Source organism: Flagellimonas aequoris (assembly GCF_003584165.1).
Taxonomy (GTDB): Bacteria; Bacteroidota; Bacteroidia; order Flavobacteriales; family Flavobacteriaceae; genus Flagellimonas; species Flagellimonas aequoris.
On sequence record NZ_QXFJ01000007.1, the window covers coordinates 57,672 to 115,342 of the forward strand.

Consider the following 57,671-nt stretch of genomic DNA (forward strand, 5'->3'; position numbering starts at 1 on the left):
CAAGAAACCAGCTCCAATATTGAAGACCTTTTTGCTGCCTAGGTACGTTCCCACCTTGTAAGGTAGGAAATTAGATTCTTCATCCAAGAAATGGTAGTCAAAATATCCTTGTACTACCTTGCCGGCATTACCTGCTCCCAAAAGCTCCCTACCACGATATACCGCCCTACCATTGGGGGTCGGGTCATTCCCGGAGTCCAAAGTAGTGGTAATGGCCTCATTATAGGAAACCCGATACTGTAACCTACCTACTTTACCTTTTAGGTAAACACCCAAATGACGGGCAAACTGGTCGCTAAGGCCCAAAGCGGCCCATGACTCCCTATTATTGTCCAAAGTCATGAAGTTCAGGGTGCTACTGTTGTTCAGTCGTGAAATTCCGTTCCAGTAATGTAATCCAGAACCTGCGGCAATGTTCTTTCCAATTTGCCACTCTCCCCAGAAATCATGAAAGAACAATTGGGAAGATTCTCCTTTCCCTGTCGGGCTAAGGTTACTTCCATTCAAACTGTTCAATCCGAAATGGGTAAGGATCAAAAACTTTTTGTTCAATTGGGTAAATGTCAATACCCTGGCCCGTCTTACACTTAGGTTCAGGTTACTGGCATCGTCGGGAACATCATCGCTGTATTGGGCCCAAAATTGACCCCATGCAATGATTCGAAGATATTTTGAACCATCTTCGTTAAAATTGATTTTGTAACCCCCCGTATATTCAGTGTTACCCTGCGAGAATGATTTAGGAATGAACAGAAGTGTTAGTACCATTCCAAGAAGGATTCTTTTCATTTCAGTTTGGATGTTAGTGAGTTATGTGCATCACGAACATCCTAAAAAAAAGTACTGAAAGCAAAATCAATATATATTTTTGCTAAATACCTATACTCAATCTTTGAAACGGTCCCAATTTATAAGCATGAACTTATCCCCAAGTTCGGTCACCAATTGACCGGCCCCTTTTAGATTTTCTGGATTGTTAAAATATTTCTGGAGCTCACCCAGATTCAAGATCTTATAGGTGGGATGGTATTTTGAATTGTATGGCCGCTTGATGTTGTACTTCCGGACCCAATTCATCACCGAAACATGGGAGACACCCAAGATTCTTTCAATTTCACGATACGTAAGCCCCTCTAAATAAAGCTGTAAGGCCTTGTTTACGTAGTAGTCATCAATCTGCTTTCCCAATTTGGGAACCGTAAAATAGTAACCGCAGGATTTACATTTATAGCGCTGCCTCTCATTAATGACGCCTGCTTTGGTGAATTCGGAGGAAGAACAATTTGGGCAGCTTTGCATTGAATATATTTAATTAGCATAAATATACCAATTTAGCTTTAAATATTTAAACAAAAAGTGCTTTTAGAATAATGAATTCGTCAAATTAAGCCCAGTTTTATTGAAAGGAAGGCAATTTTAGGTCTGTTTGGACAAATAATCGCTTATATTCTTGAATATGCGGTCTTCGATACTGGAAATATCGCTTTTTACGAATTTTTCACCCGTAATATTTTCGTATAATTCGATATAACGGTTAGACACCGACTCGATATAATCATCGGACATTTCGGGAACCGTTTGCCCTTCCAATCCTTGGAATCCGTTGGAAATGAGCCATTGTCTAACAAATTCTTTTGACAATTGCTTTTGTGCCTCATCCTTGGCCTGGCGCTCTTCGTATCCTTCGGCATAAAAATATCGGGAAGAATCGGGTGTGTGGATTTCATCGATCAATACGATTTTACCATCCTTGGTTTTGCCAAACTCATATTTGGTATCTACCAAAATCAATCCTCTTTTTGCAGCTATCTCAGTTCCTCTTTGAAAAAGAGCCTTGGTATACTTTTCCAGCACCTCGTAGTCCTCTTTGGAAACGATACCCCTCTTTAAAATGTCCTCTCTGGAAATATCCTCGTCATGGTCGCCTTTTTCCGCCTTGGTTGCTGGGGTAATGATGGGGTTCGGGAACTTGTCATTTTCCTTCATTCCTTCGGGCATGGGTACCCCGCACAACATTCTCTTGCCAGCCCTGTACTCCCTTGCTGCATGTCCAGAAAGATATCCACGGATCACCATTTCCACCTTGAACGGTTCACAGGCTTCCCCTACAGCCACATTGGGATCAGGAGTGGCCATTAACCAATTAGGAACAATGTCCTCCGTATCCTTCATCATTTTGGTGGCAATCTGGTTCAAAATCTGCCCTTTGTAGGGTATGCCTTTGGGCATGACCACATCAAATGCGGACAAACGGTCCGTGGCCACCATCACCAAAACATCATTTTGTAAGGTATAGACCTCCCTTACCTTTCCTTTATAAACGGATTTTTGTCCCGGAAAATCAAAGTCCGTGGACATCAACGTATTCAGTCCCATATTAGAATTGATTTTGGTGCTCTATGTTTTTATAGGCATCGATGACCTTCTTGACCAATCTGTGGCGGATCACATCCTTATCATCCAAATAAATAATGCTGATACCATCCACATTCTTTAAAATAAGCAAAGCTTCCTTAAGACCAGAAATGACCCTTCTAGGCAAATCGATCTGTCCTGGATCACCTGTCAACAAAAACTTGGCATTCTTACCCATCCTGGTCAAGAACATTTTCATTTGGGCGTGGGTGGTATTCTGGGCCTCATCCAAAATCACAAAGGCATTGTCCAACGTACGGCCCCGCATAAAGGCCATGGGCGCAATTTGGATGGTGCCATCCTCCAAGTATTTGGCCAGTTTTTCCGCCGGGATCATATCCCTAAGGGCATCGTACAACGGCTGCATGTAGGGATCCAATTTCTCTTTGAGATCACCGGGTAAAAATCCAAGGTTCTCCCCAGCTTCCACCGCCGGGCGCGTCAATATGATACGTCGTACCTGCTTTTCCTTGAGCGCCTTCACGGCCAAGGCCACCCCCGTATAGGTTTTTCCCGTACCTGCCGGACCAATGGCAAAGACCATATCGTCTTTTTTGCAGGCATCCACCACTTTACGTTGGTTGGCTGTCTGTGCCTTGATCAAGCGACCATTGACGCCATGGACCAAAACATCCCCACTGCTCTTGGAAGAAGTATAATCCTCCTCGCTGGTACTGGTAAGGATACGCTCGATCATGTTCTCGTCCAACTTGTTGTACTTGGCAAATTGGCCCGTAATCTCATCAAAGCGCTTGTCAAACTCCTCAAGGAGTTCTTCATCACCATAAACTTTGATCTTGTTACCCCTGGCTACAATCTTTAACTTTGGAAAGTATTTTTTGAGCAGTTCGATGTTTTCGTTTTGCTGCCCGAAAAATTCTTGGGGGCTGATGTCCGTAAGTTCTATTATAAGTTCGTTCAAAAAAAGTGAGGTGTTACAGTTGTTTTTGAAGAATTATATTCTTTCTTTTTTAACTAATTTTACAACGCAAACTTAACCAAAAATCAATTTGAGCGGGCAAAAACATATCAACAGTATTGCATGGCAATCATAACCTTAACAACAGATTTTGGCTACAAAGATCACTTTGTGGGTGCTGTTAAAGGGGCGATTCTGGGTAACCTCCCCGATGCTACCATTGTTGATATTTCACATGCCATCAATCCCTTCAATATTCAAGAGTGCGCCTATATCCTTAAAAACGCCTATCGGTCGTTTCCGATGGGAACGGTTCATGTGGTGGGTGTCGATTCGGAATGGTCTCCTGAAAATCAGCATATTGTGGTGCAGGTGGATGGTCATTATTTTGTAAGTGCGAACAGTGGTGTGATTTCGTTGATCACTTCCGAAGTGAAGCCCGAAAAAGTGGTAGAGATCAACTTGCCCAATGCAGAACCCGGCTCTTTCCCTGTATTGAACATTTTCGTGCAGGTGGCCTGCCACATTGCCCGTGGTGGAAAACTTGAAGTCATCGGAAGAAGTTTTGATGAACTGAAAGAACTCCGTGAATTTGAACCACGAATTATCAACAATGGCAAGTCCATTTCTGGTAACGTGATCTACATCGATAACTATGGCAACGTGGTCACCAACATTCAAAAAGGTCTTTTTGAAGCTTATCGCAATGGTAGGGATTACGAAATCATCGCCCGTACCACCAAGATTAAGAAGATACACCATAGTTACAACGGAATCATCAATTACAACCTAGATCGTTCGCAGCGGATGGGGCCAGGGGATGCCTTGGCACTTTTCAACTCCGCAGGTTATATAGAACTTGCCATTTATAAGAGTGACCTGAATTCCGTAGGTGGGGCCTCTTCCCTACTCGGATTGAATTACAGAGACACCGTAACCATAAATTTCCTATAAATGTTGACCCGTATCGTAAAACTGACCTTTAAACCCGAAAATATTCCTAGTTTTGAGCAAATCTTTGCGGAAACTAAAAACGGAATCTTGGCATTTGAAGGTTGTAACATGGTGGATTTGTATCAGGATATCAATAATCCCCATATCTTCTTCACCTATAGTTTTTGGGATACGCCCGCGGATCTGGAGAAATACAGGAACTCCGATTTTTTCAAAACGGTTTGGGGCAAGACCAAATTGCTGTTCTCCGATAAACCGCAAGCCTGGAGCGTAAATAAAGTCCAATCTACAAATCCATCTTAATGTTCGCAATTTTTAAGAGAGAGGTACGGTCCTTTTTTACATCGCCCATTGGTTATTTGATCGTGGGATCCTTTTTATTGCTCAATGGACTTTTCCTATGGGTCTTTAAAGGAGAGTACAACATTTTTGATTATGGATTTGCCGACTTGGGCAATTTCTTTTTGCTTGCTCCATGGATTTTTATTTTTTTGGTTCCGGCCATCACCATGAAGAGTTTTTCGGAAGAACTCAAAATGGGGACTTTGGAACTCTTGTTGATCAAACCTATTTCGGTATGGAAACTGGTTTTGGGCAAGTTCTGGGGAGCCGTTCTTTTATGTGTGATTGCTGTAGTGCCCACAATCGTCTATGTTTTTGCCATTTCCAAATTGGGCATGACCGAAGGTAATTATGATTTGGGAATTGTATTGGGATCCTATTTTGGACTACTCTTTTTAATCAGTTCCTATACGGCCATCAGCGTTTTTGCCTCTACCCTTTCGGACAATCAGATCATTGCGTTTTTGGTGGGCATCCTGATTTGTTTTTTGATTTTCAACGGGTTTGATGCCATTGCCTCACTTTTCTCCAACGGGGAAACCCAAGAGGTTTTAAAAGGATTCGGTGCCAAGGCCCATTTCGACAGTATTGCCCGTGGGGTTATCGATACGAGGGACCTTGTTTATTTTGTATCGCTGACCTTATTGTTCCTGTATCTCACGTTTCAACGTTTAAAACAATTGCCACGCTAATGGGAAAGTTTTGGATAGCCATATTGAAAGCCGTGGTTGCGCTGATCGTATTGAATATCTTGGCGGGTTTCGTGTACACACGTTTTGACCTGACCGAAGACCAACGTTATACCCTTTCACAACCTGCTGTGGAAGTAGCCCAAAAATTTGATTCCCCAGTCATCATCGATATTTTGTTGGATGGCAATATTCCTGCGGAATTTTCAAAATTGAAGGCAGAGACCGTTCAATTGATGGAATCCTTTGCATCAAAAAATAGCAACATTACCTATGACTTAGTTAATCCCCTAGAAGATGAGGAACAGGCAGAACAGACCATTGCCGAGCTCCAAAGTTTGGGATTAAAACCTGCAAATGTCACCATTGAAGAAAACGGAAAAGTTTCCAACGAACTGGTTTTTCCTTGGGCCATGGTCAATTATAAAGATAAGACGGTTAAGGTTCCGCTGCTCAAGAACAAGCAGGGATCCACGGCCGAAGAGCGCATCAACAACTCCGTACAACAACTGGAATATGCCTTTGCAGATGCTTTTACCAAATTAAGCACTACCGATAAAAAAAGTATTGCCGTTATTAAGGGCAATGGAGAATTGGGCGACATCTACATTGCCGATTATTTATCCACAGTTCGGGAATATTACAACATAGGTGCCATTACTTTGGATTCAGTAGCCAGCAATCCCCAAAAGGTTTTGGACCAGCTCAAGAACTTTGATATGGCGCTCATCGCCAAACCCACCGAAGCGTTCACGGATGAGGAAAAATACGTGGTGGACCAATACATGGTTCAAGGCGGAAAATCCATTTGGATGATCGATCAGGTGGCCATGGAAATGGACAGCATTTATGCTGGCGGCGGAAGTGCCTTTGCCTTGCCCCGAGAACTCAACCTGAAAGACCTGTTCTTTAAATATGGGGTAAGAATCAATCCCGTTTTGGTAAACGACCTGTATTTTACCCAAATCGTCTTGGCCACGGGCGAAGGAAACGATTCCCAATACAATCCCCTGCCATGGTATTATTATCCGATGGTGTTTTCTCGCAACAACCACCCCATCAATACCAATATTGAAGCGGTGCGACTCCAATTCACAAGCCCCATGGATGTTTTGGAAAACGATTACCAAAAGACCATTCTGCTACAGAGCTCCCCATTGTCCAAAACAGACGGGGTTCCAAGGCAGATCAGTTTGGATATGATCATGACCCAGCCTGATCAAGCGACCTATAACAATGGGAACCTTCCTCTAGCTGTTTTGATCGAGGGGAACTTCACTTCCATGTACAAGAATAGAGTAAAACCCCTAAAATTGGCCAATGCCATGGAAGAAGGTCCGGCCAACAAAATGATTGTGATATCCGATGGGGACATTATAAAAAATCAACTCAGGAACAACCGTCCGTTGGAACTTGGTTATGACAAATGGACCAGCAACTTTTACGGCAATAAGGAATTCTTGGTGAACAGCACCAATTACCTCTTGGACAATACTGGGCTTATCAACATAAGGAACAAAAAAGTGGCCATTCCGCTACTCGATGTAAAGAAGATTGCTGAACAAAAAACAAAGTGGCAAATCATAAACATTGGGCTTCCAGTACTTTTGACCTTGGTCTTCGGTCTTTTTTTCGGTTTTTACCGCAAACGGAAATTTAGCGCCTAAGTGTTGATAATTTTGTTTCTTTGCTAATACCATTTAAGATATATTTGCTTTTATCGATTTTAACAGCCCCGTTTACGGTTGAATATACCTTGAACAGGCCAAAATGCTAAAGAATTTCTTTGATGAAGTTTATCGTATCCAGTACATATTTATTGAAACAACTACAGGTTTTGGGAGGAGTTATCAACAACAGCAACACCTTGCCAATCTTGGACAATTTTTTGTTCGATCTTAAAAAGAATCAACTAACGGTATCCGCATCCGATCTCGAGACCACCATGAGCTCTGTTTTGGAAGTGGATTCCGATTCCGAGGGTGCCATTGCCGTACCGGCCCGTTTGTTGTTGGATACCTTAAAAACCTTCCCGGAACAACCATTGACCTTTGTGGTTGAGGACAACAATACAGTAGAGATCAGTTCCAACCACGGTAAATATGCCTTGGCCTATGCCGATGGTGCCGAGTTTCCCAAGGCAGTGGAAGTTTCCAACCCAAGCTCCACTACTCTTTTGGGCGATATTTTGGCCACGGCCATCAACAAGACCATTTTTGCTGCCGGTAATGACGACCTTCGCCCAGTGATGAGCGGTGTGTTCTTCCAGTTCTCTCCGGAAAATTTGACCTTCGTTGCTACGGACGCCCATAAATTGGTGAAATATCAAAGACAGGATGTAAGCGCCTCCCAGGTTGCGGAATTCATCATGCCGAAAAAACCTTTGAACTTATTGAAGGGTATTTTGGCCGGTTCCGAATCCGAGGTGACCATAGAATACAACGATAGCAACGCCAAGTTCATTTTTGACCATACCGAACTTATCTGTCGCTTGATCGACGGTAAGTATCCCAACTATGAAGCGGTCATTCCAAAAGAAAACCCGAACAAACTGACCATTTCAAGGAACCAGTTCTTGAGTTCAGTGCGTAGGGTTTCCATTTTCTCGAATAAGACTACACATCAGATCCGTCTTAAAATTGCTGGGGCCGAGTTGAATATCTCCGCAGAGGATGTGGATTACAGCAACAAGGCAGAGGAAAGGCTTTCCTGCTCCTACCAAGGGGATGATATGCAGATTGGCTTCAACTCCAGGTTTTTGGTGGAAATGCTCAATAATCTCTCCTCCGATGATGTTTCGTTGGAAATGAGCTTACCCAACAGAGCCGGTATCCTTACACCCATTGATGGATTGGATGAAGGGGAGCACGTAACCATGCTTGTCATGCCTGTAATGTTAAACAATTAGAACAATACCAACCATATATGTAAAAGCTGGAACAAAATTCCAGCTTTTCTTTTTTAGAGAAATTTAATCGTAAGAAAATACGAGGGAGATTCTCCATTAGACGCCTTGACTGCATTCACTATCGGTAAGACAAACCCTAAAATGCCAGCAGCTATCAATCCTAAAATTCCCAAGCCTAATAATAATATGGCAGGAATACTGATGATGATATAAAGTATCAAACTCAATTGAAGATTGATTATCGACTTTCCGTGTTCGTTCATTCCTTCTACCCTATCTTTAGAAGATAACCAAATAATCAAAGGAACAATAAGGCTCCCAAAGCCTATAGCGTAACCCAATAATTGGGTCAAGTGCGTAATGGCCAGTAACGTATTATCCGTTCTAACCACTTTTTCATTAATAACTTCCATTTTTGATTGATTTTGATGATTTAACTTATTAGTACGCCTTTTTGCAAAAATGTTACATCGGGCCAGCTAATTCGTATTTTTGCTAACATGTCGCACACAGATAACATTGTTGCCCTAGCCACCCCTTCAGGAACAGGGGCCATTGCCATCATAAGGGTATCAGGCCCTGATGCCATCACCTTGGTGGATAACATATTTCAGTCGGTAAAAAGCAAGAAATTGACCGGGCAAAAAAGTCATACCGTCCATTTGGGACATATTGTGGATGACGCAAAGGTTTTGGACGAGGTTTTGGTGTCGCTCTTCAAAGGGCCACATTCCTATACCGGAGAAAATGTGATGGAAATCTCATGCCATGGCTCTCCGTATATTCAGCAACAGATCATTCAACTTTTGTTGAGAAAGGGCTGCCGTGCTGCTTCGGCCGGAGAATTCACCCTTCGGGCTTTTCTCAATGGCAAAATGGATTTGAGTCAAGCAGAAGCCGTGGCCGACCTGATTGCAAGCGATAGTGAAGCGGCACACGACATTGCCATGCAACAGATGCGGGGAGGGTTTAGCAATGAAATCCAAAAATTGCGCGAAGAACTGCTCAATTTTGCCTCGCTCATAGAGCTCGAGCTTGATTTTTCGCAAGAGGATGTGGAATTTGCCGACAGAACCCAATTCAATCAATTATTGGAAAGAATCAGTGAGGTTTTAAAAAAACTCATTGATTCCTTTGCTTTAGGAAATGTCATCAAACATGGCATTCCAGTGGCCATTGTGGGTCAACCCAATGTGGGTAAATCTACCCTTCTCAATGTGCTGCTAAATGAAGAAAGGGCAATTGTCAGTGATATTGCGGGGACCACCCGTGATACCGTGGAGGATCATATCAGCATTAAAGGCATCAATTTTAGGTTCATCGATACGGCGGGCATCCGTGAAACAAAAGATGTAGTGGAGAAGATCGGAATTGAACGAACCTTTGGCAAGATAGAACAGGCCAGGCTGATCATTTATCTGTTTGAAGGAGAACATTTTGAATCTTCGGTATTGGAAGAACTACAAAGAAAATACCCCAATAAGCAAATTCTGCCCATCTGCAATAAAATGGACCTTTTGAGCGGCGCTCAAATGGAAAGCATCAAACTGGCCATACCCAACGTGTTGTTCCTTTCTGCCAAGCACAAAATCGGTATCAAAGAACTGGAAAGTCAATTGCTATCATTGGTAGATTCGGGAGCGTTAAGTGGCGATACCACCATCATCTCCAATAGCAGACACTATGATGCCCTGTTGAAAGCCTTGGAGGAAATCCAAAAAGTGAAGGAAGGACTGGATATGGACCTATCCAGTGATCTGATGGCCATCGATATCCGACAGGCATTGTACCACTTGGGAGAAATAACGGGCAGCGTCACCACCGATGATCTCTTGGGCAACATTTTCTCCAATTTCTGCATCGGGAAGTAAGCCTATTATTTTTTATTTATATTTAATTGATTATCAATATTTTGTTGATAACTCATTCGTGGTATTTTCCATATCATTTTATTACTTTTTATCTTACAACATCGTATGTAGGCAAGATATCTGGAGAAATTCTCCAAAAAATGAAAGCTGGAGTCTTTATGTTCAAGATTAAAAAATATCATATTGAAATAAACGGTATCAACAATTGGTAAATCAAAACAATCCTATTTTTTCAAAATTTAAAATCCCCTTTTATCCGGCTCTGTATGTTTAAAAAGCTATTTGGCGTTTTGTTTCCCTGCTTACTTTCTATCCTCTACTTCGGATGTGTGGATCCTGTAGCTCCTGAATATATTTTTATAGGGGATCAAATAATCATAGAAGGATTGGCTTCTTCCATACCAGGCACTTCGTATGTAACTATAAATCAGACAAGTTCTGATTTTGGTATTTATCGCAATCTCTTTCAGGAAGGGGCCACGGTATCCTTTACCAATGTTGATACGGGCCAAACGTTACTCTTGGAAGAAAGAGAGGATGTGTATGTGCCTTCAGACGATTTTGCCGTAAAGCCTGGAGAATCTTGGGAACTGGATGTGGTCCTGGCCGATGGGAGAAATTACAAATCCCGACCAGAAACTGTTGTTGAGCCGGTGGAGGTTTCTGAAATTCGGGCCGAGTATGACAAAGAACTTATTTTTAGGGAAGACTCAGGGAAATTTGTTCCGGGCCATTCCATTTTGGTAGATTTTGACGATCCCCAGAGCAAGAAAAATTACTATTTCTGGCGTTTCCGTTCGTTCGAAAGGCAAACATATTGTGAGGTTTGCTACGGGGGTAATTTCAGGGATGGCGAATGTAAGCCGGATAACACAGGATTATCGGGGTATTATTTTGTCTACTATTGCGAGCAGAACTGTTGGCGGATACGGTTCAACGAAAACATTGAAATTTTTGATGACAAATTTAGTGATGGCACCTCTATCCGTAAGCTGCCCGTAGGCAACGTACTATTGTACAACAAGGAAAATATTTTGGTCCAATTGGAACAGGTTTCTGTTTCTTACGATGCCTATGAGTACTACAAAAGACTTAAGGATATTGTTGACAACAACGGAAATTTTGACGCTCCGCCACCCTCTGCGGTAGTTGGAAACATCTTCAATCCGGGCAATGCCGACGAAATCATACTGGGCAGGTTCACTGCCGCCGCCGCCTCACAGGCTTCCATTTTTATAGAGCGGGGCCAAATATTGGAAGATATGATTGAAAGTACCCTGGACCCGATATCGGAAACAGACCCACCATATAGGCCAAATATTACGACAGCACCCTGTAATGAATCGCGGACCAGGACTGCAGTTCGTCCAGAAGGCTGGATCGGTAATTAGTTTGCGCCTTTTGGTGATGGAAAATAGAGTTAACAAATGAGACCATATTATCTCCTAACCGCCTTGATCGTCTTTTCTTTCGTAAAGGAAGTGCATGCTCAGGAATACCAGATGTCATTCAAAATCTTGAGTGCGAAAACGGGTATCGGTGTGGAGAATGCAGAAATAGCCATTGAACCGTGCAGATGCGGAGGTGTCTCAGATGAACAGGGAAGGTTCTCCATCACCCTTCCCGAAGCCAGCTACCAAGTTACCATTTCCTATATTGGTTTCGGCTCCGAGGTTCGGCAAGTGGAACTGAACCAGAATATTTCCTTGGACATCATGCTTATTGAAAAACATGAAGAACTTTCCGAGGTCATTGTAAGGGCAAAGAAAATGGATGAAATCCTCAATTTGCCGCAAATGGGAGTGGTAAGTTTAACACCAAAGGACCTGAAGATGATTCCCTCTGCCGTGGGAGAATCAGATGTACTGCGCTCAATGGTCCTTTTGCCGGGCGTTAACAATGCAGGGGAAATCAGTAATGGGCTTTCTGTTAGGGGAGGCTCCTTAGACCAGAACCTGATCCTTTACGACTATGCTCCCATCTTTAATCCTACCCATCTATTTGGCCTTTTTTCGGTCTTTACCCCAGATGCCATATCCTCTACGGAGCTATATCGTGCCAACATTCCGTCCCGCTATGGCGGAAGGGCCACCTCCGTGCTCGATTTAAAAGTGAAAAATCCCTATGTGGACAAATTGAAACTGACGGGGGGAATCGGTCTGGTTTCCAGTAGGTTGAATGTAGAGACTCCTTTGGTAAAGGACAAACTGATGTTGTTCGCAGGGGCACGTGCAGGATTTACCGATTTTTTATTGCCACTCCTTTCGGAACGTCTTAAGGATACAAAGGCCAGATTTTATGATAGCACTTTAAAGCTTTTGTATTTAGCATCGGAAAAAGACCAAATTTCACTTACCGGATTTGTGTCGAAGGATTTTTACCAACTTGATCTTGTTACCCAGATCCAAAACGTCAATGCAGAAAACAATCAATATGATTTCAGTACGCTCAACGGTACCCTGAACTGGTCCCACAGTTTTTCCAACAATGCCAATCTCCGGACGGTGTTACTCGCCAGTGATTATACCCCGAAAATAATTTTCCCGGAAAGGGACATCGACAATGAGATTGTTTACAAGTCGAAAATCAATTATCTCAGTTTTATATCCGAATATTCTAAAAATGTCCGTGTTGACTTAAATTATTATATCGGGGTACAGGCCAATCGGTATACGATCAGTCCGGGAGCTTTGGACCCCGGTACTTCGGACGTATTGTCCGTCTCCTTGGAAAAAGAGACGAGCTATGAATTCGACGGCTATGCCAATATCGATTGGTCTCCCCTGGAACAGCTTTCCCTCTCGGGAGGTCTCCGTTTCAGTCATTTTGTGCTGGTCGGTCCCTACACCCAGAATTTTTTTGATGAGGTTACGGGGGAACCATTGGGTTTTACAGAATTCGAAAAGGGCGCTGGGGTCAAGACCTACAATGGCGTGGAGCCGAGACTGGGCCTAAACTTGAAATTGGGGGAAACCACTTCCTTGAAGACGAGCTATGCAAGGCTGAACCAATACCTACAAAACATATACAATAGCACCACCCCGGTACCTACCTCTCGCTGGAAGACAGCAGATCCCTATGTGCAACCGCAGAGAAGTGACAGTTACGGTCTGGGGCTTTACAAAAATCTAATGAACAATGAACTGGAAATTTCCTTGGAGGGTTATTATCGGAAGGCACAAAATGTATTGACCTATAGACCGGGGGCCGACTTCTTTCTAAGTGATAACATCAATCAAGATGTTGTTCAAGGTGAAGGCAAGGCCTATGGAGCGGAACTCAGTTTCAAAAAATCAACAGGGAAGGTCAATGGTTGGATGAATTACACGTGGTCCAGAAGTCTTTTACGATCCCAAGTAGATAAGATCGGGGACAGGATCAATAACAATAAATGGTACCCTTCCGATTTCGATAGAACACACGTTTTTAACGGGACCGTAAATTTTGAGTCTGACAAGTTCAATACATGGAGCTTCAATTTCACCGCGCAGACCGGAAGACCCTATACAGCGGCCAATGGTATTGTAACCATAGAAGGAATAGAAACGCCTTTGTTCTTGGAAAGAAACAATGCCCGTTTGCCCATATACCATAGGTTGGATTTCTCATGGAACATCAGAGGGGTAAAAAGCAGGGACAAGCGATGGTCGGGCGACTGGACCTTTACCGTCTATAACCTGTACGCAAGAAAAAACCCGTACAGCATTTATTACACACAACGTAACGGCACCGAAAATTCCGAGGTGTTCCTAAATAGTCCTTTGGGTGCCTACGAACTTTCCATTATCAACAGCCCATTGATTTCACTAACCTATAATTTTGTTTTTCAATAATTTTTGGATACTTAAGTAGTATTCGAAGCTAAAACTTGTAGACCATACCCAAGGCATAGGAACCATCTCCACTTTGAAAACTAAGCTCAAAATGCTCTTGCATATAGGGAGTTGTGAACAGATATGTGCTTCCTATACCGACCAAGGCTCCCCCAAGAACATCCCAACCATCATGCCGGTCGTTCAATCCTTCCACCCTGCTGTAAGCTACAAAACCTGCAGTGACATAGGCTGGGATTCCATATTTCCACCCATATCTTTTTTGAAGAAAGGATGCTCCTTGAAATGCAAAGGAAGTATGTCCGGATGGGAAGGCATGCCCATCAGTTCTCCCTTCTGGTCTGGGTTTATTGATGGCATACTTTAATATCCAGGTTGCGGTCAAATTTGCAGACATCGATTTTCCCAACTGCCAAAATCCTTCCTTATCTCCCTTGACCAAAACTGTAATAAGGGAAAAAGTCGTTGGGGCAAATTGGGCATAGTCCCCTACCCGTTCAATGGTCGTTTCCCTGGCAATTTCTTCAGCGGAATCTGTTTGCTGGCCAAAAGCTTTACCTGTTAGAACAAAGAATAGGGCTGTACAAATTATAAATCTTGCTGCCATCGGGTTTCTTCAACTAATCACGTGGTTCATCCAATGTCTTGATCAATTGACCATCGGTTCCGATCAAAACCTCAATTTCCTCTTTTCCTTTTTCCAATCCGATCTCATATTGGGAACCGTTGGGGTCTTCTATAAATTCAACCTCATCAATACTGTACTCGGAAAATTGTTTTTTTAAGGTTGTGACCACATTTTCAGGGATATCATTTTTCTTGATTTCATGTTCTGTTTCTTTCCACGTACCATCTTCCAAAAAATTGGCGGAATATTCAATACCATCCATTTTGAATTCCGCCTCCCACTCCTTTTCCGATTCTTTGTCCCAAGTAACTTTTTTTACATTCGGGAACTTCTTTACAAAGGATGCTTGTACTCGAAGGGGAGCCGAAGTCCGCTGTGCAAATGCATAAATCCCCAATCCCAAAATCAATGCTATGGGCAATCCGATTACATACTTTTTATTCTTCATGATCTACTGATTTAAAATTCTTTAGTAAATCTAGAACCCAATTCTAAAGATGGTTTTAAGCAATTCTAAAGTCGCTTTAAAGTTGTTTCTGCTCTTCAGTATTATCAGTAACCATGTGACGATGAGAAACGTAGATCATCAACCCGATCAATATTATGGATACGATGGTTGCGGGCAAGGTGCCCAGGTTCAATCCACCTTTGGCCATAGGTTTGGTCAAAAAATCCCCGAAGGTTGCCCCAAATGGCCTTGTGAATATAAATGCGACCCAAAAGAGTACAATCTGGTTCATCTTGGTAAAATAATGCAAGAGTATCACCAAAACAATAATCCCAGCGGTAACAAAGGCACCATATAAATAACTCAACCCAACAACATCGCTCAGGTAATCCCCAAAGGCGGTCCCCAAGCTGTTGGAAAACAGGATGGCCATCCAATAATGGATTTCCTTGTTTCGGTCAAATATGGGGTATACCTCCAGGTTCCCAAATCTTTTATGCCAGGTAAAAAGAGTCAAGAGTAATCCAGAAAACAGCAATAGACTTCCCCAGGTGTAACCCAAGTGGAGGCTTCTATCTATAAAATCGGATATTTCGGTCCCCAAGGTGGTAGTACCGATGATAACGAGCCAGTACCATACCGGAATGTATGCTTTTCTGGTCAATTGAATACCCAGTACCAGCCCGAAAAAAATTAGGGTGATCAGAATTCCCGTAGCATATCCCAAACCTAAGGTTTGGGGAATAAAATCCCCCAAAGTTTCTCCCAAGGTGGTCGCCACAATTTTCATCAACCAAAACAACAGGGTAATCTCCGCAACTTTGTTCAGTGTCTTCATTTTCGAAAAATTAGATTTTGTATTTAAACCCGACCCTGAAAATCTGGGTCTCAAAATAATTCTGGTAAATGGCCGTAACCCCTTGATCATATATCCGCTGACGAATCCCGAACCTGTTCAGGATATCACTGGCGGAAAAGGTCAGTTCCGCTTTTTTGTTCCAAAGTCGCTTCTTCAACCCAAGATCAATGGAGGAACGGGAAAGTTCCTTGCCCTGCGGAATATTCTTATCGGAATAATATATGCCAGTTACCTGAATTGAGAAATCCTTGGGCAGAACCATTTCTGTACTCATCTTGGCATTCCATGCGTCGGCAGTTGATTTCTCGGTAGAAAAACTTCTCTCATAGGGAAACAAAAGGGTTCCTTGGTAGGCATCAATGATGTTGGAGAACCAGTTAAACGTAGCAGAAACCTTCCAATTGTTGGTGATGTCCTGTCCCAGCAACAGTTCTATACCAGTATTGGTGGCTTTACCGGTATTTTGATAGATCCGGTTCACAATGTCATATTCTGGATTGGAATTGTCTATGCTATAAATCCGCATGTATTGATCTTGGATCATCCGATGGTATATGGCAGAATACAATGAGCCACTCCCCCATGTATATTTATGCGCCAGTTCCAAGGCATTCGTAAATTGCGGACGCAAATAGGGATTCCCTACTTTTAATAGTTCAGGATCGTCATATTTTGGAAAAATCCTAAGTTCCGGCTCTCCGGGACGATCAATTCTTCGATTGTAAAATGCCGAGATTTTGTTGTGGTCATTTAACTTGTAGGTGAAACGCACGTTGGGAAAAAGTTCAAAATAATCATACTTGTCATTGTTGGGATAATAAGCATTGGCCGGGTCCAAATCATAAAAAACGTTTGTTTGTTCTGCGCGAAGTCCGGTTTCCACATCATACTTCTCTTTCTCCAAAACATAGTTCACATACCCGGCATACAAGTTTTCACCCCAATCGGAAAACGTTCCCAAATCAGGATAAATAATGGATTGATTCCCTGGTGTGATCGTATAATCCACTGGCAATCTTCTGATCCGCAGTTTGGCCCCAAGTTCCAATCTCCCTGAGCTCAAGGGGCGAACATAATCCGAAGCAAGGGAAGTGGTGTTCTCAATGGCCCGGATGTTGGTCATATCCGTCCCTATCCTCACTGAAGAACTATCATTAAGGGAATAGGTTTCATCTTCCAATCCTTGGGTATATTGGGCACTGGCACTCAGTGTGTGACCAGGTTGTTCAAATTTATGTCTGTAGTTTACTGCAGCATTAATGAAACGGGTGATTTCTTCTTCTTGCCAACTATAGAAACGATTTCTATCATTGGTATTTAGGTTGATGAAGGCAACTTGGGCAGAATCGATATGCCGCTCACGATCATAAAGCCCCGAAAAGGTGAAACTATTTTTGTCGTCCATCTCATAATCAACCCCACCATTGACTATAGATCGAAACTGCTTTCTGTTCTCGGGGACCTGTGAAACAATGTTCCTGCCGTCATCATAGTCACGTGTGGTAAACTCATTATTGGGCAAAGCCTTTTGTAAAATGAACTCGGACTGGAGAAAGTAATTGACCTTATCCTTCCTGTAATTTAGGTTGAGGCTGGGTATCACTTTTGGGTTGGCCGAAAAGCTTCCCAAATCGGTGGGCGTATCTGCCCGTCTTTTTCCAAGGGCCCCTAGGCCAAATGAAAGTCCAACATCTCCATTGAGTCCCGTTTGCTTTTCTTTTTTATAGATGATATTGACAATACCTGCAAATCCGTTGGCATCGTACTTGGCAGAAGGATTATTGATGATTTCGATTTTTTCAATATTGGAGGCAGGAATATTGGCCAGACCCTTTTGATTGCCAAAACCCGTTAGACTGCTCTGCTTTCCATCGATAAGCACCACAACTTTATCGCTTCCCCTTAAAATCACCTTTCCATCTTGATCAAACGTTACTCCAGGGAGTGTTTTCATAGCATCCATGACCGAACCCCCAGATTGGGCTATGTTATCTTCCAAGTTGAAGGACTTTTTATCAAGTGCGGCATTGGTAGTGGCTTTTTTTCCGACAATCTCAACTTCTTGAAGATTTTGGGTACTTGGCTCAAGAGAGATCTTTCCCATATCAAAAATGGAATTCAATCCTCCTGATACCATCGTCCGCTCTGTGGTCGTATATCCGATAAAAGTAAAATAGAGCCTGTACTTTCCTATGGGAAGATCAATGATTTTAAACCGTCCATTCTCGTCCGTGATGGCTCCCGTGACCAACCTGTCATCCTCCAAACCATGAACGGCCACATTGGCAAAGGAAAGAGGTTGTTGGGTTTTAAAATCAAGCAATTGGCCGCTTATGGTTATGTTTTCTTGGGAAAATAAGGTTTGGCACGAAATGATAATCAGGAGGATGGATAGCACTTTGCTCATGGGATAACGTATTTGTTTGCCACCAAAACTAAACCCCAATCCTAAAGGGAATTTAAAGTTATCGATAATCTTGGTTTGAACTCTGGCTACTCTATAAAAGAAACGGTGAAATGATGCATCCCCGCCTCAAAATGATACGAGATGGTAAAGCCATACAGATCACAGATACGTTTAACAATGGCAAGGCCCAAACCGGTTGATTTAGCCCCATCCGATTCCCTATAAAACCGAGAGTAGAGCATTTCAGGGTGCCGTATTGCCTTTTCACCAGCATTAGCAATCGTTACTTTTCCATTTTGAGCGTTGACCAAAATATTTTTATGGCCTGTTGAATATTTTATAGCATTGGAAATCAAATTACTACAAAGTACCTGAGCTAAAAAGGGATCCATATTCACCCAAATGGATTCGTGAACTTCAAAGTCAATAGAAACGGCTGAGATTTCACTGAAATCCTGAATGGTTTCCTTCAGTTGCCTTGAAATATCCAATCTTTCCTTTTTCAAGAATTGGTTGTTTTCAATCTTGGTCAACAAGGTTAAGCGTTTGGTCATTTGGGTAAGCCGTTGGATATCCTTTTGTATGGAGGTCAATTGTTCATATTGGGTGTCTTCCAACATTTCGCCATTGATCACATTCTCTATTTTGGCTTGAATAATAGCTAAAGGCGTTTGCATTTCGTGGGAGACATCTTCCGTGTATTGCTTTAAATTTTTATAATCTGCACGTACTTTGTTGGTCAAGGTGGTCATCTCATCATTCAATTCGGAAAACTCCAAAACATCACTGTCCATCAACTCAATGGGGTTCTCGGAAGTCAGGGAGAAATTCTTCATCTGTTCCAGATTCCTGAAAAAAGGATACCATATTTTTTGATTCCTTGATTTATTGAGATAAAACAAGAAAATGAAGACCACCAGTATAATGACCAGATAGGAAAGTACCACAGCCAATAAAATGTTTTCCGATTCAACCACCAATGCCCGAACGGTAATCTTATAGTTTTGATCATTGATGGAAGAAAAAGAGGACAGTTCGCGGAATTCTTCCAATTCATTCTGGGACGGATCATAGATAAGGGTATCCTTGAATGTTTCCATGTCCAGTTTGTCAACTTTTACCACTTCCGCAACAGGAGGTAATTGGTAGACCATGCCTCCCTCCTCGATGGATTTTTCAATCCTGGACTCCGTTGAACGCAATTCTTCCTCAACCTCGGCCTGCAATACAACTCGAAGATAGTAGTACAGGATTACAGTACTGCCCAACATCAAAACAAGGCCTATCCAAAGAAAGGTTTTGGATGTTTTCTGAATCAGGGGAATTTTCTTGATTTTCTTCGCCATAGATCAGTCCTCCATGAATTTATAACCACTCCCATATGCCGTTTTGATATACTTACCTCCTGTCTCGGTCAACTTTTTACGCAGATTATTGATATGCACATAGATGAAATCAAAATTATCGGCCAAATCACTGTGGTCCCCCCATAAATGTTCCGCAATAATTTCCTTGGAAAGTACCCTCCCTTTATTGGTTATAAAGAATAACAACAGGTCGTACTCCTTTCGGGTCAATACGATTGGGCTGTTGTCCACATATGCCGTTCTTGAATTGGTATCAATGGAAATTTCATTGAATTCAATCCGCTCTGTACCACCAAACTTACCTCTCCTTAAAACCGCTTTAATACGCGAGTTGAGTTCTGCCAAATGAAACGGTTTGGTCAGGTAATCGTCCGCACCCAAATCCAGCCCTTCAAGCTTATCGTCCAATGAATTGTTCGCGGAGATGATGATGACAGGGGTTTGGGATTTATTCTTTTTCAATACCTTCAGGATATCAAGACCGCTACCGGTAATCAGGTTAATATCCAAGACCAAAAGATCATATTCGTACAAATCGATCTTGTACAAAGCCTCATAGTAATCGGAGGCCGATTCACAAACATTTCCATCCCTTTCCAAATAGGTTACTATGGAATTTTGAAGTTCAATCTCATCTTCGGCTATAAGGATTTTCATCATTTAAATTTAAGGAATAAATGTAGGATCCAATTCTTTAGAAAATCTAAAAATCCTTCCGATAGAGCCTAAGACCATCCCCTTTTACCTTGAATTTCAATGTGACAAATGTCACAGTATGCCTCACAAGGCCAACGTACCTTTAAATGGATTCCTATTGAATTTAAAGACATATTGCGATGAAACATACAGTGAAAATCTTGGGTACCGGTTGCCCCAAGTGTCAAAACCTGACCAAAGTTGTAACAGAGGTAATCGCCGAAAACCAGTTGGATGCCTCTGTTGAAAAAGTGGAAGATATCATGGCCATTATGCAATATAATGTGATGCTTACTCCAGCATTGGTGGTAGATGAAAAAGTGGTCATGAAGGGTCGGATACCCTCCAAAGAAGAAGTTTTGGACTTTTTAAATTAAATTTCCTTATTACAGGCATCATGTTCGATTGGTTGGAACATATGGCCCAATGGTTGGTCTATGGCATTTTTGGGATGAATCCCGATGATCATTTGGCCAAAGCCCTTGATTTCTTCATTTACGACAGTATTAAAATACTATTGCTGCTTTTTGCCGTAGTCTTTTTAATGGGAATCGTCAACAGTTATTTTCCTATTGACAAGGTCAAAAACTACTTATCGAGGAAAAAACTTTATGGTTCCGAATATCTAATGGCCAGCCTTTTTGGGGTGGTCACCCCTTTTTGCTCCTGTTCCTCGGTTCCTTTGTTCATCGGATTTGTTCGAGGGGGCATTCCCTTGGGGGTCACCTTTGCCTTTTTGGTCACCTCACCTTTGGTGAACGAAGTGGCCATTGGACTTTTTGTGGGATTGTTCGGGGTTAAAACCACGGTGTTGTATGTGTTGAGCGGCGTGTTGTTGGGAACGATTTCAGGGTTTATCCTTCAAAAATTAAAGCTGGAAAGATATCTGACTCCTTGGGTCAAAGAGGTTCTTACCAATGCCCAAAAGGAGCAGGAAGTGTTTGAAGAGGAAGAACACTCGTTCAAACAGCGGTTGCCCATTATTTGGCAGGAAGCCATAAAAATATTGAAAGGAGTACTCCCTTATGTCATCATTGGTATTGCCATCGGCGGGTTGATGCACGGTTACATCCCATCCGGCTTTTTTGAAAAATACATGGCCAAGGACAATCTATTTGCCGTTCCTATAGCAACTCTATTATCGGTGCCCATGTATTCCAATGCATCCGGTATTCTGCCCGTAGTACAAGTCTTGGTAGACAAAGGCATTCCTTTGGGAACGGCCATCGCCTTTATGATGGGGGTCGTTGGACTCTCTTTGCCAGAGGCCATGCTACTGAAAAAGGTCATGACATTAAAATTAATTGGAATATTCTTTGGTGTGGTCATGCTCTGTATCATGGTTTCGGGCTATCTTTTCAACATTATATTATAACTCAAAACAGCATTCATGAAGATCAAAAATCTGCTGCTTACCATTTTTATTTCAATATTGGCCTTCCAATTGAACGCCCAAATGCCCAAGGTGCATTCCATAGGTGCCATGAAAGATATGGGAAGCACCTACGACCTGCATATTTTATTGGATACCATCTCCCCTAAATCACATTTGTATGGTATGGGTCCGTATGATAGAATGAAGGGAGAAATCACCGTTGTTGATGGCAAACCTTATTTTGCCTCTGCTTTTGTGGATGGAGAATATAAGGTCGGTACCGATTGGAACATCCGATCACCTTTTTTTGTGTATTCCGATGTGAAGGAGTGGTCGGTTTTTAAAATAACCAGTTCTTTCAATTGTGTGGAAGGTATTCAAGATATTGTGGCATCCATTGCCAAGGCCAACGGATATAATCTAAAACAGCCTTTCCCATTTGTCATCAAAGGTCCATTTGATGGTCTAACGGGCCATATTGTAACGCCCAGAAATCCAGAGGTTGAAGGGTACCGAGAAGGTATCAAATCGCAGAAGTTTTCGTTCAAGGATACCAAAGGAGAACTTATTGGATTTTATTCTGAAAACCATCAGGGGGTTTTTACCCATGCCGATAGTTTTGTTCACATCCATTTTTTGAAGCGAGACAAATCGTTTATGGGACATTTGGATGAAATCACCACAAAGCCGTCTTCCTATAAATTGTACCTACCTAAGCGAAAATAAATCCCATCAATTCTTTTTGGTCTTGAACCAATAGCTGATGCCTACGGACCAGTAAAAAACACTTTCCAAATCTTCTTCATATACACCATCATCCGTGGTGAGTGTTGCGCTTGTCTGTGGGAAAGCCCAAGTGGGAGTAAACGAGAAAATCAAATGCTTGTATTGGTAATGAAGTGGAAGGCTTAATTCCAAATTAAGTACATTGAACTCCGAGGCTTCCGCTATTTCCACATTGGTGACGACATCTGCAGTTGAGGTACCACCTTGACCATTGCCCTGTCCTTTTCGATTCCCCAAACGACTTGTGGTGTAGTATTCCTGATAAAAATATTGTGATCCGGCAAAGACCGAAAACCTTGGGTCGATCAGGAGATTCCTCTTCAATGCATATATGGGTTTGTCCACTATGAATCCCAAAAACAGGTCTGGTGAGCCATTCTTGTTGAAATATGAGCTGGCATAAACGGAAAGCTCCATCAGTTTAAAATCATAACTGAGCAAACCAGTAATATCGGCCACTACTTCCGATTGCACATTATAACTGTCCTGGTTGTAAAAATACGCGGTTCCCGAAAGGCCACCGCTCCATTTCTTGGCTTCGAACAAATACCCCCCGGTGACATAAAAAAGGTCCACACGCTGATTACCTGAGCTTGTCAGGTAGGAAGCCGTTATATCGGCAAACAGCCCCGACTTGTCATAATATCCAATGGAAGGCAGTAAATAGGGCGCAGCAATGGAATCCCTTCGCCCCATAAAGATAGCATCGTTCATGTAACTCAAATCCGCAAGCACATAGGATGCTTCCTCATTGGACTTTTCTTTGGTAGTTTTTTGGGCAAATGCCCCAACAGTACCCAACACTAACATCACTACGATAATAACACAACGTTTCATAGCCTTGGTCTTTAAGATAAAAGAACCATGCCGCAATTGGCGGCATGGTTCCAAACCAAAATACAACTACATGATCTGTCCAGCTTTCTTCTTTTGAAGATTAGCCTTTTTGGACTTCATGTTCATCATGTTTTTTTGGAGCATCATTTTACGATGTTGGTACATGTTGTTAAATTTCACTCCATCAATGTTCAAACATTCGCCGTTTTGTAACCTCAACTGCTGACGATCTTGGTTCATATAAGAACCATCTGGGTTTACGGTCGTGCCATTCGCCAATTCCAATTGTTGTTGCAACCTGTTTTGGGATTGGGTCCTGATTTGGTAGAGTTCCCCATCAATGAGCATCACTTGGTACCTGTTTTGGTTCCTTGCTTGGATTTGGGCATTGGTAAGTCCTTGGTCCTCTTGCATAATTTTGTAGCGATATTGATACTCGTTACGGTACTTAATGCCGTCATTGTCCAAGCATTCCCCATCCCGTAATCTAAGCCGATCTCGGTCTTGGGTCATATAGGTTCCGTTGAGGTTAACAACCGTTCCATCACTCAAAGTGATAGGGTCTTGCAAACGTATTTGGTCGCGGTCACGTATTTGGAGCACGTCCCCATCGACCAACATTAAACGGTCTCGATTTTGATCGGGATCTTGGATCCTGTCCCTATCCCGGTCCTGTGCCTGTAGTGTCACTGTTCCCAGAACAGCCAACACCATTAAAACTACTTTTTTCATGGTACTCGTCTTTAAAAACTTATTGGTACAAAGGTATTTTCAAAGAAAACGAGCAACAATGATTTTAGTCACTAAACCACTTATTGTCAGTTATTTAGAATGATTAAATAGTAACAAATGTTACATAAGGACTATCGCTTTATTGCTTCACATAACGATACAGATCATCCGTGGCCTGCAAAAGCTTGCCCTTTAATGAAGGGTTTAAATCGGGATGGTCCGCCAAGTACTTTTCCATAAGTTCATAAGCCTCTGAGGCTTGGTATTGGCCAATAGTGGCACTGAGCCATCGCTTTGGAAAAAAGATGTCCCCTGTCTTTTGTATTTCTTCTAGAAGATCCAATGCCAAAGGCAGTTGTTTAATGGAGGAAGATTGATGTAACGGATGATGGATATAGCCACAGGCCGCCAAGACCCATGATTCCTTTTCCCGGTTTTTGGCTTCCCTGAACGATTCAAAAAAAGCACTTCTAACCGATTCATCCGAAGATAGGGCCGGTAGTAAAAACTCAAAACGTTTTAGTTTATCCGGATTATCCAATGCTTTTTTAGCGGTTTCCAGAATTTCTTCCGCCTCCGGATGCTCATATAGTGCCAAGGTCATGGCCATACTGGTATAATCGTCCTTATTGAGCTTTAGGTCTTGGATTTGTTGTTCCTTGTTCCAAATCTGGTACAATTTGTTCTTGGCTTCATCCGAATAGGCCATACCCTTCCAGAGACCAAAAATGTTTTTTTTGATGTTGGCAGCATGCTTTCCTTTGGTCAGTTCCTTCCAAAGCATCGCTTCGAGCAAAGGTTGTTGTGCAGCTCTCGCTTCTGGGGAAAGATAACTCCAATAAACACTACTGATCTGTCCACATATTAAACCATGTACCAGTTCATTTTGCTCCATTTGAACCCCTTTCAGGAACAAATCGAGTCCTTCCTCGGGAGCCAAATTGCCAGCTAGTATGTTTTCATAAGTATTCAAGTAGGCATAACCACGGGCAACCTCATCCTTTAAATGGGGTATAACTTGTAAATCATCCACCTCAACCGGAAATACACCATAACCAAAGGCATTGGAGTTGAATATGATGGCTTCCGGCCTGTGAAGCCCAATGGCTTCTTCCACTTTTACCGTACGTTCATCAATAGCCACAGGAATCACCAAAGTACTGTCCGGGTACACCAAGGTAACATCAAAAGCTTGGGGCCAAATCTTTTGGCTCCCATCCTCTGCCTTTTGGCTAAGGGAGAAACTTTTGATCTTATCGTTTTCATAACTGATGTCTTCCTTGAATATAGGCCTCCCAGATTGGTTCACCCAAACCTCGCTCCATTTCTGGAGGTCTTTGGGCGACCTGGCATCCAAAATATTCACCAAATCGTTCCAAGTGGCATTCCCATAGGCGTATTTGGAAATATACTCACGAATGCCTTCCCTAAACTCTTTCTCTCCAATAGCGGCTTCCAGTTGACGCATCATGATAGGGGCTTTGTTGTAAATGATACCGCCGTACAGGCTTCCCGCATTTTTCAGATTGTCCAAATCCTGACGGATTGGGTTGGTTCCCTTGGTCCTATCCTCTCCGTAAGCTCCTTGATAATGGGAAGTCATAAATTGCAACCTATGGTTGATATCCGGAAATGTAGGGTTGACAATCTTATCCGCCATAAAATTGGCAAAGACTTCCTTCATCCAAACATCGTTGAACCAATCCATGGTGACCAAGTCGCCGAACCACATATGTGAGGTTTCATGGGCAATGAGCTTGGCCCTACCCAACTTTTGTCTCTCCGTGGCACTTTCATCCAAGAACAATGACGGCTCCCGATACTGAATGGCCCCAACATGCTCCATGCCTCCATATTGAAATCCGGGAATACCCACAAAATCCAACTTTTGAAATGGAAATTGATATTGGGTATAGCCTTGGAGGAAATCAATGGATTTTTGGTGTATGTCGAAAACGGGCCAAGTACTCAATTTGATCTTGGTGGTGTCCGTTTCCCTGTACAGGAAGGTCATATCAAAAATTCCGGGGTTTTCAGTCACCGATTCAAACTTTCCTACCACAAATGAAAAGAGATAGGTGCTCATGGGATCGCTTTCGTTAAATTGATAGTGGGTCTTGCCATCCTCTTCCGAGCTTTTCTCCAAAGGTGCACCACATAGCACTTTCCAACCGTTGGGTGCTTTGATGTCCAAAATATATTTTGCCTTGATATTGGGTTGATCAAAGCATGGGAACAAAGTGCTGGCTCTGTCCGGAACCAAAAGTGTATAAAGGAAATCATCATTTCGGTTAAGGGACAGCTCTCCCGCATCAAACGTGATTTGAATAGCGTTTTGACCTTTTTGCAGATGGTCCGTAATGATCACATGTTCCTTTTGATGATTGATGTCTTGCTTTTCTCCATTAACCACCAACTCTTTCAACAAAGATCCATCGGCATTGAAGTCAAGATATAAAGGTTGCGACAGATCCTGCAGGTCAAGTTTAAGGTCTAGCCTTGATGGTATGGGCGATGCCTTCTCCTCTGGAATATCAAAGGACAACGTATAAATGACATTTGAAACTTGAGAATGCCGGTATTCTGCCATTTTTAAGGGAATACCCACATCCAATAAATCTATTTTAGGGGTGGTCTGGCATGCGGCAAAAAGCAATAGAGCACAAAGGGGGAATGTTTGGTTCCTTTTCATTTTGGAGCGTTTGGTTTAGGACCCAAAAGGTACCAATTTTTGTTGATGTCACATCAACGGAACCGAATACAAAAAGAAGGCCAACGCATGGGGTTTATTCCGTAACCACGCAATTGATGATATCCACCCCCGTATTTCCGGTAGCGGGATTATAGGCATATACCAAGACCTGATAACTCCCCGCACCATCTATCTTGACATTTCCTTCAAACAGGTTTCGCGAAGGGTTTGCCAAGGTCAACTCGCCAAAAGCTTGTCCATCCTTTTTCACAACGGCTTTCACTTCCATGGCCTCGGAATCCCAGATACCGCCTTTTTCTATCGGACAGCCGCACATCATCACAATATTGGCCTTGACATCCAACCCAGTAGATTTAATGGATTCCAAAGGAATGTATTGATGTGTATTTGGGGTAAGGATATCAATTACAAATCCTGGGATTTCCAGCACTACCCCGTCGCCCAAAATATCCTTTCCTGGAATGAGCCAAAGCTCCGTGCTGGTATGCACTTGGGCATTTTTTCTACTGATGGGCGATATTACCTCCACACGGACAAAGGTGGGTTCGGAAATATCCACCACGGCCAAAAAACCAGCGGTTTTATCATCTGCCAACTGGGTAAACCTGTCTTTTGGGGTTTTCATGATCAAGCCGGTATTGCCCGTGCTTCCCGTGGTAATGCCCTCGGCCAGGATTTGTCCATTGATGGTGTTCCTAACAATTATGTGGGCCCCTCCAATGGAACTTCCCACAAACTTGGCATCCTTTGCCTTAGCCCTGACCATAAGTTTGGTTTCGGTAGCAAAGACATGTAGACATAGTGAAAAAAGTACGGCGAAGAGAACTGATCTTTTCATGATGGGTATATTGGTTTCTGTCCCTAAACTTAGTGTTTTTTCACAAGTTGTCTTCTTAAAGACTGGCTAGTTTTTCAACATCGGTACCTAAAATAGTGTCCAGGTTACTTTCAATTTTTTCCACGGGCCAATTCCACCATTGAATTTTCAAAAGGGATGCAATGATTTTTTCATCATATCGCTTCTTTAATGCTTTTGCGGGATTTCCACCGACAATGGTATACGGTTCCACATCCTTGACCACTACGGAACGTGCCCCGATTATGGCACCATCCCCTACCGTAACCCCCGGCATGATTACCGCTTCCATCCCGATCCAAACGTCGTTACCAATAATCGTGTCCCCTTTTTTCTCAGAGACCTGAAACATCGCCTGTATCTCCGCCACAGTGGTTTCTGGCGTCATCATGAAGTTGTTGAATGGAAATGTGGAGAAACCACTCATATTGTGGTTGGCCGAACTGGTGATGAACCGGACACCGTGGGCAATCTGGCAAAACTTGCCCATAACCAATTTTTCCGGGCTCAACGGGAAAAGATATGGTGCCAAAAAGGCTGCGTAGTTGTCCAAAACCTCAAAATGTCCAAAGTAACTGAAATCCCCTATTTCAATCCTTGGATGGTCCACTACTTGATTTAAGTGTACAACCGTTTGGATTTCGTTCCCGTTTGGCATGACCATGGGGTACTTCTTTTTTGGATTCAATAGTGTATTTGTCATTATCTAGTTTGTTGTATCATTTAAAATCTACCCGTTCCATGACCATTTTGCGTCCGGGCATCTCGATTTCCTGTTTTAAAAGTATCCTTGATTTTTTGTCGATGTAGTAATAGCTTGGCATTTGATTATTGCTGATATCATCCGTGACCAGTACTTTCCATACTTCTTTGGGTTGACCATCGATTTCCATGACTTCGGAATCCACTGCCTTAATAGTGGCAGTAATCACTCCGGTTTGCGTATTCGGGTTGAAATCAAATATGGAAATGACCTGTTGGTATCCATCTTCTAAGGGCAACCATCTGATCAATTGAGGGTAGCTGTTGCTATCAAAAAAAGAGACTGCCGATTCTTGGTCCAGTTCCGTTTTCTTACCTGTCTTTTTATCGTTGTAATATCCAGTCAAACGATCTTCAAAATGAATGACCATATCCCTGTTTTGGTTATAAGAAGAGTGGTATAGCGGAGCAAGATCCTTCAATTTTACTATGGTACTGTCTACCCAAGGTTCAGTAAGTTGTGGCATGGCCACATGGGTAATCAAAGTCAGTTTTTCGCCATCATGTTGAATACTTGTGGTGACCTCGCCCAATTCATGGGATATGGTATCCTGAAGCACAAGCCATTTCATGGTATAATTTTCATCCTTGATCCATGTGGAGTCAAAGGGATTGTTACCAGGAGCGATGGCTTGCTGACCATAAGTAAAAGCCAAACAAAGTGAAAAGGTTAGGGTAGCAATATTTTTAATCATCAAAAGTTTTTTTGGTTCCATAAGTTTTTGTTGTTGGGGTTTGGATGCAAACTGAAATTTGCAATGGCCAACGGAATAATTTTTCTTTGCTGCCCCATTAGACTCAAAAAATATGATTTGTTACATCCTTCTTACATCATGTCCCAAAAATATTGGCATAAGAGAATATTCCTATTGACCTATATCAATAAAGCATATTCTACAGACCATTATTTGATGTTGGAAAAACTGGCAACAGACGAAAGACTCGTCAAAAGGATAACTACCTGATAGAACGTAACTGTTGTAGTTCAGCTTCAGCAGCCAATACCAGATTTTTAAAATGACCAAGGTCCTTTTTGGGGCAAGAATGGGATAGTTGGAACTGTGAACTTTCAAGAAGTCGTTCGCAATAGGCTATCTTTTCGTTGATGGGCAATTTGGAAATGGTGTGCTTGTACAATTGATCCAATTGGCACAATGGGGGGCAATCCGGTTTATTTCTTAGAAAATTGAACATTTGAAAAAACAGTTGGTTGGTTTCCTAAATTGCCACAAAAACCACGCCAACCATAGATTTTTAATTATTCTTCCACACGGAGCATAAACCCACGCCGGTTAACATTTACAATACTGACCCTGGGATCTTTACTGAGATGTTTTCGTAAGTGAGACACAAAAACGTTGAGGCTCTTTTTGTTGAAGTAATCATTCTTGTCCCATATGGTCGTCAAGATTTCCTTATGCGTACACAATTGGTTTTGGTTCATGGCCAAAAGCGTCAAGAGGTCAAATTCCTTGCCCGTGAGCTTTATCAACTCTCCCTTGTATCGGAGTTCAAAATTTTCAGTATTCAATAAATAGTCCCCAATTTTATACTCGGCAGCCTGCTGCTGCTCTTCAGAATCCATAACCAATCTCATCAACAAGGCATTGATGCGAACCACCAGTTCTTCCTCATCAATAGGTTTTTTGAGATAGTCCACCGCACCCAATGAGAAGCCTTTTAAAACATCTATCTTCAGCGATCGGGCCGTTAAAAATATAAAAGGTAGATCCGGGTTGATGCTCTTGATCTTTTGTGAAAGTTCAAAACCGTCCATGTCAGGTAACATGACATCCAGAATTGCCAGGTCGAATATATTGGTCTCGGTCTTCACCAGGGCTTCTTGCGCATTCTTTGCCCATGTGACTACAAACCCCTTCATTCCTAAGTATTCCGAGAGCAAATATCCTAAAGAGGTATCATCTTCAACCAGAATCAATTTGTACTTTCTATCCATTTTTGGTCAATTTAAAGGAAAGGGTAAATCTTGTCCCTTTTCCCAATTCGCTTTCCACCGAGATCTTTCCCCGATGCATCCTTACAATTTTTTGTACATAGGACAATCCAAGACCATAACCTTTCACCCTGTGCACATCGCCATTCTTAATCCTAAAATATTTTTGGAAAATTCTTTTTTGGTCTTGCTTGGAGATTCCCTGTCCGTTATCCTCTATGGAAATGAAAAGTTTTCCTTTTTGGGTAAATGCTTTCAGACGAATGACCGGGTCATCGGAGTATTTTTTGGCATTCTCCAACAGGTTGGCAATAACATTTTCCAAATGGAACTTTTCCGCCTTGATTATATAGTAATCTCCAAAAAGTTCATAGTCGAAGTCAAGGTTTTCACTGGCTGCCAAAATTTTAAAATCCATACAGATACGTTCCAATTCCGGCTTAAAGTCTATTTCTTTGAACTGCATCAGTTTTTTTCCCGACTCCAAGCTGGCCAATTCCAAGACTTTATCGATATGACTTCGCAACCTATCCGTTTCACGTCTTATAAGCTCCACAACTGGTCTTTTCTCCTCCGATATCCCCTCCTCCAAAATCTTGCTGGCAAGACCTATGGAGAACACTGGGGTTTTGAGTTCATGGGTCAGATTATTGATGAAATCGTTCGTTGTGGTAATCAAACTGCTCTGCCAGTAAAAAGACCTCAATACCCATATCACCACCACGATTATAGCCAACAGAAATATAAAACTAGGAATAATAAGCCCTTTTATTTGACCCATAAAATATTTGTTCAAATCTTCAAAACCCAACTCAAGAATCACTTCTTTGTTCAGCAACTCTGGAAGGTAACCATTGAGTTTAATAGGATAGGTCAAGGCATCCTCACTTTGTATGTGGGGTCTTACTGAAGTCAAATACTGTATGGAATCCCTCGAATATAGAGCATAGGTAAAAGGGGCATCAATACCGGAAACACCCAATTGGTAGGCAATATAATCGTTTAGATAAAACTGGGAAGCCTTCTCCAAACTATCCAAACCTATATTAACTTCCGAAGTATCCTTTTCAATGGCATTGCCAAGCGTGTATGTCAAAGAGTTGACTTCGGAAAGTTCTTTGCCGATGTTTGTCCTTGCCCTGTCCATCTTTTCTGAAAACTGTACCCTTGCCAGTCCCAAGCCCACACGCAAGTATTGATATTGCACCACCAAAAGGCCAATAACCGATACCACAAAAACAAGTACGTATACATTTCTTTTGGTCAGCATGGTGCTAAATAAACAAAAAAACACCAGCTATTTACCTCTTGGTTAACCCTATTAATCTTTCATTAATCTTTTTGATCGATTGTTAATCCCTAGGCACACCATTAAGATTTATCTTAGCCATGAGTTTAGTTAAGAAATATATTGTAGTGTAAACAAAGGGCCGATCCATGTGGATCGGCCCTTTGTTTTGTAGAACTGGGGTGTAAAAACATTTCATTGTCATTTGCCCTAGCATATCATTATCTTTGCAGTCCAAATTTTAGACATGTTCAGTTTTTTTCAAAAGAAGGTTTACTTGGCCGACTATCTGCATGGACTTGTGGATATCCACAACCACATTCTTCCGGGTATTGATGATGGGGCAAAATCGGTGGAAGATTCCATTGGGCTGATCAATGGCTTTGCCGAACTAGGGGTGAAAAGTTTTATATGCACCCCGCACATTATGCACAACCATTACGATAATACGCCCGCAACAATCAAGAAATCCTATCAACATCTTGAGGCAGAACTTGAAAAAAGGGGGATTACGGATGTCTCTCTGGATATTGCTGCAGAACACATGATCGATGATAATTTTGAGAATATTCTTAAGGACCAACAAGTGATGCCTCTCCATAAGGAATATTTATTGGTAGAAATGTCGTTTTTGCAACCTTCCTTCAATTTTGAAATGGCCATAGATGAAGTTGCACGGCAACAGTATTTCCCTATTTTGGCCCATCCGGAACGCTATATGTATTTTCATCAAAAATATGGCAAATATCCTTCCATGAAATCGAATGGTATCATGTTCCAGCTAAATCTATTGTCCCTTGCTTCGGAATCCTATGGAACCAGTATAACAAAAATGGCTGAAAAACTTCTCGGGGATGGTTTGATTGACTTTGTGGGCACTGATATACACAATACCAGACAACTGAGCTTGTTGAAAGAAATCAAATTATCGAACAAGGTTCTGAACCAGTTACTGCCTGTGATAGAAAATACCATCCAGACCTTTTATTGATTAGGAAAAGCTCCACCATTTCTTCACGGTTTTTCCGTAGCCATAACCATATTTTCCCCCATATCCTAGGTTGGTCTGCTTAACATTGTTCACAACAAATGACAAGCCTTTCAATTTGCCTTCTTCCTTCAATTTCAATGGGAATTCCAATGCTTTGGTCTCGGTAACCCCGGCCTTTACCACATATAGAATTTGGCTTGCATATTCGCTTATGAGCAAAGTATCAGTCACAACCATTAATGGGGCGGTATCCACAATTACATAATCATACTTCTTAGATACTTCCTTGAACAACTCTCCCGCTCTGTCACTCATCAACAGTTCAGTAGGATTAGGTGGTATTTTACCTGAAAAGATTATATCAATTGTACTTTCATTGATTTTAGTAGGCACCACTATATCTTCCACTCCGAGACTTGGGTTTACAAGATACTCTGTTAAACCGTTCTTACTAAGTGTTCTTTGCTTTGAACTACTGGTATTACCCATGATATCCGTAGAGAAGAAGTCATACAATTTAGGATTTCTGATATCTGCCCCTACCAACAAGACTTTTTTCCCCGTGTTAGCATAAATAGCTGCCAAATTTGATGAGATGAATGTTTTTCCTTCTCCCGGAATACTAGAAGTTAGAAATATCAAATTATTGTTTGAAGATGTTTTTTGTGATTTTTGAATATAGTTCAGATTGGTGCGTAAAATTCTTAGTGATTCAGCCAAAACAGACCTATCATCTTTCTTAACCAACCTTTCTTCTTTTCGACCAAGTTTAGGGATTTCAACAATAACGGGAACATCATGTCCTGCAATCTTTTCCAAATCCAATTTGTTATGCACTTTATTATCCAATAACTCTTTAGCATAAATGATTGAAAATGGGACAAACAATCCCAAAAAAATAGCAGCTAAAAATATTTTTGTTTTATCTGGGGATATTGGTCTATTAAAAGGCTCATATGCCCTGTCCACCACTTTTGACTTAGGCGATGCCGACGCAAAAGCAATCTGAGATTCTTCCCTTTTTTGCAAAAGGTACAGATAGAGAGACTCGGTAGTTTGTTGTTTTCTGGTTATGTCCCTCAAAGCTCTTTCATTACTTGGAGCTGCATATATACGTGAATTGATGCGATTACGTTGCTGGCTTAAACTGTTGACCTGCATCGTTAAATTACTTGTCATGCTAGAAAGACTAGACCTTAAACTATTTTTTAACCCTTGTAATTCTTGGTCCAAATTTACAATTATTGGATTACTCTCATTGGAACTCTTAAGTAGCCTTTTTCGTTCCAAAACAAGTTCATTATACTTGGATGTCGTGTTAGCAATAGTTACATCGGAAAGCCCAATATTTGATGGCAATACCTCGTAATCATCCTCATTATCAACATAATCCATCATAGATGATGCAATATCAAGCTGCGTCGAGGTATTTTGTAATTCTTGACTTGTTGCTGCACTGATGTTCAAATTGACATTTGATTCAGAAGCAATATCAGTCAAACCCCTGGAAGACTTGAACTCCTCTGCCGATTGATCAACATTTGAAAGATTCGATGCTATATCAACAATTCTATTATTGATAAACTCCGAGGTTTTATCCGCAATCATTTTCTTGTCATTAATTGCGTTGCCATTATACACATCAACCAGTGAATTAATGAAGTCTTTGGCTTTTTGCTGAATGTGGTCATTTAAGGATAAAATGATAACATTAGACCCTTTTTCTGTAGGATAAATGTTGATGCGTTGAAGATAGCTTTCCGCAACAGAGGATACAGGACTGATCACTATTTTGATATCTCTATCCAAATAATGTTCCAACCTTTGATTATCTGGGGTAATTATCAAATCCCCTATTGGAGTTTCAATATTTTGCCCAAATATATATTCACGAGGAAATTCTTCCTCATTGAAACCCATTCTAAAGGCTGTTGTACTGATTGGCCGAATGTACAAGGTTAGTCTGGAGTTGTCTATAATCGAGTCGTTCTCAATAAAATTAAGCTTTAACGGATAACCTTCATACAGTTCGGAGTCGAGTATGTTTCCAATTAGATAGAATCGAGTATTTAAGTTAAGCTTGTCAACAACCTCTATGAAATTTGACCTAGATTTGATTACTTCTATCTCATCTTCAACAAGGTTTGTATAAGAACCGCCACCAAAAACTTCTAAATCTTGAAACAGGCTCAATTCCGGTGAACTTCCCCCTTCATCTTGCAATATAATTTTAGATTCTATTAAATATTCAGGAACTGAATAACGGATATATACATATGCCAAAAAAAGTGAAAATAAAACTGCGCCAAAAAACCAAGGCCATCGTTTTGTGTAATTACTTATCAGTTGTTTTAAATCCAATCTATTAAAACTTAATAATTATGTATAAACTTTGTTTTGTTTGGTAAAAAATCTCCCAAGAAACTAGTTCCTTGTAATCAAAATTACTGTTGTGGTGATGATCAAGGACAAAACTGATATGGCAATTGTAGTTCTACTGTCAAGAGAGGCCGATGCAACAGCAGAATTATTTGGCTCTACATAAATAACATCATTCTGTGTAAGGTAAAACACGGGGGATTTCACTGCATTCTTGGACGTGATATCAATTCTATTATAAACCTTTGTACCCCCAAAATCTCTAATAACCAGTATATTTTTTCTTTCTCCTTTGATCGTCAAATCCCCAGCTAATCCAAGTGCTTCAAGTATCGTTATTTGTTCTCCATTTACAGGATAAGTTCCAGGACGGCTAACCTCACCTAAGACAGTAACGGTGAAATTCCGTAAACGTATATTTATGATGGGGTCTTTTAGATAGTCATTGAGTTTTTCTGTCAGCAATAATCTAAGTTCTTCAGGGGAAAGACCGGCAACCCTTATCTTTCCAACAACAGGAAAATCTATATTCCCCTCTTTATCAACAAGATAATCGACTTGTTGTACCGTAGTTCCACTATCACCAGCTACCCCAACAGTAAGGTTGAAAGGAGAACTGGCCTCAGGGTTTAAAGTCGAAACATATATACTTATCACATCGTCAACTTTAAATCTGGATGAATATGCATTACCATCATCAACCAAAGTTTCAAAATCAGTCGCATCTTGAAAATAAATAATCTTTTGGGGAGAGGTACATGAAACCACTAGGCATGCAATCGCTGACACGCTGATCAACCATTTAATTTTTTGGAACATTGGATACATATTTAGTTGTTGAGTTGGGAGAACCGTATTTGGGTTTCTTTTTTCAAATTCTTTTGTTTTTGGTTCTGCTGGTCCAATATACAAAAATCGGAATTGTTGGAAATGTATTCTGGCACGATGCTTTTCATCAAATGTACCACATTGTCCTTAAAGAAAAGATTTGATATACAGAGTTCATCGATCATGGTTCGTGTCTGGGTATAATCGATTTCCCTTACCTTGCTGATCATAATCTTATCATGATATGTCGGCAATGTATTTTCCCCATTGGCCAGTAGTTCCTCATACAACTTTTCTCCAGGACGTAACCCAGTAATCTTTATATCAATATCATCAGGATAATGCAATCCGGATAACCGAATCATGTTCTTGGCCAAATCCATGATCTTGACGGACTCTCCCATATCAAAGATGAAAATCTCACCTCCCTTGCCCATGGCACCTGCTTCCAAAACCAATTGGGATGCTTCGGGAATGGTCATGAAATAACGTGTGATGTCTTTATGTGTAACTGTAAGTGGCCCTCCTTTTTCAATTTGTTTTTTGAACAATGGAATAACCGATCCATTGGATCCCAAGACATTTCCAAATCGAGTAGTAATAAACTTGGTCCTATCCTCTTGCTGTCTACAGCTAATGTACATTTCCGCAATGCGCTTGGTGGCTCCCATGATATTTGTTGGGTTAACGGCCTTGTCCGTTGAAACAAAAACAAATTTTTCCACTTCATATTCCAAAGCAAGGTCAGCAATGGTCTTGGTCCCAGCAACATTGATCTTGACTGCTTCGTATGGGTTATGCTCCATTAAAGGAACATGCTTATAGGCCGCCGCATGAAAAATACGATTGGGCCTATATTCCTCAAACAAAGTTCTCATCTTGTTTTTGTCGCGAATGTCACCAACAATTGGAACAAAGTTGAAAAAACCTGCTTGCTTTAATTCCTGTTGAAGATCATATAGTGCAGACTCAGCTTGATCTATCACTATGAGAGCCCTATAGTTATACTTGCATATCTGCCTTACCAGTTCACTACCGATAGAACCCGCTCCTCCTGTCACCATGATTACCTTATCCTCGAAATCCATGGATACTTTACTGTTCTTGATTTCGATAGGAGGCCTGTCCAATAGGTCTTCGATTTGAACCCTCTTGATTTGCGATACTTTCAACTCCCCATTTATCCAATCTTCAACTGGAGGTACAATCTTTACCTTAACTGGCAAATCCACTATCTCATTTACCAGCGTACGCAATTGTTTGGGTCTTATGCTCTGGATGGAGAAAATAACCTCTGAAATGTTATTGAACTTTACAAAGTCCTCGGTAAGTATCGATTTGTTGTAAACCTTTACCCCGTTTATCTGTTTTCCAACCTTGTGTTGGCTATTATCAACAAACCCAACAACCTTCACCTTCATTTTGGAGTGGTTGGTCAAAGTGTTATAGGTAATGATACCCGATTCCCCTGCACCATAGATCAACAAGTTCTTAGTTGGGGCATTGTTCGTGTTCATAAAGCTTTCATAAGCAATCTTGAACACAAATCTAGAAGCTGCCAATGACAAAAATGTGAGCAGACTGTTAATGATGATTATGGAAAGTGGAATAGTGAACCTATCCACAAAATCAAAATACCTGTTCGCCATTACAACGGCAATTGCCCCTATACTGGCCAAGCAAACCGCATTGAAAATAGCATATACATCCTTTATCCCTGTATGCCTGACCACACCCTTATAGCTGCCTACAATCAGAAAACCAATTAAGAACAACAGTACCACTATGGGCAGTTGCGTCCATAACATTTGCACCTCAAAATTGAAGCTAAGGTTGAACCTGATAAAATAAGCCAAGATGAATGAAACCGAAACAATAGAAAGATCTATGAACAGTACCGTCCACTTAGAGGCATAGCGCTTACCCGTCCTTAAAAAGTAGTCCTTTATCATTTAAGCTCGCTTTTAATGATTTCACAAACTCTTTCAAGATCGCTTACCTCCATACTGGAGCCGCTTGGGAGGCAAAGCCCCTTTTCAAAAAGATCTTCACTAACGCCGTTGATGTAAGAAATGGATTTTTCAAAAATTGGCTGTAAATGCATGGGCTTCCACAAAGGCCTGGATTCGATATTCTCCTTTTCAAGAGCCATTCGTATTTTTTCCCTCACATCGAATGATGGGGTCAATATACAGGTAAGCCATCTGTTCGATAAACTTCCTTGGGGTTCTTTAGCAAAAGATATTTCAGAAATGTTGGACAAATTCTTTTCATAATATTCAAAATTAGCCCTTCTTGCCGCTACCCTTTCTTCCAAGACTTCCATCTGGCCTCTTCCAATTCCTGCAAGCACATTGCTCATCCGGTAATTATAGCCAATATGTGAATGTTGGTAGTGCGGCGCATTGTCCCTTGCCTGTGTGGCCAGAAAAACTGCTTTTTCTTTTATTAGCTTATCTTTACAAAGAAGAGCCCCTCCTCCCGAAGTAGTGATAATCTTGTTTCCATTAAAGGACAGAATAGCAATGTCCCCAAAACTTCCACATTGAAATCCTTTATATACACTGCCCAGCGCTTCTGCACTGTCTTCAAGAACGGGTATCTCATATTTTCGGGCTACGGCATGTACTTCTTCAATTTTATAGGGCATACCATACAAATGGACAGCCACTATGGCCTTAGGCTTTTTGCCTGTTGCAATCCTATCCTTTATTGCTTCTTCCAAGAGACTTGGCGAAATGTTCCAAGTATCCCTTTCACTATCGATGAATATTGGAGAAGCACCGAGATAAGTAATTGGGTTTGCAGAAGCAGCAAAAGTAAAGCTCTGGCAAAGGACCTCATCGCCTACTCCCACACCCAATAGTTGCAACCCAAGATGGATTGCCCCTGTTCCGGAAGTCAAACAAGCCGCGTGTACACCATTTGCCACATATTCTTCAATGGCATTCTCAAACTCGTGCACATTGGGTCCAAGTGGCGCAATCCAATTTGTTTCAAAAGCATCATTTACATATGCCCTTTCATTCCCGCCCATGTGCGGTGGCGATAGCCATATTTTTTTCAATACCGTGGTTTCCATTTCAGTTTTGGGTTGATATAAGTAGGTGAGCTTTTATTTCTCAACAGTAAAAGTAATGGTAAAAAATTCCCCTATCACCATTTCTACCCAGTATTCGCCCAAGACAAAAAAAAATCGATTAAGTGTTCAAAACAAAAAATCCTTTCTGAAACCAGTCAATATATCACAATAAGGCACTGGACACAAGGAGATGATTTTCTATGGCTTATCTATCTCATTTTCTTACATAATCTTAAGATACTTCGCCCGAAACTATCCACTAGAGTTTCACGCGGGCAACAGATACCAAAAATTTGCATTTTACTCTAACTTGTGGATTTTGTATCTAACAAATTGGTTGTATTTTTTAATCTTTGCACATAAACAAAATCTAGGACATGAAAATTCTGGTAACTGGTGCTGCTGGATTTATAGGTTATCACGTAACACTAAAATTACTAAACAATGGTCACACCGTAGTAGGATTGGACAATATCAATGATTATTACGACATCAATCTAAAGTTTGCTCGTCTGGGACAATTGGGAATAAATTCAAAAGATGCACAAGATTTCAATAAAGTGGCCTCTAGTTCAAAATATAGTGGTTTTCATTTTGTACGTATGGGCCTAGAAGATCGCGAACAGCTCCCCAAGTTGTTCAAAAAGGAAAATTTCACCGTTGTGTGCAATCTCGCCGCTCAAGCTGGCGTACGCTACAGTATTGAAAATCCGGAGGCCTATATTGATAGTAACATTGTTGGCTTTTTGAACATTTTGGAATGTTGTAAAAAGCATGGCGTTGAACATTTGGTTTATGCCAGTAGCTCAAGTGTTTATGGTCTCAATAAGAAAATCCCATTTATGACCACAGATAGTGTAGATCATCCTATCAGCTTGTATGCCGCCTCCAAAAAAAGCAATGAACTGATGGCCCATACCTACAGCCATTTATATGGTATTAGAACCACAGGGCTTCGTTTTTTTACAGTGTATGGCCCATGGGGCAGGCCCGATATGGCACTTTTCTTGTTCACAAGGGCAATCCTAGATGGAGATGCCATTAAAGTTTTCAACAATGGAAAAATGGAACGGGACTTTACTTACATTGATGATATTGTGGAGGGTGTTACCAAAATTATCGAGGATCAGTATATTGGAGCTGATAATGAAAAATTTAAGTATAGGATCTATAATATAGGCAACAACAAATCCGTAAAACTAATGGATTTTATAAAAGCCCTTGAAAAAAGTCTAAACATTGATGCAAAAAAGGAATTTTTACCAATGCAACCTGGTGATGTGGAAAAAACTTGGGCCAACGTTGATAATCTAGCAAACGATTATGGCTATAAACCCAATACCCCTGTCGAATACGGTATATCAAAATTTGTTGCCTGGTACAAAGACTACAATAAAATGGCTCCTTGAATAACCCAGTAAGATTTTCATAACATCTGCACCGAGTGACCAGTGTTCTCCTTCTTTAAAATTTAAGCAATCCTTTGTGTTAAGCACTAAAATTGCAGTTTATCCGTTTTATGAAAAGTTCATCTAAAACCAGCAAGGTTTTGATATGTTTTCTTGATATTTGCCTGAAACTCCCTTAATCATTTATGGATATATCTCATCTTAACCTCAATCAAAACAATCATATATTGGTCACTGGTGGAGCCGGTTTTATAGGATCCAATCTTTGTGAAGCTTTATTGGGAAATGGTAACAAGGTTACATGTCTTGATAATTTTGCAACAGGAAAAAGGGACAACATCGCCCATTTACTGGAGAATGAAAACTTTATGCTCATCGAAGGTGACATACGAAGTTTGAAGGACTGCGAAAAAGCCTGTGAGAATGTTGATTTCGTATTGCATCAAGCAGCCCTTGGTTCGGTACCAAGATCCATCAATGATCCCATTACCAGCAACGACGTCAACGTTTCAGGTTTCCTGAACATGCTTGTAGCTGCTCGTGATGCCCAAGTAAAAAGATTTGTGTATGCCGCCAGTTCTTCAACTTATGGCGATTCCAAATCTTTACCAAAGGTAGAGGATGTAATCGGCAAGCCATTATCCCCCTACGCCATCACTAAATATGTAAATGAGCTTTATGCCGATGTCTTCTCCAGAACTTACGGTTTTTCTTCCATTGGCTTGCGATATTTCAATGTATTTGGAAGAAAACAAGATCCTAACGGTGCCTATGCGGCCGTTATTCCGAAATTTGTAATGCAACTCATGAAACATGAACCCCCTGTTATAAATGGGGATGGCTCTTTTTCTAGGGATTTCACATATATCGATAATGTAATCGAGATGAATGTAAGGGCAATTACATGCGAAAATGAAATGGCATTGAACACCGTTTACAATGTAGCATACGGTGAAAGGACCGACTTGAACGAACTTGTCGGCCTTCTCAAAGAATATCTTGGAGAGTTCGACCCCAAGATTAAAAATGTTGAGGCAAAGTATGGCCCAAATCGCAAGGGAGACGTTCCCCACTCGCTCGCTTCCATAGAAAAGGCAAAAAAACTTTTAGGCTACGATCCAAAGTTTGATATGAAATCAGGGCTAAAAGAAGCCGTTAACTGGTATTGGGAGAACTTAAAATAGAATTAAACACCATAGAAAATGAACTTAACAATTGTTGGAACTGGCTATGTGGGCTTGGTTACGGGAACCTGTTTTGCCGAAATGGGAAACACGGTTACCTGTGTTGATATTGACAACAAAAAAATTGAAAACCTAAGACAAGGCATTATCCCCATATACGAACCTGGTCTAGAAGCCATGGTACTACGTAATGTGGATAACAGAACTCTGCTTTTCAGCACACAACTGAAAGAATGCTTGGAAAGTTGTGATATGGCCTTTATTGCCGTGGGAACCCCAATGGGTGAAGATGGATCGGCCGACCTGAAATATGTACTCGATGTTGCGGCTGAAATTGGCAGGCATATGAGCCACCCTTTGATCATTGTGGATAAATCCACGGTTCCCGTTGGAACAGCGGACAAAGTCAAAGAAGTCATACAACAAGAGCTTGAAAAGAGGGGAAAAGACATTGAATTCCATGTAGTGTCGAACCCTGAGTTCCTTAAAGAAGGGGACGCCATCAGCGATTTCATGAAACCTGACCGTGTGGTTGTGGGAACGGAGGACAAAGAAACCGCCGAAAAAATGCGCCAATTGTACAGCCCCTTTTTTAGAAGCAGTATGGATCGTATGCTGGTCATGGATGTTCGTTCTGCAGAAATGACCAAATATGTGGCAAACGCCATGCTAGCCACCAAAATTTCATTTATGAACGAGGTGGCCAATATCTGTGAACTGGTAGGAGCCGACGTAAACAAAGTCCGTATAGGCATAGGCTCTGATAGTCGTATCGGGTATAGTTTTATATATCCGGGTAGTGGCTATGGTGGCTCGTGTTTCCCAAAAGATGTAAAAGCATTGAAGAAGACTGCCGAGCTACATGGGTACAGTGCCCAACTATTGCATGCCGTGGAAGATGTGAACGATAGGCAAAAATTTGTTGTTGCCAATAAGGTCGTCAATTATTTTGGTGAAAATTTGGAGGGTAAAACCTTTGCAGTTTGGGGATTGTCGTTTAAACCGGGTACCGATGATATGCGGGAAGCCCCTTCAATCTATATCATTAAAAAATTGACCGCTCTTGGGGCCAAGATAAAGGCCTACGACCCCAAAGCAATTCATGAGGCCAAAGAATTTTATTTAAAGGATGTGGGGAATATCGAGTATGTCTCGTCCAAATACGAAGCTTTAAAAGACGCCGATGCCCTTTTATTGCTTACTGAATGGAAGGAATTCCGTTCACCTGATTTCAAATCCCTCAAAGAAAATCTAAAGACCCCAATAATTTTTGATGGGCGTAACCAATATGATGGTGAAAGACTAAAGAATCTTGGGTTCACATACCATCAAATTGGGAAGGAGTGAATTTGGCCTTGAAACTGGTATCTGAAGACACGATTAATAATAAATAAACATGAACAATATTAAAATTGCCATAATAGGTCTGGGATATGTGGGTTTGCCTTTGGCGCGTCTTTTCGCCACAAAATATCCTGTTGTGGGTTTTGACATCAACGAAAACCGCATCAAGGAGCTACAATCCGGAAAGGACACAACACTTGAAGTGGAAGATGACATATTGCAATCCGCTTTGGTGGATACTTTACCAAAAACCAAAGGCTTGTACTGCTCCCATAAACTTGAGGATATTTCTAACTGCAACATTTATGTGGTTACAGTACCTACCCCGGTGGACAAGAACAATAGGCCTGACCTTACGCCATTGTACAAGGCCAGTGAAACTGTTGGGAAAGTGCTTAAAAAAGGAGACGTTGTCATCTATGAATCCACCGTTTACCCTGGTGCCACGGAAGAAGAATGTATTCCTGTACTTGAACGTGTAAGTGGTCTAACGTTCAACAAGGATTTTTACGCTGGATATTCCCCAGAGCGTATCAATCCGGGTGATAAGGAGCATACCGTAGAAAAAATTCTCAAAGTCACATCAGGGTCGACACCGGAAATCGGAAGGGCTGTTGATGAACTTTACGCTTCGGTAATTACGGCCGGAACGCACTTGGCCCCCACCATCAAGGTTGCCGAGGCCGCCAAGGTGATAGAAAATTCCCAAAGGGATATCAACATCGCTTTTGTGAACGAGTTGGCCAAAATATTCAATCTGATGGAAATCGACACCCATGCCGTGTTAAAAGCGGCTGGTACCAAATGGAACTTTTTGCCTTTTAAGCCAGGCTTGGTTGGTGGGCATTGTATTGGTGTGGATCCTTATTATTTGGCCCAACGCGCCCAAGAGTTTGGATACCATCCCGAGATTATCCTCGCTGGAAGGCGATTGAACGATAGTATGGGAGGATATGTGGCATCTGAAATCATAAAATTGATGGTCAAAAATGACCTGCGTGTAAAAGGAGCCAAAATTTTAGTGTTGGGGATAACCTTTAAAGAGAATTGTCCTGATGTTAGAAACACACGTGCTGTGGATGTAATAAAAAACCTAATGGACTATGGAACTGAAGTTACCATTTACGATCCTTGGGCCAACCCTAAAGAAGTGGTACACGAATACGGTCTGGAAACCGTCGCGGACAAACCTAATGGTAAGTTCGATGCCATTGTGTTAACTGTTGCCCACAAAGATTACAATAGTTTGGATCTCAAATCTCTTGTTAAAGAGAATGGCATAATCTATGACGTAAAGGGAGTCCTTTCAACCGATTTTGCATATAGACTTTGAGAAAAATAAGCCAATTAAAAGGAGGAGCTGCACTATCATTCGCAAGTATATTTCTTACGAATGTAATTGGGTTGGTCATAACCCCAATTATTATTAGAAGTCTTGGGAGTTCTGAATATGGGCTTTATACTATGATTGGGGCTGTAGTGGGCTACTTAAGCTTACTAGACTTTGGGTTAAGTAATACTATTGTTCGTTTCGTCGCTAAATATAGAGCCAAACAAGATGTTTTTGGCGAGGAAAATTTTTTGGCCCATGTTTTTATTCTTTATTCTATAATCTCTCTTGGTGTCATAATAATTGGTGGTATCATTTATCTAAATCTAGAATCTATCTATGAAAACACATTGAGCCCTGACCAATTAAATAAAGCCAAAATCATGATGTTGATACTCATCTTCAATTTGGCATTATCATTACCAGGAGGGGCATTCACAGGAATTTGTTTCGGTTATGAACAGTTCATATTGCCAAAAATAACCACTATAGTACGCTATTTGCTAAGAAGTATACTTGTGATTACCATCTTGTATTACGGAGGAGGCTCAATCAGTCTTGTTATAATAGACACCATTATGAATATTATGCTCATCCTCGCGAATGCATTTATTGCCTTGAGAATACTTAATGTGAAGATCAAAATGCATCTATTTGATTCTATGATTTTTAAAACCACATTAAGGTTTTCTTTCTGGATTTTTGTATACGCAATTGTTCACCAATTACGATGGCAATTCGGTCAATTTCTTATTGGTATTTTTTACAATACTTCAATAGTGGCCATTTATGCAGTAGGTATAACGCTTGGGAACTATTACGGGGCATTTTCTGGAGCGATTGCCGGGGTTTTTTTACCTCGTGCCACAAAGATGGGGGTACTTAATAGTGGCACTGAAGAATTAACGAATATGTTCATCAAAATATCACGAATCTTATTGTTCATCTTACTTTTTATATTCGGTGGTTTTATTCTATTTGGTAGAGATTTCATACACTTCTGGGTTGGCAAAGAATACGATCAGGCCTATTATTACGTCCTCATCATTATGGTAGGGCTGACCCCAATACTCACACAAGGATTTGCAAATAATGTTCTGGAAGGTAAAAATCTGATTTCTTTTAGAGGGAAGCTTCTTCTCCTGCTTACAATTTTGGGAACGGTAGCTGGAATATTTGCCTTGAAGTACTATGGAGTGATGCAATTCATTATCACAACTGTAGTTTTTATGCTACTGGAAAGGATTATCATGAATTTCTATTATAAGAAGAAAGCAGATCTTGATATGGGAAGATATTTTAAAAAAGTGCTACCAATTTATCTCTCTGTTTCAATGTTGGTCCTTCTTATATACACTCTTTCTTTGTTATTGATGAACCTACAAATAATTCAGAGAATTATTTTAACCCTCTCTATTTATTTAATCGGCTTTTTAATGGTTTTCATTAAAACATCAACCGATTTTGAAAAAAGAGAGTTCAGGAAAGTATTGGCATTTATTGGGATAAATACAAAAAAAGAAAATTTATGACCCACACCTTGACAAGTATCATAATCCCAATGTACAACGTAGGAGACAAGCTCGACAAATGCTTGAATTCCATAAAGAACCAAACCTATAACAATCTTGAAGTCATCTTGTTCAATGATGGTTCAAGTGATCACACAAGACAGGCCTGTGAGAACTTGACCAAAGGGGATGTACGGTTTAAATATTTTGAACATAAAAATATCGGGCCAGGCAAAACTAGGGATAAAGCAATCAGATTGGCCACAGGAGAGTTTATATTTTTTCTTGATGCAGATGATACCATTGAACCTGAAACTATTGAAATATTGCTAAAAACCCAAAAAGAGACAAAGGCTGATATTGTCAACTATTCATACAATTATATAAGGAAAGGAGTTCGGGAAAAGAGACAAAGTGTTTTTCCAAAAAATAAGTTAATTAAAAAAGAGGATTTCAAATCACTACTCAAAGAAGATTTTCCAAATAAAAAAGAATTATTGTGGTTTTCAACGATTAATCTAATAAAAAGAAATCTCATCATAGACAATAACATTTACCATACAGATGGTTTAAAAGTTGGGGTTGACAGTACCTTTAATCTCAGTTGTTTTTTAAATGCCGATGGTATTTATTCCATTAATAATGCTTTGTATAATTATTACTACAATGAGAATTCATTGACACAAAAACCCTATAGGGAAAATTTTTTTGAAAATATTGAGCTACAATTTTCCAGCAAAAAAAATATCCTTGAAAGTCATGGGCTAAATTCAAAACCTTACTATAAAGATTTGGCGCGGTACTATTTGCAGCACAGCCTATTTTATCTTTTTCAAAATGAAAGTCAATCAAAAAACGGCATAACAATTGGCTGGCTCAAAATGATTCGAAAAAGTGTATTATTTAATTTTTGCGCCGTGCATTATGAGTATTCCACCTATCTGCCACTGAAGAAAAAAATTATAGTTTTCCTATTCAGGAAAAAACTTTTAATCATTCTTCAAAATGCCTTAAAATTTCAAATGAAATGATAAAAAGACTTATTCCCTTTTCTTGGAAAGCACAAGCTCAACTGTTCTTAAACCGCAATAAGACTCTTGCTGATCTTGGCATTTCAGTTTCAGGAATACATGACAGACATATATTTATTTTTCTTGCCGCAGACTATGGAAATCTGGGGGATGTTGCCATTACATATGCCCAGCATAAGTTCCTTCAAGAAAATTTTAAGGAATACCAAGTTATCGAGATTCCTATAAGTTGCACTCTGGAAGGTGTGGCCGCTGTAAAAAACTGTATTCAACCAGGAGACATTATTACCACTGTTGGAGGAGGCAACATGGGTGACTTATATCCTATGATTGAATACTTCAGGCAATTGGTCATCAAAAGCTTTAAAAAGAATCCCATTATATGCTTTCCACAGACCGTTGATTTCAGTGTGAATCCAAAAGGAAAAAGAGCGCTGGAAAAAGCCAAAAAGGTATATAGTGCCCATCCGAATCTAACGCTCTTAGCAAGAGAAGAGAAATCCTACAGCTTCTTCAGAGAGCATTTTTCCAAAAATAAATCATTTGAAGTTCCAGATATCGTCATGACTTTATTCCAGCAAAAAAAGAATTCCCCACGAAAGGGAGGCTTGATTTGCCTTAGAGATGATAGGGAAAAGAAATTAAACAGGGAGCAGGAACAAAAACTGGCTGATTTATTCAATAATGCATTTAATACTACGGAATTCAGAGATACTCATATTGGTGGTGATCGGTTTTCATTAAGACAACGAACCAGTGAATTATTTAAAATATGGAAACATTTCAGTTCCGTTGAATGTGTTGTGACAGACAGGCTCCATGGCATGATATTTTGCTATATCACTGGTACTCCAGCCTTGGTTTTCCTCAATAACAATCATAAGATAAAATCTTCATACAAATGGATTGTTGACACAGGAAACATTTATCTTATAGAGGACTTTGATGAAATGGCCATAAAGGATCTACTGGATAAGATAAAAAAGAATGTGAAAAGCCCAGCTCCTTATTTAGATTTGAAAAATAAGTATCAGGATTTTCTTGAAGAAGCAAAGCCCAACCTATGAAACCCTTCCTGTCTATAGTCGTCCCTGTTTATAATGTGGAGGCATACATTGAAAAATGTCTTCGCAGTGTTTATAATCAGGACCTTTCCCCTGTTCAATTTGAGGTAATCGTGGTGAATGATGGCACTAAGGACAAAAGCTTGGAAATCTGCGAGGTACTACAAAAAGAATTCACAGATTTAAAGATTATAAGTCAAGAAAACAAAGGACTGAGCGGTGCGCGTAACACAGGGCTCAGCCATGCGAAAGGAGATTATGTTTGGTTTGTAGACTCTGATGACTGGTTACCTGCCAATTGCCTGAAACAGATTGTTGATACTCTAAAAATTAAGTCCCCGGATTTATTATGGCTTGGGCACTCAGTAGTACATAATGGCGAGATAATACGAACTTACATCCCCGCTCCTATTGATGAGCCTGTTGCCGGGGATGAGTTTTTTGCACACCATCTACAAGGTTTGTACTATATCTGGAAGTTCATTTACAGCAGGGAATTCCTAAGTAATAATAATCTCTTCTTTTATGAAGGGCTACTCTATGAAGATTTGGAGTTTACACCAAGGGCTCTTGAAGTGGCTCAAAGATGTATTACCCTTACAGACTCTTTTTACTTTTATCTGATGCGGGAAGGAAGTATAGTTAATAAGGTAAAAGCCAAAAATGTGGAGAACCGATTTTTTATTCTTGAAAATCATTATAAACGATATAAAGAAACAACCAGTTCAAACCTATATCGAAACGCTCTCCTATATACCTGCATAGAATCTTTTGCGGGTACAATCAAAATGGCAGCCAGATCGGGAATTAAATTATCCCATTCCAGTAGATCCTTATGGAAATTACTAAAAACTGCGGAAAAGAAATCAGAAATTAATTACCCCTACGATAAACTATTGGCTATAAACTTACCGTTATACCATAGAGTTTATGGGGTATTGGCAAGAACCTATAAATTGTTGTTCAAATAAGAATCATGGGGAAAATCTTAGATAAAAAGAAAGTAGACAAATCATATATTTTGAGTAGGTTCTTCCGTCTATATATGCAGATACAGTATTGGTTTGTATCTGATAAGAAGTTTATGGAAAACGCCTATAGAAAAAAATTCCATCGTGCACTAAATTGGGAACATCCAAGTACATATCAGGAAAAACTGCAATGGCTAAAACTATATCACAGACTTGACATACAAACCCAATGTGCTGATAAAGTTAATGTTAGGGACTACGTATCTAAAGTAATCGGAGCTAAATATCTCATCCCACAACCCCTAGTCTTTGGTGATGTAAAAAAACTCAAGCCAGAAAACCTACCTGACTATCCGTTCATTGTTAAATGTAATCACAATAGTGCCGCATATACCATTGTAAGGGATAAAAGCACAGTCAATTGGAAAAAAGAACGCATCAAATTTGGCAACCTACTCAAACAAAATTATTATTACCAATCCAGGGAATGGCAATATAAAAACATAGTCCCAAAAATCATAATTGAAGAACTTTTGATGGATAACCAGGGAAATGTACCATTGGACTATAAATTTTACTGCTTCAATGGGGAACCCAAAGCAATTCATGTCAGTATCAAAAGGGATAATGTGCACTATGTCATCTTTTTTGATTTGGAATGGAAAAAAATACCTCTCAAGTATGAGGAATACTCAAACAACAACCCTTTCCCAATTGAAAAACCAAAAAGATTGGCAGAAATGGCTGACCTAGCTAGAAAACTCAGTCATCATTACCCTTTTGCCAGAATAGATTTCTATCATAACAATGATGAAATATATTTTGGGGAAATTACCTATGATCCTGGAAGTGGATTGCTGCATTATGAACCAGAGCCCTATGATCAACTAATGGGAGATTGGATAAGTCTGGCAGGTATTGAAAAAAAGCATAGAGTATGATTAGAATACTACATATTACAGGTGGAATGAAAAGAGCTGGCGCAGAAACTCTTCTAATGAATCTGTATCGAAATATAAATCGTGATGATTTTCAGTTTGACTTTCTCTATTTCACAGACGAACCTTGTGATTATGACCAAGAAATCATAGATCTCGGAGGCAGAATATATAGAATTCCTCCGAAATCTCGTAACCGAGTATTAAGAATTGTACGGAGATACTTGGATTATATTAAACTCATCAAAGGATTAAATGAACACCAAATTGTTCATTCCCATATTAATTTAAATGGAGCCTTTTTTCTATGGTTGGCAAAGCGGTACGATAAAAAAATACGTGTTTCACATTCCCATATCTCCAAAGGAAAAAAGGGGGTTATTCCTGGTATATATAGAGCTTTAACAAGAAATATTATTCTGAAATCTGCTAATATATACATGGCTTGTGGAGAAGCTGCGGGAGAATATCTTTATCCTAAAGTGACGAACGATAAAGTCATAGTTTTTCCCAATTCCATTGATATTTCTAGCTTTCAAAGCTACTCGAGTTCAAGGACAAAACTGCACGAAGAATTAAAACTAGACTCGGATAAAAAAATCATATTGCAAATAGGTCGTTTTACTTATCAAAAAAACTTTGAATTTACTATTGACTTCATTGAACACTTAAAGAAAAAGCAAGACAATTTTCATTTTGTGTTTTTAGGCACTGGGCCATTGGAAGACAAACTTAAGGCAAAAGTGACTGCCAAAAATCTTGACCAATATGTTACATTCTATGGGATCAGTTCTGAAATTCCTGCAATCATGCATAGTTCAGACATTTTTTTCATGCCTTCTAACTTAGAGGGATTTCCGGTAGTTTTGGTTGAAGCACAGGCATGCGGCCTACCCTGCATCATTTCCACCAATATTTCTTCGGAAGTAGACATGGGACTCAATCTGATAACGTTCCTAGATCTTAATTGTGGGTTCGATACTTGGGAAAGTAAGCTCAATGAAGCATTTGGCAAAAAATCTTTCGCCTTTGATACCATTAAGGCCAAGATGAGCGAAAAAAACTTTAACGCCGCTGATAGTGCCATAAAACTTCAGAACATCTATATGCAAAAGCTAAAGAATGACTGAGAAAGTACTTGACAATAATGTTCTGGTCTCCATTGGAATTCCTTTTTTCAATTGCGAAAATTACCTAGAGGATGCAATAAATTCAGTAATAAACCAATCCTATTCCAATTGGGAACTTATTCTTGTAGATGATGGTAGTTCTGATTCTTCAACCAAAATAGCAGAACAGTATCAAAATATAGATTCTCGCATAAAATTGTACTGTGATGGCACAAATCTTGGATTACCCAGCAGGTTAAACCAACTTTCTGATTTGGCTCTAGGTGAGTATTATTTTCGGATGGACGCCGATGATATCATGCATCCTGAAAGGATTAAAACTCAACTGGCTTATTTAATTGATAACCCAACCGTAGACCTTGTAGGTTCTGGACTAATAGCAATTGACAATCAAAATCGAATTATAGGTCTAAGAAAAGGTTTAAACAAAGATTTTTATTCTCTAAACGATATTGTTAATGGATATTGGTGTGTACACCCTACAGTTGCAGGTAAGACTGTTTGGTTTAAACAAAATAAATATGATCCGAATCTTAAAAGGGCACAGGATTATGACCTTTGGATAAGAACAATTCAAACAAGTCATCTTTCAAAAATTGAAAAACCCTTGCTTTTTTATAGAGAAGCCAGTACCCCATCATTACAAAAATATAAGATTGCTGCTTTTAACTCTATCAAGATTTATGTAAAAAACAGGGAAATTATAGGTTCCATGAAAGCTATTATCTTTATTTTCATAAAACTTGTAAAGCTTTTTATTTATTTCATATATAATTTATTCAATTTAACGGATCGTCTTATAGATAGGAGATCGTTTAAGCTGGAGTCCAACTCATACCAAGAGTATAAGGAAATATTGGAAACAGCTGTCAAAAGTAAAGTTGCATTACAAGTAATGAAATAATGAAATATTTCTTCAGTCATTTTACCCAATATGATTATGAGGTATTATTTAAAATAATACTTGGCTCTTTTATATTATTGGGTTCTTTGATATTGAGAAGTAAGGACGAAACCAGTGATTCCTTTTTTAGACAAGACAGAAACCTATTGATCGTTTTCGTTTCCTTAATGATTTTCTTTTCGGGAACCAGAGGATTAAACATTGGGACCGACACGGGAAACTATTACCAATTCTTTTTTTTAAGAGGTCAGAATATCTCTGGCATTATTGAATTCTTCACATATTTTCAATCAGATTTCCTCTTCGAGGTAATTATGTTCATTACTTTTCCATTTAGAAATTTTACCATTTTCACCATGGCAACGGCTATTGTGTTCAATACCACACTCTATATTGCCATTAGAAGGTTTACCAATTATGGAAAAAACGGAAGTAGTTTACTGCTCTTTCTGACTTTTGCGAGCTTATTCTCATTTGTTCAATTAGAAATCAATATAATCAGAAATGGCATTTCCATTGCCTTTATTTTATTGGCACTAAACGAGGCTATCAAAGAAGAATATAAAAAAATGTTTATATTTTTCATAATCAGTTATTTATCCCACGGCACCAGTTTAATACCTATCGCAGCGATTCTTTTGATTCTCATCGCAAAGAACACGCCAATAAAATATTATATCTTTTTCTATATAATGACGATAGGGGTGTCGATAGCCGGTTTCGGTTTCCATTCCATACCTATTTTGAGCAGTATAAACGATGGTTATTTTGAACGGTTGTCATTTGCAGGTGAAACCAACTACCGACTTGGTTTCCGGCCCGATTTTGTTCTCTACAATACATTCTTTTTGGTAGTGGCCCTTTTTCTTTTAAAGAATAGGTCAAGAGAAGAAACTTTTCTAATAAAATATTTTATGATTACATCTGCAATTTTTTATTTGAATTTCTCTATACCCTTTTCTGACCGAATTGGGCTATACAGTTGGATTTCCCTTCCTTTTCTCATTTTTACAACCATACGGAACCTTTCTCCCAAAAAGCATCTGTATTACGCAACTTTGGGCGCTGCTGGTCTATTCATACTTAATTATGTCATATTGTTCCCATAAAATTTTTTAAAAAAAATGGACAAATTCAATATAATAATGTTTACTGGAGGAGGAGATTTATGTGAAATCGTCTACGACTTCCTAGAAAAAAACTATGCTGTTCAGGCTGTCATAATTGATAGTCCCGTCCCCAAGAAGACAATGATTAAACGACGGATCAAGAGATTGGGAATGGCAAAAGTCTTTTCTCAATTGTTGTTCATGAAAGGAGTTGTACCCATTCTTAATTGGGAAAGTAGGAATCGTAGAAAAAAACTTTTGGCTCCTTTCACCCAAAGTTCGATTTTCAAAAGCTCCAAAATCCACTTCCCAGACAGTATTAATTCATCTGAAACCATTGACATAGTCAACAAATTTCAACCAGACCTCATTGTCGTTTGTGGAACTCGTTTAATCAGTAAAAAAATTATTGATTCAATTAGAGTCCCCATTATAAATATGCACGTCGGTATCACGCCAAAATATAGAGGAGTACACGGAGGTTATTGGGCATTATGCAATAATGATAAAGAAAATTGTGGGGTTACCGTACATTTAATCGATCCTGGTATTGATACCGGAGGGGTACTATCTCAAAAAACAATAGAACCAACCCGAAGCGACAATTATTCCACCTATCCCATATTGCAAGCCATTAAAGGTGTTGAATGCCTAAAAGAATCCATCAATTATATTAAAGAAGGAAAAGTAAATACTATAAACAATAATTTGCCGAGTAAGCTTTATTACCATCCTACCATTTGGCAATACCTTTACTATAGATTTGTAAAAGGGATTAAATAAACCTAATAAATGAAGAACGGAGCCTTTGTCATTTCACTGGATTTCGAATTGCATTGGGGAGTATTCGACCTAATGTCAACAGAACAATATGAAGTTAATCTTACGAATACCCGTAAGGCCATTCAGGGTATGAATGAACTATGTGGGCAATATGACATCAAAATGACATATGCCACTGTTGGCTTTTTATTTGCTGAAAACCTTCAGGAACTGCAATCATTTTCTCCAGAAAATAAACCATATTATAAAAACCCCAAATTAAATCCGTACAATAACGTCAACCTAGGATTGGATGAAAATTTAGATCCTTATCACTATGCCAGAAAAATTTTGATTGAAATACGGGATAATGCCCAACATGAAATAGGGACACATACCTTTTCTCATTATTACTGCCTGGAATCGGGACAAGACATAACAACCTTTGAGTCTGATTTATTATCTGCAATAGATATTGCCAAACATAATGATATTCAACTGAAAAGTATTGTCTTTCCTCGAAATCAAGTGAATCCTGAATACCTTGAAGTTTGTAAAAAACATGGTATTGGTTCATACAGAGGAAATGAGAGAGTTAAAATTTATGATTATTATGGCACTACAAATAAGCGTCCAGAATTTATAAATAAAGGACTTCGCCTATTAGATAGTTATATAAACCTGTATGGATATCACACATATAGCTTGGGAGACATACAATCAAAGAACGATGATGGATTGGTGAATATACCCTCTTCAAGGTTTTTGAGACCATATACTCCTCTTTTACGCTTTTTGGAACCACTCAAATTAAGAAGAATTAAAAAGGCGATGTCGATTGCCGCAAAGAGGAATCAAGTATTTCATTTATGGTGGCACCCACACAATTTTGGAGCCAATCTGGATAAAAATCTTCTTAATCTAGAATCAATTTTTTTACACTACAAAAAATTAAACGGGCAATATGACTTTTCAAACATGACCATGGGTTCACTAGCTGATCAAGTGAAAGCAAATCCAATTAAAAAGAACAAAACTAAATAACAAGCAATATGTGTGGTATCAATGGAATTGTAAGATATGGCAAAGCTCAAACAAAAGAACTTTTAAATGATATCAATTTAATGAATGATCTCATCATTCATCGTGGTCCGGATGATGATGGGGTTTTTATCAGCGATACCGATTCAGTTTCTGTGGCAATGGGCATGAGACGCCTTTCAATCATCGATCTTTCCAGTGGTAAGCAGCCCATGTACTCTCATGACAATAAAATAAGTATTGTTTTCAATGGGGAAATTTATAACTATAGAGAGATTAAAAAAGAACTTTCCGATTCGGGTGTGACATTCAAAACAACCAGTGATACCGAGGTTATTTTAAAATTATATGAGCAGCAGGGAACTTCTGGATTTAAAAAGCTAGATGGAATGTTCGCCTTCAGTATCTGTGATCTAGGACGAGGAAAACTATTTATAGCCAGGGATTTTTTTGGGGAAAAACCTCTATATTATACAGAGACTCCAGATGGATTAATATGGTGTTCTGAATTAAAATCCATTTTGAATGTTTCAAAAGAAAAGTATCCAATTTCAAGAATTGGATTAAACCTATTTTTTAGGCTTACCTATATCCCAGCCCCGTATACCATTTATGAAAATGTCCACAAACTAGAACCAAACACTTATCTATGTTATGACCTAGATGATAGGAAAATCAATACATATCAAATAGATGATTTAGTTTTTGCAGATAGAAATGTAAAAAAAGACATTTCACTCGAAGAAGCCCAGGCTTCCATAAGAAGCCTTGTTGAAGAAAGTGTGGTTAGTAGGTCCATTGCTGATGTCCCAATAGGTACTTTTCTATCAGGGGGAGTTGATTCTTCAATCGTTTCGTTATGTTTAGCCAAAAATAACCCTAGCCCTATTGAAACTTTTTCCATAGGATTTAAAAACAAGGCATTCGATGAAACTGATAAATCAAAAATAGTAGCCAATCTCATCAAAAGTAATCATCATGAATTTATCATTGACGAGAAAGATCTAGAAGAGGATGTTCACAATATTCTTGTGAATTTTGATGAACCATTTGCAGATTCCTCAGCACTACCCTCACATCTTGTCTCAAACAAGACAAAGAATTATGTCAAAGTTGCCCTGACCGGTGATGGAGGCGATGAAGTTTTTGGAGGATATAACAAGTATTACATTGGTAAACTAAACCAAAGATACACCACGATCATCCCTAAAAGTCTCCATAACACCATTAGGTTAATTGGCAGTCCAATGCTAAAAACTTCGAGTGATAAACGTGGCATTCGTTTTAAAATGAGGAGAATGTTGGACTCTTTCGACTACGATAATCAGTTTTATTGGGACATTATCTCCCTTGGTTTTTCTAAGGAAAAAATTACGTCCATTCTTTCTCCAACTTGGTATCAAACATCAATTTTTGAATATTATAAAGAAAAAAGTCAGATAAAAAACCCTAAAAACCTAACTGATTATAGGGTAATAGATCAGTTGATAAGCCTGGAAGGAGACATGTTGGTCAAAGTTGATCGCACCAGTATGCTGAATTCTCTAGAATGCAGAGCTCCTTTCCTAAACAAGAGTATCTGGAAATATACGATGCAACTACCTGAAAAATACTTGCTTAATGGATGGAATAAAAAATTCATATTAAAAGAAGCCTTTAAAGATCAGTTCCCCACAGATTTTCTCAATAAAAGTAAAAGCGGTTTTGGAGCACCTGTCGGGGACTGGCTTAAGACCTCTCTGAAAAAAGAACTTATGGGTTATTTAGATAAATCGAAAATAGAAACCCAAGGTATTTTTAATTTTAATAACGTGCAATTATTAGTCGAAAACCACTTGAACGGAAAAGAAGATTCCTCTTTTCAAGTCTGGACCTATTATTGTTTCCAAAAATGGTATTATACAAATCATTCATAAAATGGTCCTTAATCAAGAGCTTAAATCAAGTAATGGATTGGAGACGTGGGTTTTTCGATTTTTCTAATCTATTTTTGTAGATATTTTGGTGTTTAAGAAATAAAAAAGGCAGAAATTTTTCATTCTGCCTTTTTATTATAAAATACTCTTAACGAGATTGTTAATTAGAACTGTTGTTTGTTATAATAATATTGTTTGAACTATAAATATCAAAATCTGTATTTATAATATTATTAGTAATGGTAATATTATTACAGTTCTCTATAAAATTATTCTTTCCGCCATTATTTATAAATTTGCAATTTTTGAAAATAAGTGGGTCTGAACTTGTTGCCTCTACCTGTCTCAAATTTATTGCCCTGTAAGAAATGTTTATTTCTTCGTTTTGAATCGAAACATTTTTTGGAATGCTTCCACGGGTAAAATAACCTGTAGCATATTCAATATTGCTTGATATTTTATTACCTGAAAACTCTGCACCATCCAAATCTCCTATTCCAATATTGTTCTTGTTGTCAATGAGTGTATTACCACTAATTGTATAATCCTTCCCTGCCAATATCATGGCATTTCCATATCCTTTGATCGTGTTATTAAATATGTTATAATTATAATTTAGCTCCCCATCCCATTCATTTGTCTTGGACTGCAATAATATGGCATAGTTGTATGGTGTATTATCCTCATTCTTTCTTGCTTGGAAAGTATTATCAACAATCGTAATGGTATTAGATGCGATATTTGCTACCCTACTATCAAAATGATTACCCTCTAAAGTAACATTTGAACAAGTAAACAATACAACATCTCCCTGAGCATTTCCGTGGAACGTATTTCCTCTTAAAACAACATGCTCAATGCGGTTATATTCGAGTAATTCACCAGTTGAGGTTCTCTCCCTATAAGCCTCGAAACTAACCCCATATTTTGGCAATGTCCCTGCAGAAGAATATTCCACACCTGGTGGATTGTCTCCTTGACCAGTATCCATTATATTACAATTCTCGATCAATATATCTTCACCATCCAATAAACTCATTCCATTTCTTCTCGCTTCTTTAATGGTAGCATTTCTAAGGGTAACATTTTCTGACATATTGTTTATGTC

The 57,671-nt window shown here is 39.8% G+C and carries 52 protein-coding genes (2 of these 52 cut by a window edge); 27 read left to right on the forward strand and 25 right to left on the reverse strand.

All coding sequences use genetic code 11. The features are described 5' to 3' along the window. The 4 genes from D2U88_RS00300 to D2U88_RS00315 form a co-directional block, all read right to left on the reverse strand. On the reverse strand, positions 1–789 hold the 5' portion of the coding sequence (locus D2U88_RS00300; protein ID WP_119638303.1) for a hypothetical protein. The gene continues 438 nt to the left of window position 1, outside the view; the window shows 789 of its 1,227 coding nt (coding positions 1–789); its start codon is at positions 787–789; its stop codon lies off the left edge, out of view. 96 nt (positions 790–885) lie between these two features. After that, entirely contained in the window at positions 886–1,299 is a 414-nt protein-coding gene (locus D2U88_RS00305) for an IS1/IS1595 family N-terminal zinc-binding domain-containing protein (RefSeq protein WP_119638304.1), read from the reverse strand. 117 nt (positions 1,300–1,416) lie between these two features. After that, positions 1,417–2,376 (reverse strand): phosphoribosylaminoimidazolesuccinocarboxamide synthase, encoded by a 960-nt coding sequence (locus tag D2U88_RS00310; RefSeq protein ID WP_119638305.1) that lies wholly within the window; start codon positions 2,374–2,376, stop codon positions 1,417–1,419. A 1-nt stretch (position 2,377) separates the two neighbouring features. After that, positions 2,378–3,337, reverse strand: coding sequence for a PhoH family protein (locus D2U88_RS00315; protein WP_119638306.1), 960 nt, complete (start codon positions 3,335–3,337; stop codon positions 2,378–2,380). A 120-nt stretch (positions 3,338–3,457) separates the two neighbouring features. Between D2U88_RS00315 and D2U88_RS00320 the strand changes: the two genes are divergently transcribed. The 5 genes from D2U88_RS00320 (at position 3,458) to dnaN (ending at position 8,227) form a co-directional block, all read left to right on the forward strand. Continuing rightward, positions 3,458–4,288 (forward strand): SAM hydrolase/SAM-dependent halogenase family protein, encoded by an 831-nt coding sequence (locus D2U88_RS00320; RefSeq protein WP_119638307.1) that lies wholly within the window; start codon positions 3,458–3,460, stop codon positions 4,286–4,288. Further along, complete coding sequence (locus D2U88_RS00325) at positions 4,289–4,591, forward strand: putative quinol monooxygenase (RefSeq protein ID WP_119638308.1); 303 nt, start codon at positions 4,289–4,291, stop codon at positions 4,589–4,591. Continuing rightward, the gene (gene gldF, locus D2U88_RS00330) at positions 4,591–5,322 is read left to right on the forward strand and encodes a gliding motility-associated ABC transporter permease subunit GldF (RefSeq protein ID WP_119638309.1); all 732 of its coding nucleotides are present in this window, start codon (positions 4,591–4,593) and stop codon (positions 5,320–5,322) included. Before D2U88_RS00325 ends, gldF begins: the two co-directional genes overlap by 1 nt. Continuing rightward, complete coding sequence (gene gldG, locus D2U88_RS00335) at positions 5,322–6,986, forward strand: gliding motility-associated ABC transporter substrate-binding protein GldG (protein ID WP_119638310.1); 1,665 nt, start codon at positions 5,322–5,324, stop codon at positions 6,984–6,986. Before gldF ends, gldG begins: the two co-directional genes overlap by 1 nt. Positions 6,987–7,108: 122 nt before the next feature. Next, entirely contained in the window at positions 7,109–8,227 is a 1,119-nt protein-coding gene (dnaN, locus tag D2U88_RS00340) for a DNA polymerase III subunit beta (RefSeq protein WP_119638311.1), read from the forward strand. A gap of 53 nt (positions 8,228–8,280) precedes the next feature. Here the strand turns inward: dnaN and D2U88_RS00345 are convergent, their stop codons facing one another. After that, positions 8,281–8,640 carry a DUF4870 domain-containing protein gene (locus D2U88_RS00345; RefSeq protein WP_119638312.1) on the reverse strand — a complete coding sequence of 120 codons (360 nt, stop codon included), beginning with the start codon at positions 8,638–8,640 and terminating at the stop codon, positions 8,281–8,283. An 87-nt stretch (positions 8,641–8,727) separates the two neighbouring features. Here D2U88_RS00345 and mnmE point away from each other — a divergent pair, with 87 nt between their 5' ends. The 3 genes from mnmE (at position 8,728) to D2U88_RS00360 (ending at position 13,931) form a co-directional block, all read left to right on the forward strand. After that, on the forward strand, positions 8,728–10,098 hold the full coding sequence (gene mnmE, locus D2U88_RS00350; RefSeq protein ID WP_119638313.1) for a tRNA uridine-5-carboxymethylaminomethyl(34) synthesis GTPase MnmE: 1,371 nt from the start codon (positions 8,728–8,730) through the stop codon (positions 10,096–10,098). 266 nt (positions 10,099–10,364) lie between these two features. Next, positions 10,365–11,489 (forward strand): DUF4249 domain-containing protein, encoded by a 1,125-nt coding sequence (locus tag D2U88_RS00355; RefSeq protein WP_119638314.1) that lies wholly within the window; start codon positions 10,365–10,367, stop codon positions 11,487–11,489. A 36-nt stretch (positions 11,490–11,525) separates the two neighbouring features. After that, positions 11,526–13,931 carry a TonB-dependent receptor gene (locus tag D2U88_RS00360; protein WP_119638315.1) on the forward strand — a complete coding sequence of 802 codons (2,406 nt, stop codon included), beginning with the start codon at positions 11,526–11,528 and terminating at the stop codon, positions 13,929–13,931. A gap of 28 nt (positions 13,932–13,959) precedes the next feature. Here the strand turns inward: D2U88_RS00360 and D2U88_RS00365 are convergent, their stop codons facing one another. The 6 genes from D2U88_RS00365 to D2U88_RS00390 form a co-directional block, all read right to left on the reverse strand. Continuing rightward, complete coding sequence (locus tag D2U88_RS00365; protein WP_119638316.1) at positions 13,960–14,538, reverse strand: phosphatase PAP2 family protein; 579 nt, start codon at positions 14,536–14,538, stop codon at positions 13,960–13,962. A 13-nt stretch (positions 14,539–14,551) separates the two neighbouring features. After that, entirely contained in the window at positions 14,552–15,007 is a 456-nt protein-coding gene (locus D2U88_RS00370) for a PepSY-like domain-containing protein (RefSeq protein ID WP_119638317.1), read from the reverse strand. A 76-nt stretch (positions 15,008–15,083) separates the two neighbouring features. After that, the gene (locus D2U88_RS00375; protein WP_119638318.1) at positions 15,084–15,845 is read right to left on the reverse strand and encodes a COG4705 family protein; all 762 of its coding nucleotides are present in this window, start codon (positions 15,843–15,845) and stop codon (positions 15,084–15,086) included. Positions 15,846–15,855: 10 nt separating this feature from the next. After that, positions 15,856–18,273 carry a TonB-dependent receptor gene (locus D2U88_RS00380; RefSeq protein ID WP_119638319.1) on the reverse strand — a complete coding sequence of 806 codons (2,418 nt, stop codon included), beginning with the start codon at positions 18,271–18,273 and terminating at the stop codon, positions 15,856–15,858. 86 nt (positions 18,274–18,359) lie between these two features. Beyond that, positions 18,360–19,619 (reverse strand): sensor histidine kinase, encoded by a 1,260-nt coding sequence (locus D2U88_RS00385; RefSeq protein WP_119638320.1) that lies wholly within the window; start codon positions 19,617–19,619, stop codon positions 18,360–18,362. Positions 19,620–19,622: 3 nt separating this feature from the next. Beyond that, complete coding sequence (locus tag D2U88_RS00390) at positions 19,623–20,297, reverse strand: response regulator transcription factor (RefSeq protein ID WP_119638321.1); 675 nt, start codon at positions 20,295–20,297, stop codon at positions 19,623–19,625. Positions 20,298–20,476: 179 nt separating this feature from the next. On the opposite strand from D2U88_RS00390, the gene D2U88_RS00395 reads away from it, so the two are divergent. Genes D2U88_RS00395 through D2U88_RS00405 form a run of 3 tightly spaced genes read left to right on the forward strand, consistent with a single transcriptional unit; the run spans position 20,477 to position 22,437 of the window. Beyond that, the gene (locus D2U88_RS00395) at positions 20,477–20,713 is read left to right on the forward strand and encodes a thioredoxin family protein (protein ID WP_119638322.1); all 237 of its coding nucleotides are present in this window, start codon (positions 20,477–20,479) and stop codon (positions 20,711–20,713) included. A 20-nt stretch (positions 20,714–20,733) separates the two neighbouring features. Next, complete coding sequence (locus D2U88_RS00400; RefSeq protein WP_119638323.1) at positions 20,734–21,711, forward strand: permease; 978 nt, start codon at positions 20,734–20,736, stop codon at positions 21,709–21,711. Between the two features lie 15 nt (positions 21,712–21,726). Beyond that, positions 21,727–22,437 carry an acetolactate decarboxylase gene (locus D2U88_RS00405; protein WP_119638324.1) on the forward strand — a complete coding sequence of 237 codons (711 nt, stop codon included), beginning with the start codon at positions 21,727–21,729 and terminating at the stop codon, positions 22,435–22,437. Positions 22,438–22,443: 6 nt separating this feature from the next. Here the strand turns inward: D2U88_RS00405 and D2U88_RS00410 are convergent, their stop codons facing one another. The 9 genes from D2U88_RS00410 to D2U88_RS00450 form a co-directional block, all read right to left on the reverse strand. Further along, the gene (locus D2U88_RS00410; RefSeq protein WP_119638325.1) at positions 22,444–23,334 is read right to left on the reverse strand and encodes a hypothetical protein; all 891 of its coding nucleotides are present in this window, start codon (positions 23,332–23,334) and stop codon (positions 22,444–22,446) included. Between the two features lie 66 nt (positions 23,335–23,400). Beyond that, on the reverse strand, positions 23,401–24,066 hold the full coding sequence (locus D2U88_RS00415) for a DUF6799 domain-containing protein (protein WP_119638326.1): 666 nt from the start codon (positions 24,064–24,066) through the stop codon (positions 23,401–23,403). A gap of 139 nt (positions 24,067–24,205) precedes the next feature. Continuing rightward, positions 24,206–26,758 carry a M1 family metallopeptidase gene (locus tag D2U88_RS00420; protein ID WP_119638327.1) on the reverse strand — a complete coding sequence of 851 codons (2,553 nt, stop codon included), beginning with the start codon at positions 26,756–26,758 and terminating at the stop codon, positions 24,206–24,208. Positions 26,759–26,852: 94 nt separating this feature from the next. Continuing rightward, on the reverse strand, positions 26,853–27,617 hold the full coding sequence (locus D2U88_RS00425; RefSeq protein ID WP_119638328.1) for a hypothetical protein: 765 nt from the start codon (positions 27,615–27,617) through the stop codon (positions 26,853–26,855). A 55-nt stretch (positions 27,618–27,672) separates the two neighbouring features. Then, complete coding sequence (locus tag D2U88_RS00430; RefSeq protein WP_119638329.1) at positions 27,673–28,338, reverse strand: CatB-related O-acetyltransferase; 666 nt, start codon at positions 28,336–28,338, stop codon at positions 27,673–27,675. Positions 28,339–28,354: 16 nt separating this feature from the next. Next, positions 28,355–29,092, reverse strand: coding sequence for a DUF3108 domain-containing protein (locus tag D2U88_RS00435; protein WP_119638330.1), 738 nt, complete (start codon positions 29,090–29,092; stop codon positions 28,355–28,357). A gap of 262 nt (positions 29,093–29,354) precedes the next feature. Next, entirely contained in the window at positions 29,355–29,591 is a 237-nt protein-coding gene (locus D2U88_RS00440; RefSeq protein WP_119638331.1) for a hypothetical protein, read from the reverse strand. A 64-nt stretch (positions 29,592–29,655) separates the two neighbouring features. After that, positions 29,656–30,354 carry a response regulator transcription factor gene (locus tag D2U88_RS00445; protein WP_119638332.1) on the reverse strand — a complete coding sequence of 233 codons (699 nt, stop codon included), beginning with the start codon at positions 30,352–30,354 and terminating at the stop codon, positions 29,656–29,658. Beyond that, a complete protein-coding gene (locus D2U88_RS00450; protein ID WP_119638333.1) occupies positions 30,347–31,621 on the reverse strand; it encodes a sensor histidine kinase in 1,275 nt (424 codons plus the stop codon). The genes D2U88_RS00445 and D2U88_RS00450 overlap by 8 nt, the downstream gene beginning before the upstream one ends. A 265-nt stretch (positions 31,622–31,886) precedes the next feature. Here D2U88_RS00450 and D2U88_RS00455 point away from each other — a divergent pair, with 265 nt between their 5' ends. Next, the gene (locus D2U88_RS00455) at positions 31,887–32,630 is read left to right on the forward strand and encodes a tyrosine-protein phosphatase (protein WP_119638334.1); all 744 of its coding nucleotides are present in this window, start codon (positions 31,887–31,889) and stop codon (positions 32,628–32,630) included. Here D2U88_RS00455 and D2U88_RS00460 read toward each other — a convergent pair whose 3' ends face one another. From D2U88_RS00460 to D2U88_RS00475, 4 genes are all read right to left on the reverse strand, one after another. Further along, the gene (locus D2U88_RS00460) at positions 32,631–34,991 is read right to left on the reverse strand and encodes a GumC family protein (protein ID WP_119638335.1); all 2,361 of its coding nucleotides are present in this window, start codon (positions 34,989–34,991) and stop codon (positions 32,631–32,633) included. A 63-nt stretch (positions 34,992–35,054) separates the two neighbouring features. Then, positions 35,055–35,828: a polysaccharide biosynthesis/export family protein gene (locus D2U88_RS00465; protein WP_235855686.1), complete on the reverse strand. Its 774-nt coding sequence runs from the start codon at positions 35,826–35,828 to the stop codon at positions 35,055–35,057. 11 nt (positions 35,829–35,839) lie between these two features. After that, a complete protein-coding gene (locus tag D2U88_RS00470; protein WP_119638337.1) occupies positions 35,840–37,789 on the reverse strand; it encodes a polysaccharide biosynthesis protein in 1,950 nt (649 codons plus the stop codon). Next, the gene (locus D2U88_RS00475; protein ID WP_119638338.1) at positions 37,786–38,919 is read right to left on the reverse strand and encodes a DegT/DnrJ/EryC1/StrS family aminotransferase; all 1,134 of its coding nucleotides are present in this window, start codon (positions 38,917–38,919) and stop codon (positions 37,786–37,788) included. The genes D2U88_RS00470 and D2U88_RS00475 overlap by 4 nt, the downstream gene beginning before the upstream one ends. A 377-nt stretch (positions 38,920–39,296) precedes the next feature. Here D2U88_RS00475 and D2U88_RS00480 point away from each other — a divergent pair, with 377 nt between their 5' ends. The 15 genes from D2U88_RS00480 (at position 39,297) to asnB (ending at position 56,563) form a co-directional block, all read left to right on the forward strand. Next, on the forward strand, positions 39,297–40,328 hold the full coding sequence (locus tag D2U88_RS00480; RefSeq protein WP_119638339.1) for an NAD-dependent epimerase: 1,032 nt from the start codon (positions 39,297–39,299) through the stop codon (positions 40,326–40,328). Between the two features lie 185 nt (positions 40,329–40,513). Further along, complete coding sequence (locus D2U88_RS00485) at positions 40,514–41,512, forward strand: SDR family oxidoreductase (RefSeq protein WP_119638340.1); 999 nt, start codon at positions 40,514–40,516, stop codon at positions 41,510–41,512. A gap of 18 nt (positions 41,513–41,530) precedes the next feature. Beyond that, complete coding sequence (locus D2U88_RS00490; RefSeq protein ID WP_119638341.1) at positions 41,531–42,859, forward strand: UDP-glucose dehydrogenase family protein; 1,329 nt, start codon at positions 41,531–41,533, stop codon at positions 42,857–42,859. A 49-nt stretch (positions 42,860–42,908) separates the two neighbouring features. Next, the gene (locus tag D2U88_RS00495; RefSeq protein ID WP_119638342.1) at positions 42,909–44,189 is read left to right on the forward strand and encodes a nucleotide sugar dehydrogenase; all 1,281 of its coding nucleotides are present in this window, start codon (positions 42,909–42,911) and stop codon (positions 44,187–44,189) included. Further along, positions 44,186–45,718: an oligosaccharide flippase family protein gene (locus tag D2U88_RS00500; RefSeq protein ID WP_119638343.1), complete on the forward strand. Its 1,533-nt coding sequence runs from the start codon at positions 44,186–44,188 to the stop codon at positions 45,716–45,718. The genes D2U88_RS00495 and D2U88_RS00500 overlap by 4 nt, the downstream gene beginning before the upstream one ends. After that, the gene (locus tag D2U88_RS00505) at positions 45,715–46,728 is read left to right on the forward strand and encodes a glycosyltransferase family 2 protein (RefSeq protein ID WP_119638344.1); all 1,014 of its coding nucleotides are present in this window, start codon (positions 45,715–45,717) and stop codon (positions 46,726–46,728) included. The genes D2U88_RS00500 and D2U88_RS00505 overlap by 4 nt, the downstream gene beginning before the upstream one ends. Then, positions 46,725–47,795: a polysaccharide pyruvyl transferase family protein gene (locus D2U88_RS00510; RefSeq protein ID WP_119638345.1), complete on the forward strand. Its 1,071-nt coding sequence runs from the start codon at positions 46,725–46,727 to the stop codon at positions 47,793–47,795. The genes D2U88_RS00505 and D2U88_RS00510 overlap by 4 nt, the downstream gene beginning before the upstream one ends. Then, complete coding sequence (locus tag D2U88_RS00515) at positions 47,792–48,763, forward strand: glycosyltransferase family 2 protein (RefSeq protein ID WP_119638346.1); 972 nt, start codon at positions 47,792–47,794, stop codon at positions 48,761–48,763. Before D2U88_RS00510 ends, D2U88_RS00515 begins: the two co-directional genes overlap by 4 nt. Before the next feature lie 5 nt (positions 48,764–48,768). Further along, positions 48,769–49,704 (forward strand): ATP-grasp fold amidoligase family protein, encoded by a 936-nt coding sequence (locus D2U88_RS00520; RefSeq protein ID WP_119638347.1) that lies wholly within the window; start codon positions 48,769–48,771, stop codon positions 49,702–49,704. Then, positions 49,701–50,831: a glycosyltransferase family 1 protein gene (locus D2U88_RS00525; protein ID WP_119638348.1), complete on the forward strand. Its 1,131-nt coding sequence runs from the start codon at positions 49,701–49,703 to the stop codon at positions 50,829–50,831. The genes D2U88_RS00520 and D2U88_RS00525 overlap by 4 nt, the downstream gene beginning before the upstream one ends. Next, positions 50,824–51,735 carry a glycosyltransferase family 2 protein gene (locus tag D2U88_RS00530; protein WP_119638349.1) on the forward strand — a complete coding sequence of 304 codons (912 nt, stop codon included), beginning with the start codon at positions 50,824–50,826 and terminating at the stop codon, positions 51,733–51,735. The genes D2U88_RS00525 and D2U88_RS00530 overlap by 8 nt, the downstream gene beginning before the upstream one ends. After that, complete coding sequence (locus D2U88_RS00535) at positions 51,735–52,844, forward strand: EpsG family protein (RefSeq protein WP_119638350.1); 1,110 nt, start codon at positions 51,735–51,737, stop codon at positions 52,842–52,844. The genes D2U88_RS00530 and D2U88_RS00535 overlap by 1 nt, the downstream gene beginning before the upstream one ends. 15 nt (positions 52,845–52,859) lie before the next feature. Then, entirely contained in the window at positions 52,860–53,627 is a 768-nt protein-coding gene (locus tag D2U88_RS00540; protein WP_119638351.1) for a formyl transferase, read from the forward strand. 9 nt (positions 53,628–53,636) lie between these two features. Continuing rightward, entirely contained in the window at positions 53,637–54,650 is a 1,014-nt protein-coding gene (locus D2U88_RS00545; RefSeq protein ID WP_119638352.1) for a polysaccharide deacetylase family protein, read from the forward strand. Positions 54,651–54,658: 8 nt separating this feature from the next. Further along, the gene (gene asnB, locus D2U88_RS00550; protein ID WP_119638353.1) at positions 54,659–56,563 is read left to right on the forward strand and encodes an asparagine synthase (glutamine-hydrolyzing); all 1,905 of its coding nucleotides are present in this window, start codon (positions 54,659–54,661) and stop codon (positions 56,561–56,563) included. A 160-nt stretch (positions 56,564–56,723) separates the two neighbouring features. Here asnB and D2U88_RS00555 read toward each other — a convergent pair whose 3' ends face one another. Further along, a protein-coding gene (locus D2U88_RS00555; protein ID WP_119638354.1) for a right-handed parallel beta-helix repeat-containing protein crosses the window boundary here: on the reverse strand, positions 56,724–57,671 show its end. The gene runs 1,020 nt beyond the window's last position; the window shows 948 of its 1,968 coding nt (coding positions 1,021–1,968); the start codon falls outside the window, past its right edge — the gene reads right to left on this strand; it ends in the stop codon at positions 56,724–56,726.

What these genes read in the sequence shown, in the direction of transcription:
- D2U88_RS00305 (WP_119638304.1), bottom strand. Translation starts at nt 1,299, where the DNA reads ATGCAAAGCTGCCCAAATTGTTCTTCCTCCGAATTCACCAAAGCAGGC.
- D2U88_RS00310 (WP_119638305.1), bottom strand. Translation starts at nt 2,376, where the DNA reads ATGGGACTGAATACGTTGATGTCCACGGACTTTGATTTTCCGGGACAA.
- D2U88_RS00320 (WP_119638307.1), top strand. Translation starts at nt 3,458, where the DNA reads ATGGCAATCATAACCTTAACAACAGATTTTGGCTACAAAGATCACTTT.
- D2U88_RS00325 (WP_119638308.1), top strand. Translation starts at nt 4,289, where the DNA reads ATGTTGACCCGTATCGTAAAACTGACCTTTAAACCCGAAAATATTCCT.
- gldF (WP_119638309.1), top strand. Translation starts at nt 4,591, where the DNA reads ATGTTCGCAATTTTTAAGAGAGAGGTACGGTCCTTTTTTACATCGCCC.
- gldG (WP_119638310.1), top strand. Translation starts at nt 5,322, where the DNA reads ATGGGAAAGTTTTGGATAGCCATATTGAAAGCCGTGGTTGCGCTGATC.
- dnaN (WP_119638311.1), top strand. Translation starts at nt 7,109, where the DNA reads ATGAAGTTTATCGTATCCAGTACATATTTATTGAAACAACTACAGGTT.
- D2U88_RS00345 (WP_119638312.1), bottom strand. Translation starts at nt 8,640, where the DNA reads ATGGAAGTTATTAATGAAAAAGTGGTTAGAACGGATAATACGTTACTG.
- mnmE (WP_119638313.1), top strand. Translation starts at nt 8,728, where the DNA reads ATGTCGCACACAGATAACATTGTTGCCCTAGCCACCCCTTCAGGAACA.
- D2U88_RS00355 (WP_119638314.1), top strand. Translation starts at nt 10,365, where the DNA reads ATGTTTAAAAAGCTATTTGGCGTTTTGTTTCCCTGCTTACTTTCTATC.
- D2U88_RS00360 (WP_119638315.1), top strand. Translation starts at nt 11,526, where the DNA reads ATGAGACCATATTATCTCCTAACCGCCTTGATCGTCTTTTCTTTCGTA.
- D2U88_RS00365 (WP_119638316.1), bottom strand. Translation starts at nt 14,538, where the DNA reads ATGGCAGCAAGATTTATAATTTGTACAGCCCTATTCTTTGTTCTAACA.
- D2U88_RS00370 (WP_119638317.1), bottom strand. Translation starts at nt 15,007, where the DNA reads ATGAAGAATAAAAAGTATGTAATCGGATTGCCCATAGCATTGATTTTG.
- D2U88_RS00375 (WP_119638318.1), bottom strand. Translation starts at nt 15,845, where the DNA reads ATGAAGACACTGAACAAAGTTGCGGAGATTACCCTGTTGTTTTGGTTG.
- D2U88_RS00380 (WP_119638319.1), bottom strand. Translation starts at nt 18,273, where the DNA reads ATGAGCAAAGTGCTATCCATCCTCCTGATTATCATTTCGTGCCAAACC.
- D2U88_RS00385 (WP_119638320.1), bottom strand. Translation starts at nt 19,619, where the DNA reads ATGGCGAAGAAAATCAAGAAAATTCCCCTGATTCAGAAAACATCCAAA.
- D2U88_RS00390 (WP_119638321.1), bottom strand. Translation starts at nt 20,297, where the DNA reads ATGAAAATCCTTATAGCCGAAGATGAGATTGAACTTCAAAATTCCATA.
- D2U88_RS00395 (WP_119638322.1), top strand. Translation starts at nt 20,477, where the DNA reads ATGAAACATACAGTGAAAATCTTGGGTACCGGTTGCCCCAAGTGTCAA.
- D2U88_RS00400 (WP_119638323.1), top strand. Translation starts at nt 20,734, where the DNA reads ATGTTCGATTGGTTGGAACATATGGCCCAATGGTTGGTCTATGGCATT.
- D2U88_RS00405 (WP_119638324.1), top strand. Translation starts at nt 21,727, where the DNA reads ATGAAGATCAAAAATCTGCTGCTTACCATTTTTATTTCAATATTGGCC.
- D2U88_RS00410 (WP_119638325.1), bottom strand. Translation starts at nt 23,334, where the DNA reads ATGAAACGTTGTGTTATTATCGTAGTGATGTTAGTGTTGGGTACTGTT.
- D2U88_RS00415 (WP_119638326.1), bottom strand. Translation starts at nt 24,066, where the DNA reads ATGAAAAAAGTAGTTTTAATGGTGTTGGCTGTTCTGGGAACAGTGACA.
- D2U88_RS00420 (WP_119638327.1), bottom strand. Translation starts at nt 26,758, where the DNA reads ATGAAAAGGAACCAAACATTCCCCCTTTGTGCTCTATTGCTTTTTGCC.
- D2U88_RS00425 (WP_119638328.1), bottom strand. Translation starts at nt 27,617, where the DNA reads ATGAAAAGATCAGTTCTCTTCGCCGTACTTTTTTCACTATGTCTACAT.
- D2U88_RS00430 (WP_119638329.1), bottom strand. Translation starts at nt 28,338, where the DNA reads ATGACAAATACACTATTGAATCCAAAAAAGAAGTACCCCATGGTCATG.
- D2U88_RS00435 (WP_119638330.1), bottom strand. Translation starts at nt 29,092, where the DNA reads ATGATTAAAAATATTGCTACCCTAACCTTTTCACTTTGTTTGGCTTTT.
- D2U88_RS00440 (WP_119638331.1), bottom strand. Translation starts at nt 29,591, where the DNA reads ATGTTCAATTTTCTAAGAAATAAACCGGATTGCCCCCCATTGTGCCAA.
- D2U88_RS00445 (WP_119638332.1), bottom strand. Translation starts at nt 30,354, where the DNA reads ATGGATAGAAAGTACAAATTGATTCTGGTTGAAGATGATACCTCTTTA.
- D2U88_RS00450 (WP_119638333.1), bottom strand. Translation starts at nt 31,621, where the DNA reads ATGCTGACCAAAAGAAATGTATACGTACTTGTTTTTGTGGTATCGGTT.
- D2U88_RS00455 (WP_119638334.1), top strand. Translation starts at nt 31,887, where the DNA reads ATGTTCAGTTTTTTTCAAAAGAAGGTTTACTTGGCCGACTATCTGCAT.
- D2U88_RS00465 (WP_235855686.1), bottom strand. Translation starts at nt 35,828, where the DNA reads ATGTTCCAAAAAATTAAATGGTTGATCAGCGTGTCAGCGATTGCATGC.
- D2U88_RS00470 (WP_119638337.1), bottom strand. Translation starts at nt 37,789, where the DNA reads ATGATAAAGGACTACTTTTTAAGGACGGGTAAGCGCTATGCCTCTAAG.
- D2U88_RS00475 (WP_119638338.1), bottom strand. Translation starts at nt 38,919, where the DNA reads ATGGAAACCACGGTATTGAAAAAAATATGGCTATCGCCACCGCACATG.
- D2U88_RS00480 (WP_119638339.1), top strand. Translation starts at nt 39,297, where the DNA reads ATGAAAATTCTGGTAACTGGTGCTGCTGGATTTATAGGTTATCACGTA.
- D2U88_RS00485 (WP_119638340.1), top strand. Translation starts at nt 40,514, where the DNA reads ATGGATATATCTCATCTTAACCTCAATCAAAACAATCATATATTGGTC.
- D2U88_RS00490 (WP_119638341.1), top strand. Translation starts at nt 41,531, where the DNA reads ATGAACTTAACAATTGTTGGAACTGGCTATGTGGGCTTGGTTACGGGA.
- D2U88_RS00495 (WP_119638342.1), top strand. Translation starts at nt 42,909, where the DNA reads ATGAACAATATTAAAATTGCCATAATAGGTCTGGGATATGTGGGTTTG.
- D2U88_RS00505 (WP_119638344.1), top strand. Translation starts at nt 45,715, where the DNA reads ATGACCCACACCTTGACAAGTATCATAATCCCAATGTACAACGTAGGA.
- D2U88_RS00510 (WP_119638345.1), top strand. Translation starts at nt 46,725, where the DNA reads ATGATAAAAAGACTTATTCCCTTTTCTTGGAAAGCACAAGCTCAACTG.
- D2U88_RS00515 (WP_119638346.1), top strand. Translation starts at nt 47,792, where the DNA reads ATGAAACCCTTCCTGTCTATAGTCGTCCCTGTTTATAATGTGGAGGCA.
- D2U88_RS00520 (WP_119638347.1), top strand. Translation starts at nt 48,769, where the DNA reads ATGGGGAAAATCTTAGATAAAAAGAAAGTAGACAAATCATATATTTTG.
- D2U88_RS00525 (WP_119638348.1), top strand. Translation starts at nt 49,701, where the DNA reads ATGATTAGAATACTACATATTACAGGTGGAATGAAAAGAGCTGGCGCA.
- D2U88_RS00530 (WP_119638349.1), top strand. Translation starts at nt 50,824, where the DNA reads ATGACTGAGAAAGTACTTGACAATAATGTTCTGGTCTCCATTGGAATT.
- D2U88_RS00535 (WP_119638350.1), top strand. Translation starts at nt 51,735, where the DNA reads ATGAAATATTTCTTCAGTCATTTTACCCAATATGATTATGAGGTATTA.
- D2U88_RS00540 (WP_119638351.1), top strand. Translation starts at nt 52,860, where the DNA reads ATGGACAAATTCAATATAATAATGTTTACTGGAGGAGGAGATTTATGT.
- D2U88_RS00545 (WP_119638352.1), top strand. Translation starts at nt 53,637, where the DNA reads ATGAAGAACGGAGCCTTTGTCATTTCACTGGATTTCGAATTGCATTGG.
- asnB (WP_119638353.1), top strand. Translation starts at nt 54,659, where the DNA reads ATGTGTGGTATCAATGGAATTGTAAGATATGGCAAAGCTCAAACAAAA.